The organism is Loigolactobacillus zhaoyuanensis (assembly GCF_003946385.1).
Classification (GTDB): domain Bacteria; phylum Bacillota; class Bacilli; order Lactobacillales; family Lactobacillaceae; genus Loigolactobacillus; species Loigolactobacillus zhaoyuanensis.
This window is the reverse complement of record NZ_RHOE01000013.1, coordinates 1-54,303: the sequence shown is the minus strand read 5'-3', so window position 1 is coordinate 54,303 and position 54,303 is coordinate 1. Positions and strand designations below refer to the sequence as shown.

Genomic DNA, 54,303 nt, shown 5'->3' with positions numbered 1-54,303 from the left:
TCGGACTGTGGTATTCTGTTCTTGCATCAAGACAATAACCTCTTTCATTGTTTGTGTTGGAACATCAATGATAACAGAGATTTGTCTTGGTGTTTTTTATTTTTTCAATTAGCTGGATCTAATTGGCTAACTTGATTATAAAACGCGCGACCGAAGTTAAAGTCAGGTACTTGCATTAAAGTCAGGTAACCAGCTTCGACTGTAACGTGGGCATCGGAAACCCCAGTAGCTTTACCTGTTATATCGTTCACACCACCACTGGTATCTGCTGGTAATGGGGTTGTTGCTGCGCTAGCGCCAATTACTGGTACCAATGTGCTAAAACCTAAAACAGTTGCCCCCATTAATGTCATTAATTTAGTAGAAATTTTCATGATGTTTTTCCCCTTTCGGTATTCCTTTATTATTTGTTTTTATGATCCTTGCCTCGCCAATTTGAAATGAGCATCAGTAGAATATTAAGATCCTGCCTTAACTCTTCTTGAATTTAATACTGCCAGTGCTGCCACTATACCAATCATGCCGCTAGCCGTTAACATCATCGCTTGCCAAGCATTATCGCTGGTTTGCGGTAAAGTTGCCGTTGCTACCGTAACTGTCGGCTGGACTGCCGTAGCTGCGGTGTCAATTGGTGCTTCACTAGCAGTGCTGGTAGCTTTGGTATTATCGGTGGTCACAATGACATGTGCATCAGACTTCATTGCGCTTGTGCTTGCTTCGACCACGCTATTATCCCCCCAGATCGAGTATGAATAATAATGATAACTTGCGGCTATACCTATTAGTATCAAACCAAGTAAGATCAGCCTTATCATATTGCGAGGTCTAACTGACAATTTTTTCATCAGCGTCCGCCTCCTATTTGATAAATAAGCCCTTCCATTTCAACAACCAAAGTATATCATCAAAGCTCAAAAAAGGAAACAACTCTGTTCCTAAGGTGATAACACCACCAAAGTATTAGCTATGAGTTATTATATATATAACGTTTAATTGTAGCTCGATGTCATATATTGAAAACGCAGTCGTGGCTTTTTGACTTTTTTAAGCAGAAAAAAAACTAACAAGTTCTGATAATCATTGCTACAATAAGGTTTTCATAATTTCAGCATCATTTAACCATACCAATTAATAAAATGGCCATTTTGCTGTTCTAGACAAATCTAGCTTGTTACGGCAAATCTTAAATTAACCATAAAAAACAAAGATTGTTTATCCTTTTTGAATAAAACGCTGTTTTTTAACGAAATTGTGACTAAAAACTTCATAAATTTTTCATACTTTTTTTTTTGTCTTTTTTTAGCTTATTTTTCAGAATGCCTTTATATCAAGCTTTCATAATTAAAAAGCCAATAATCTAAAACCTAGAGCTAACCCAAATTATAATTTTACACAATAAAAAAGCGCTCAATCGAGGTAATTGCGCGTAAAAAAGCTTAAAATCATTTTATTTAACTAAATTTTCGCGACTTAATAATCGATCATAAGCAGCTCTGAATCGTTATTTAACAATAATCAGAATTTTTGTTTATTTTTTTCAATACTAACTTTAAAAATAATTGGTTGCAGTGAGCAACAGGCGGTTATTATCAAAAAACAAAGATACTTGTTAAATCTATAAAGACATCCAACGATAAATGACTGTTGAACGTCTTTTTATTGCATTAGTTGCTTATTGTTTTAACTGCTTACTGTACTAGTTGCTTATTGTAGTAGTTGCTTACTGTGGCTTTTTCTACCATAATCGCTTCAAAACTCATTGAAAAAAAGACGGAATCCGTTTGTTTTTCAATGGAAGAAAAACGAATAAGGTCCGTTCTTCATTGAGAAAAAGACAAAAACGACATTTTTTCAACTGGCAACTGTTGCTAGTACCACCTTTGTACTCATGACTTGTTGCTAACGACACTTGCCTGATCCTCAGCGTAGCTAGTCTGGCGCTAATGACACAATTGGTGTCACGTCTGTTTTGTTGCGTGCAACGTTTGGTGTCATTAAAAAAACAGCGACTACAGTAGTTTAGCTCACTACTGTAGTTGCTGTTGTTGAAACGTGCGGCAAAAGACAGCTTCTTCCGCCTAGCTACGATCGTCGAATAATCCACTGCGTGCATTATTCGCCAATCTAGGCTAGTGCTCAGAAGCTAACCGTCTTATGTCGCACTCTTTCTTTTACCATATTTTAATTTTGAATAGTTCTTTGATCCCGGACAGGATGAAGGTGGGGATGGCGGGTAGGAAGATCACCGCCAAGTAAACTTGCCAGCTAAGCGGGCTGGTGCCCATTAGTGTGTTGAAAAATGGTAGCAGTGTGATCGTCAGCGATGAGATCGCGGCGAATAGCACCGCCGCTAGCAAGTAAGGGTTGCTAAACGGATTGCGGCGGAACAGGGTGTGTTCGCTTCGCGCGTCAAATACGTGCCACAGTTGGCCGAAGACTAAGGTTAAAAAGGCCACCGTTTGCGCTTCATTTTGTTGCATCCCTGATTTAGCGGCCCAGTAAAAGGCGACGAAAACCGCTAGCCCCATGACGAACCCGCGGATCAGTACGCGCGACAGCAGATGATCCGCCAGCACTGATCGTTTAACGTCACGCGGTTTGACCGCCATAATATCCTGTTCCGGCTCGTCGTAACCTAGCGCAAATGACGGCAGCGAATCACTGATCATGTTGACCCACAACACCATGATCGTGGTCAGCGTCGGCGTTAGCTCAGAAATGTGACCGATCGGTCGGGTGATCAGAAAAGTCCCTAGCAAAATCGATAGCACTTCGGCCACGTTAGTCGTCAGTTCTTGGCGCATGAAGTTTTTAATGTTGGCAAAAATCGTCCGCCCGGCGGCAACCGACTTTTCAATGGTAGTAAACTTGTCGTCCAACAGAATCAGATCAGCCGAATCCTTGGTGACTTCGGTGCCGTTGATGCCCATGGCGATGCCGATATCGGCCGCACGCAAAGCTGGCGCATCATTGACGCCGTCACCGGTCATCGCCACCACCTGCTCATGCTGCTGCAAGGCTTTGATGATCCGCTGCTTGTGCTCCGGGGAAACGCGGGCGTAAACCCGCACATCTGGGACTAACGCAAATAGTTCATCGGCGGTCATGCTTTCAATTTCGCGGCCTTCAACCACCTGCGCCTGTTTATCCTTAACAATGCCTAAACGATACGCGATCGCCCGCGCCGTTGCAGCGTGATCACCGGTGATCATCACCACTTCGACCGACGCTTTGCGCAGCGTGGCAATTGATTTTTGGACTTCGGGTCGCGGTGGATCAATGATACCGGCGATACCCAAAATGGTTAAGCCTTGTTCCAGCTCTTCTTGAGTGGCGTTTAACGCTTCATCCTGGGTCAATTCGCGTTGGGCAACGGCGATCGTGCGCAACGCATCGTTAGCGTAACTTAAAATTTGCTGCTCCAGCACCTCATTGGCAGCGGCGATATCGACCAATTGATCAACCAATTTAGCATTAGCGGCGTGGCGCATCACCACGTCCGGGGCGCCTTTGGTCAGCAGTTCGTAACGATCGCCGACTTTAACGATGGTACTCATCATTTTACGGGTGCTTTCAAATGGTAGGATCCGCAAAATATCGCGATCTTGGTCGCCGGTCTGGCCGAGCAGATCATCGCGAGAAACTTGCGCTTTGTGGCCCAGCACCACCAACGCCACGTCAGTCGGATTACCTAATGGCGCGTAGTTGCCGATCTCATCACGCTGGATCTGCGCTTCATTGTTTAAAATACCGCTGTGAATAAATGGTAGAAAATCAGCGGCCTGCACGTCTTTACCCGTTTCGACCGCGTGGATCTCACCGACTGGGTCGTAGCCGTTACCGTCGACCGCAAAATTAATACCGTTAGCGAAAAAGCGGGTCACAGTCATTTCATTTTTAGTCAGCGTCCCTGTTTTGTCCGAGGCGATAAAGGTGGTCGCCCCCAGCGTTTCCACGCTACTCAGCGATTTGATCAAGCCTTTGTTGCGGGCTAAAACGCGGGCGCCGATGGTCAGCACAATCGACAGCACCACAGGCAGCGCATCGGGGATCGAAGCCACCGCCAAGGCGATCGCGCCGGAAACGTTGTTCATCAGGCCAACGACGGTGATCGTGCCAGTATTCAGATACTCCTTAACTAAATCATAGCTGATCGCCACAATGACAACTAAGCCCGACGCAAACATCAGCCGCTTAGTCAGCGCGCTGACCGTTTGCTCGATCGGCGTTTTCTGTTGCTTGGTTTGCTGCAATAAGTCGGCGATCTTGCCTAACTCGGTGTTCATCCCTGTAGCTGTGACCACGCCGATACCGCCGCCATTAACGACCGTCGAGCCGGAAAAACCCATGTTAGTTCGCGAGCCGAGCTCAGTATCAGCCGCCAAGCTATCGCGGGTCTTCTGAACGGCATCCGATTCACCGGTTAAATGCGATTCGTTGATCTGTAGCTCGTTGACCGTTAGCCAACGAAGATCAGCCTCAATGAAGTCGCCAATCTTAACATCAACGACATCGCCGGGCACCAGGTCGACGGCATCGATTTTTTGCCAAGTTTCATCGCGCAAAACATTGACTTGATGCCGCGAAATGGCACTTAAGGCATCCAACGACTTCTGTGCTTTTAATTTTTGCCAATAAGTTAAGCTGGAATTGACTAAAATCACGATCAGGATCACGATGCCTTCGTAGATCGCCGCCATTCCATGGGCGTGATCGTTCTTAACGATAAAATCATAACTGGCGCTGACCAGCGTTAAGCCGATCGCGATCCAGAGAATAATAATGATCGGTTCCAGCAACGAACGTAGAAAGACGCGCCACGCTGGCACGCGCAATTCATGTTGAATTTCATTCTGGCCATACTCTTTCAGTCTGTCGTGTGCTTCTGTGGTGGTCAAGCCGCCATGGCGCGAGGTTTTCAAGCGCTCAATAACGGTCTGGCGATGCTGTGAATGCATAGGCAGATTCCTCCTTGGGTATTGGGGGTCAGTCAACAATATATAATAAAATAATTATCATATTCATAACTATTATTATTTCAGAAAATAAAGCTTGCGTCAAGGGAGTTTGCTCGGCGGTCAGTTAAGCACGCTGGATAACGCGCTTGATCCTAGTCAGCGCTTAACTTCATTTCGCCACGTTTGCGTCACAAGTCATTGTCGACCTTGAAGCCAAGTTGACCATACAAAAAAACAACGACCAAAGCGGTGTAACCCACTTCAGTCGTTGCCTTTATTGGCTCTATACTTTTTCCTGTTGATAGATTGACCAACGTGGTAATCTATTAACAGGATTTTTGTGTGAAATGAAAAAGCCCACAGGCCCCATACACAAATTTCACCCACTACAGCGTCATTTGAAAGGATATGAAGACCCATGAACTCTATAGACAATTATATAAAATTTTCACTCAGTATTAAAGACAAAAACGTTGTTTTTTTCGATTATGAGTATCAATTGATCAAATCCCGCCAGGCTAAAGTATATCGGGCCAAGGTAAAAGTGACCTGCAACCGTTGTCCCCAGTGTGGCTTTGATCATCTAAGTCATAACGGTCACTATAAATCACGCGTTTTATATCCAGCCGCTAACGCTAGTGAACCAGTCTATCTAGAATTACATAAAGAACGCTTAGTCTGTAAAGACTGCGGTACTTCAGTGATGGCTACGACGGAGCTAGTTGACAAATATTGTCATATCTCTAAAGCGACCCGGCAGAAAATGTTTATGCAGCTTCAAGATGATCGCACCCAATGTAGTGTTGCCCGCGACAACAGCGTTTCACCAAGTACTGTGTGTCGTTACTTGGATCATTACGATGACTTATTTCGGCGTAATTATAGCTACTTACCTGAGCATCTAGCCATGGATGAGTTTCGCGGTGTCGGCGGTAAATTCCATTTTATTTGCATTAATGGTGCCGGTGATCATACGATCCAGCAGATCCTGCCGGACCGCTTTAAACAAACGATCATTGATTACTTTGATCAGTTTCATATCAACACTAGAATGCGGGTCAAAACAGTCACGTTAGATCTCAATAGTTATTACCAAGATATCGTTAGAATCGTCTTTCCCAACGCAAAGATCGTCGTTGATCGGTTTCATATCAGTGCCATGATGACACGCGCTTTTAATCAAAGTCGCGTGCAGCTGATGAAGACTTACAACAAACAAACCAAAGAATATCGCACGCTTAAATTCGCTTGGAAACTATATTTAAAGCATTTTGACGACCTTGACGTCAAGCAACTATACTATGATCGGCATCTCAGAAAACAGTTGACCCAGCAAGAGCGCGTTCAGCTAGGATTAAACGTTGATGAAAAGCTGGCAAACACATATAACGCCATGCAAGGCGTTATGCTTTGCCTCAAAAATCATGATAAGGCTGGTTTGGTGCATTACCTTGAGCACAATGATCAGCTCACGCCACAAATGAAAGCGACTTTAAAGACCTTCAAAAAGAACCTTGGGATCATCCTTAATGCCAGTGAGTCTAAGTATTCTAATGGCCCGATCGAAGGGATCAACCGCATGATCAAACAGATTCAAAGAACGGCTTTTGGCTTCCGTAACTATCATCATTTAGTTTCTCGAATCAAGTTACAACAGATGCGCACGAAACCAAATAAAAAAACAGAATTGGAAGTTGCTTAACTTCCAATTCTGTCTAAAATTAGCTATCAACAGGATTTGACAAAGAGCCGTCCAGGTTGATCGCCGGAATATTCACGTAGCCCATTGGCGATTTTAAATTCTGCTGCACTGGCGCCACGCTAGGTTTAGCCGTTTTGTGCTGCTGATAGGTGACGATTTGGCGATTATAGCGGCGCGCCGCCGGTAACATTTTGTTGACCTTGGCTTCGTTGCGCCGATAGACTTTGCGCGCGTCCTGTTTTTGTTCCAACTGTTTAATTTCAAATTGGTGTAGTTGCTCACTTTTATTCGGCTCATTCATCGGCGTGGCGCTTTCGATTGCGGTATTTTGAATAAATTAGATACAAGATCAGTAGCAAAATAAACAGCAAGATCGCCATCATGAAAATATGATCCAGCGACCAGAAATCGCGGGTGGCCACGTGCTGCTTGGTGGCCGCCTTGTACGGCGTGCGTTTGGCGTAAACGATCAAGCGATGGCTATTGACGAACACTGGCGTACAGGTGACCAGCGCAATTTCATCCTTGTTTTGTTTCACGTGTAACGCTTTTAAAGCTGCCTTGTTATTGGGATCAATTATTTTGCGTTTGTAAACTTTATAGGCGAGATTTTTGCCCAGCGAATGGACGAACACTTTATCGCCGTTTTTTAGATGTTTAATATTATCGAAATAAATTTGGTTGGCCAAGCCGCTATGCCCAGTCAGCGTGCTCAAGGTATTTTTACCGCCGATCGGCAAGCTAGTCCACGGTAAATTACCGATGCCGCGGGTCAGCACCCAATCGCTGCTGCCGTAGTAGATCACCATTGGATCAAGGTGGATCGCCGGAATATTGATGTAGCCGATCGGTTGCTTGGCTTTCGGAAAAATCGCCTTGATCATCGGCGTGCCATCCGCCGCGCCTAGCGTCTGTTGCTGCTCAAAAATCTTTTGGTTATAGGCTTTAGCGCGGCGTAAAAGCGCGGCGTTATCTTGATTCTTAGTGGCGCGCTCATAGGTCGCCTTGGCCGCATCCTGATGCCGCTGCGTGTACACGCCAAACATAAATGGCGATAGCGCCAGTATGACCCCGATGATCAGCCCAAAATAGAGCCAGAAATTATTCTTTTTTCGTTTCTTCTGTGATTGCGCCATGTGCGGACCCCCTCTTATTCGGCTTTTATCATACCAATCTGCTCACGAATTTACAAAAGAGAATGAATTCAAGCGCGCTTGATAACGCGCTTGACCTGCTTAAGTATAAAAAAATAGCGCCACGATCCCGCCATGGTCGGCCGAATTGTGGCGCCATTCTATTTGTCTAATAACGCCAGCTTGCCGGCAACGATCTGTTCGCACAGTTCAGCGTAATTGATGCCGCTAGCCGCCGCTTCTTGAGGCAACAAGGAATGTGGCGTCATCCCTGGTAATGAATTAGCTTCGATGACGTAAATTTCCGGCGCACGCCAGAGAAAATCGACGCGACCGTAATTAGTCAAGCCCAGCACCGCCATCGTCACCAGCGCCATTTCCTGCATTTGCTGGTGGACAGCAGCGGGAATTGCTGGCGGCGTTTGATAGTTGGCGCCGTGATCCTGATATTTATGCGTGTAATCATACCAACCATCGTCAACGCTGATCTCGATCGCCGGTAACGCGACGCCATTCAATATACCCACCGAAAATTCGCGACCGGCAACGTACTCCTCGAGCACAACATTGGCGTCAAATTGAAAAGCGATCGGCAGTGCCGCCGCCAATTCAGCTTGGTCAGCAACGATCTGCATGCCGATACTAGAACCGCCATTGGCAGGCTTGACCACCACTGGAAAGCCAAACGCCAGCGCCGGTTGTGGCTGACCTTTTTTAGCGATCACATAACCAGGCGTTTTAATTTGTTGCTGCAGCAAGAGTTGCTTCGACAGCCGCTTATCCATGGCCACGCCAGATGCCAGCGCGCTACTGCCGGTATAACGAATGCCAAACAAATCAAACGTTGCCTGCACCTTACCATTTTCACCATCTTCACCATGCAAGCCGAGAAAAACCATGTCGGCCGCCTGACAAATCGCTAAAACGTTAGGCCCAAATAGCGCCTTGCTGCCATCCGTGCGCAACTGATCGATCGCGGCAACGGTTAAGATCTCCGTGCTGATCGCGTAATCACGCGGCACCCATGCTCGTTGAAAGACTTGGTCGATCGTTTGCACATCCTGTAGCTCATCGCCTAAAAAGAGATCGATCAACACCGCAGCGTGCCCCTTTTCCCGCAGCGCGTTGGTGATCATAACGCTAGATGACAGCGAAACATTGCGCTCTGGACTTCGCCCGCCGGCAAGTACCACAATTTTCATAATGTAAACCTCCGAGTTAGATTGAACCCTAAGTCTACTACGAAAGCGCTTTAATTAAAAGAATTAATCAATGACAACTGCAGCCATCCGCGCCACCACAGCATCCGCCGTCGGCATTAGCAGGCACGAAGTCTAAATTAGTGTACGTCGATAAGTCATCGATGCTAGGGTAAGCGCCAGTTTTAACAACTGCGCCATCCAAAACGGTGATCGGGAAATTCGTGGCGCCGCCATTTGCCAGTGCCGTCGCGATCTCAGCCCGCTGCTTAAAAATTTCCGGCTGCTGTTCCAAATTATAGCGTTGCGTTTCAATGAAGGAAACTGGCTCCAACGCCGCAAATGCTGCCGCGATCATTTGTAAAACTGGATTATCGGCCGAATAATTAGCCGCTTCAAATAATTCTATTTTTGTCATGCTCGATCACAACCTTTATTTAGTATAGTTTCCAATATAGATAACGCTTGCGTCACCGTCAAGCCAGCGCCACTTTTTTAGGCAATACCCTAACCTTGCATTTTTTTGCCAGTAGAAAAAAAGCTTGCCAAAGACAACTAACTGGCGCATAGTGCAAACATAACTTAATACGATTTACACTAGGGGTGCCCTGCATTTGCTGAGACGGTTGCGACCGAACCCTTATAACCTGATCTAGTTCGTACTAGCGTAGGAAATGTGTTGAAGTATGTGTCGAAAAATCAGTTAGATTTTGCGACCAATCAGCCTAAAAAGGCAAATTTCTGCGCCTTTTTAGGACACGCTGCTGGATCCCCTAGTGTATTTATACTGGAGGATTTTTTTATGCATAAGAATTTACGGCGCTTGGTATTGACCGCCCTACTCACTGCACTGGCAGTGGTCGGCGGGACTGTTTTTCAATTTCCGTTAGGCCCTGCTCGCGTTGCGCCAACGCAGCATTTGATCAACCTGATCAGCGGCGTTGTCGTCGGCCCTTATTATGCGCTGGCGCAGGCATTGCTGACGTCACTAATTCGCAACATGCTGGGCACCGGCACGGTTTTGGCCTTCCCCGGCAGCATGATCGGCGCGCTGTTAACTGGCTGGGCGTTCCGCAAAACCCACCGCTTAGCCGTCGCAACCGGCGCTGAGTTACTCGGCGATGGTATTTTTGGCGCTTTATTAGCCTTTCCCGTCGCGCAACTATTTATGGGTACAAAAGGCGCACTGTGGCTGTTCGTACCCACGTTCCTGCCGAGTGTGATCATTGGCGTGATCATCGGCTACATTCTGTTAAAAGCACTGTGGCCCATGATTCTGCGTTTTGATCCAATGCTGGCGGATCAACGTTAAAAAAGAGCTGTTAAAAAGAGCAGCGGCATAAATAAAACGGTGCTTGGCCGTAAGCGGAGTCAGTTAGCTTCTATTCCGTCGCCAGTGGACGGAACGAGTGGGCGCGTTGGCGAGCTAATTTTTCCTAGATAAACCCAAAAGCGGACGGAAAAATGGATCTCGCCAGCCACGCATAGTTCTAAATGGCACAGACCGCCATCAAGAACTATCGACACATCTGGTCCACTGGCGACTCCATTCCAGCAGGCAATGGTTGAACGTTCGTTTATTGATTATTTAAGCCGCAAATTTAGTGATAATCAGAATACGAAAACACCGGTAAAACAGTTAAAAGCTGTTTTGCCGGTGTTTTGAGCTTAGATATTCTATTTTTTACAACTGCGAGTCGCTAACAATTGTCGATTAATCCTAATTGAACTGGCTAAGATAATTAAACTAACTAATTAAATAGTGTTCTAAAACTGCCAAGGTGAAATGAAGGCGCTGGCGTATCAGCTGTGTCGATGGTACTTGGTGACCGATTTATGGTCGCCTAGTACCATGCGCGATTGGCAAGATCCATTTTCTTTTCCGATTGGGCTTTAATTGGAAAGAAAATTAGCTTGCCAACGCGCCACTGTCGCTCGTTCTTAACAACTAAGTTTAACAAGTATCAAAAACTAGCACTTATTCGCCAAGCAGCGTTTGCTTCCCGTTGTCGATTGAACTAAGGCGAAAACCGCCAAGTTCAAGTCGCACGCGTTCCATACGCCAGCGCCGGAATGGCACCAAACCAACTCTGCTTACGCATTAGTATTTTAGCGAGACCATACGCTTATTCGAAGCGGCTTAAAACCATCATTAATTCGCTGTCTTCCAAGGCTTCCATCTTGTGTAATTCGCCGCGTTCCATGATAACAACACGGCCGGGATAGATTTCTTCGCTGCCTTCTGCATTAGAAAACTTGATGCGACCCTTAATTGGGATCACAACACCATGTGCGGGTGCTGGATGTAACTTACCCTTGCCGGTGATGTCACCCTTAGCCAATGTCCGATGACCGACGATTTGTGAAGGTATATTGAAAAGATGCTCGTGAACGCCGGCACCAGTTGTTCCAGTTAAAAATTCCATGAATAAACAGCTCCCTTATCATCGCGTAGCGCCAAAATCAGTTAACTGACTTTGCGCCGCTTTTACACTAAACAGTGCCTAAAATCCAACGCTGTCGCCGTGTTATCTACCATAATAAAGCGTCTACTCAAAAATTGTCAATTAGGGTTTCAACCTAGTTTCCTGGTCCATCGCCACTAGCCCCAGTTGGTTCAGGTAATTCAGCGGCCGATCATAGTGCGGTGAAAACAGCATATCAACGAACGCCAATTGCTCGATCGTATTTTCATTTTGGATGCAGACCGATAATAAATTAGCGGATTGCGCCACATCATATTCGCTGTAAAGTTGGCCGCCCAGAATTTTATGCGTTTGCCGATCATACACCAACCGCATATCGATCGGTGTCGTCGATGGCATGAACTCGGGCCGGTAATTATCGGTCAAACTGGCCACCGCAGCGTCGAAACCATTTTTTTCAGCGCGCGCCAAAGTTAAGCCCGTTGAGGCCAATGTTTTATTGTAAAGATGTAACGCTGAAGTCGCCTGAGTCCCGATATCCGCCAAGGTCAGCCGGAAAATATTCATCCCCACTAGCAACCCCTGACGCACGGCGTTAGTCGCTAGCGGCGCGTAGGCATCGGCTTGGGTGGGATTATAATGAACCGCCACCGCATCCCCCGCCGCAAAAACATCATGATCGGAAGTCCGCATATATTGATCTACATGGATCGACCCATCTGCATTCAAGTCGACCTGCCCGACCACCAGATCAGTTTGCGCGCGAAAGCCAACGCAAACAACGGCTAGATCCGCTTGATGCTCTGCTTGATCCGTTTGGATGTAAACATGTCGCGCGTCACTATCGAATTTCAAAGCCACTTCATTTAGGCGCAGATCAACGCCGTGCGCGACTAATTCAGCGCCCACTTTTTTAGAAAAATCAGTATCCACGTAATGGCTTAACAACGGATGCAAGCCATTGATCAACGTCACTTGATGGTCCGTGTTACTGTAACTTTCAGCTAATTCCACGCCAATATAGCCGCCACCAATGATCGCGATGTGCTGCTTGACCTTAGCCGTTGCGGCAATTTTCGTGGCGTCGGCGTAGTCTTTGCAGATCAATACATTGGGCAAACTAACGCCTTGCAATGGCGGTACTACTGGCACTGAACCCATTGCCAGCACCAACTTATCATATTGATCGGCAAATTTTCTACCGGTGACCAGATCCTCCACTAAAATTTGCTTTTGCTGCACGTCGACATGATAAACGTCATGCCGCGTACGGACTACTGCCCCAAGCTGTTCCAGATCCTGTGGTGTGGCGTAGATCATATCGTCCAACGACTTAACGGTGCCACCAAGATACAGCGAAATACCGCACGAAAGAAACGAAATATTGTCATTGCGTTCATATATAGTCACATCAGTTTTTGGATGCGCCTTCAAAATTTGTTGCGCCGCGCTGGTGCCCGCATGCGTACAACCAATAATGATCACTTTCATTATAAATCACCCTATTCTTATACCCGGAGTGTGACTACTGCCCTAAACTTCACCTGATTTTACCATAATTGCAGCCGCAAAAATAGCAAAGTGTATCCCGGCATAAAATTAGCGCGGCGCACTGATCAGGCTGGCTGGGGCCGACTATAAAAGTAACCTTGGCGCAGATCAATGGCCAACCGATTAGCTAACGTTACATCGGCTGGCGTTTCGATCCCCTCAAGCACAAAATGCTTATCCGCTTTATCGGCTAGTTGCCGCCAAAAATAAAGTTCATGGCGCGCTAATGGCCGTTTGCCAGCAAAATTTTGCAAAGCAAACTTCATTTCAGTAGCGTACGGCAGCAAAATACGGACTAATTCAAATTGATTTTGCCCGCTACCCACATCATCTAAGCTAACGCGAACGCCATTCATGGTTAAAAAGTTGGCCGCGCACACGATATCGTTACCGGCGATCAGCAAGCCATTTGCCCGCTCAGTTATTTCAACCAACAATTGTTTCTTGCCGATCTGGCGCTGGATCTCCACCATCGCCTGCAGTAAGCGTTCGTCAACGAACTGATCATGGTCCAGGTTGATGGCGACCTTAGCATCGACCGCCAGATTTTGGATCGCGGCGACTGCCAACTCGACCCACAGCGCTGATTCGATCGTATTAAATTCAGCCGGCACGCGCCAATTACCAGCAATTTGTTCACGTAATAATAATTCGTAGCCATTCACCTTGTGGTCTTCCTGGCTATACCGCGCTTGGCGAAAGAAACGATACATACGATCCCCCCTCACTCATCATAATAATTCCTATTATAACCATAAAATTAATGATTACATAGTGCTTTCAGAAAGCGACGATTAACTTTCTGAAAGCAGGCTCAAATCTATAAAAATTTATTTACGCCACTACGCTGAATAACGCGCTTTTTTTAGCCCTATATCTTTAATATACGCATTAAATATCATTTAATTTCTCTAAAAAAAATTTAACGCGTTTTGGTAATTAATTCCAGCGCGGCTTGTATTTCCAGTGTTAATTCCGCTGCCGGCAAATTATTCGCCACATTGGCCGCTAAAATTAAGCCGATCGTTTTGTCGATGGTCGAGCGCACCGCCGTTAGCTGGATCAGCACATCTTTGGCCGCCCGCTCCTCGGTCAGCATGTTCTGAATACCGCGCAATTGCCCCTCAGCCCGCTTCAAACGATTTAATAATTGGTCATTAGTTGTCATGAGAATCCACCTTCCTTATTCATTAATATTATAGCCCACCGATCAAAAAAGAGCTCCAGTTGCCTTTGTTTCGAGGCGCTTGCTATATGCGCAGAGTTAGTGAGCTTCCATTCCGGCGCCAGTGGACGGAACGAGTGCGACTTGAACTTGGCGAACTTTGCCTTAGTTCAATCGACAACGGGAAGCAGGTTCTGCTTAGCGAATAAGTACTAATTGAGATACTTGTAGATAGTGTTGTTAAGAACGAGCGACAGTGGCGCCTCCATTCCAGCTGGCAATAGTTGAGCGTCCAATTATTGATTGTTTTAGTGGCAAAGCTAGTGGTAATTCAGAATACAAAACACCGGTAAAACAGTTGAAAGCTGTTTTGCCGGTGTTTTGAGCTTAGATATTCTATTTTTTACAACTGCGAGTCACTAACAACTGCCGGTTAATCCTAATTGAATTAGCTAAGACGATTAAACTAACTAATTAAATAGTGTTCTAACACTGCCAAGGTGAAATGGAGGCGCTGGCGTATCAGCTGTGTCGATGGTACTTGGTGACCGAATTATGGTCGCCTAGTACCATGCGCGATTGGCAAGATCCATTTTCTTTTCCAATGAATTTAATTGGAAAGAAAATTAGCTTACCAACGCGCCACTGTCGCTCGTTCTTAACAACTAAGTTCGACAAGTATCAGAACTAGCACTTAACCGCTAAACAGTGTTTACTTCCCGTTGTCGATTGAACTATGGCAAAAATCGCCAAGTTCAAGTCGCACGCGTTCCATACGCCAGCGCCGGAATGGCACCAAACTAAATCTGTTTACGAGTCAGCATGACAGCCAAGCTTCAGCAAGAACCCATTTCGGTAACTACAGCCCTTTTCCTGCGCACTTTAAAACGGTCGTTTATTGAAATTGTTCTAGGTTAATGAAGTAATCCTGATACCAAACCAAGAAAGTGTAGATGACCCAGACTTGGCGGCGTCCGTCGCGCTTATCAGCGTGGGTGGCATCCAGCAAGCTTAGGATCTGCGCTTGATCGAAGAATTCGCTGACGAAATCTTGACTGAATAAGTCGCGCACTTGTTGATAGTACTTGTCTTCCAGCAACCATTGATGGATCGGTACCGGGAAACCAAGTTTGGGCCGACTGGCGAATTCCTTGCCGAGATGCTTTTCGGAAGCTCGGCGGAACGCGTATTTAGTGTCTTTCGTGTTCAGCAAGTATTTGCTAGGAATACTGTTAGCTAATTCAGCCACTGAACGATCCAAAAACGGTACCCGCAGCTCCAAGCTGTGGGCCATCGAGATCTTGTCCGCTTTTTGCAAAATATCGTTGGCCATAAAATGGTGTAAGTCGATGTATTGCATTTGCTTAACTTCGTCGGCGTCCTTAACTTTTTTGAAGTCGCGCTGATAGTTATCGCTGACGTTCAGTTTGTTTTTGTACGCGGCGGTCACTAAGCCGTTCGCTTCGTCGGCGCTGAAGATCGTTGGGTGCTCGAAGGTATAGATCACCGATTCGCCGACGTAAAATTCGCTAGGCTTCGCTAAACGCGTGTACAAATGGACTTTACCGTGGAAGTTGCGGCCTTTTTTGATTCGATTAGCTAGGCGATAACGGGTGCCCTGGGGCAATTTGCGCAAGCCTTCAGCGAAGACTTTGATCACTTCGTTGTGCGAGTGCATCCCGTAATTGACGTAGCCGGCGAACATTTCATCGGCGCCTTCACCGGACAGCACCACGGTCACTTCTTTGGCGGCCATTTCCGACAAGAACCACAGCGGGATCAGGCTAGGATTGCCATCTGGTTCGTCCATGTGATATTGCATCAGCGGGAACTTCGCGAAGGCATCATCACCGTGGACGGTGGTCGTGTAAAATTCCAGCCCTAATTGATCGGCGAGAACTTTGGCGCGGCCAGCTTCGTTATAGGTTTCGTCAAAGCCAACGCTGAACACTTTTTCTGGTTTCAAAACGCTGGTGACGTAACTGCTGTCGACGCCTTCGGATAGGAAGCTACCCACTGGCACGTCAGCGATATGGTGTAATTTAACTGATTCTTCGACGGACTTGTTGATGGCTTCAACCGTTTCGTCAAAACTCAGATTGTTTTCGGTGTAATCAGCATCCCAATACTGTTCGATATCGACATGGCCGTCACGCCACATGAAATAATGGCCAGCGGGGAACTTGAAGACACCTTTGAAGAAAGTCTCGTCTAAATCGTTGTATTGGTTCATTAAATAAGGCTTCAGCGCGTCCTTATTTAGCTGCTGCTTAAAGCCAGGATGCTTCATGAACGTTTTCAGCTCGCTGGCGAACATGAAGGTGCCATCATCCAAATAAGTGTAATACAGCGGCTTGATGCCGAAAAAGTCGCGGGCACCGAATAGTTCTTTTTTAGCAGTATCCCAAATGAAAAAAGTAAACATACCGCGAACGCGCTTGAGCACGTCTTTGCCCCAAGCTTCGTAGCCGTGCAACAAAACTTCCGTATCCGTATGTGTTTTGAACACGTAGCCTAGGTTTTGTTCTAGTTCTTCGCGCACGCTTTGATAGTTATAAATTTCGCCGTTGAAAACGATCAGTTTAGTATTGTCAGCGTTATAGATTGGTTGCTTACCGTTGGTGAGATCAATGATCGATAACCGCCGAAAACCAAGCGCAACGTCTTCATCAACATATTTCCCTTTGTCATTCGGACCCCGATGCTTGATCACTTCAACTTGTTTGTCCAAAGTTAAGTTCTTGTCAGCGACCGATAAGTCACCGCCAGCAAAGCCGATAATTCCGCACATATAAACTCCTCTTTCGTTAATTAAATAGTCATCAGTGTAACGTTCTACCGTATTTTACCCGTTACGCCCCACATCAAGCACTGGGTTTTTGACCCGCACTTCATTTCATAAAAATAGCCGCAACTTGCGGTTACTTTTCATTTCAAACATAGCTTCCATTATAACATTATGCGCAACCGAGAACAGGGCTAATTATTGGCGCCCGTTCAGGCCAATATTTCAGTTCGATAACAGGTCAAATAGCGGCACACCTGTTCGGCCGCGGTAAATGTCACCAAAATGTAATCTACTCAATGTTGACACCGTTTTGGCGAGATGCTAATTTATAGTTATGTGGTAGTAAATATTTAATAATAATTTAATGAATTTTAATATTCTTGAAACATTTAGCTGTTAGATGCAGGTTGTTTGAATATCTGGGAGGGTATACGATGCAAAAAGAGACGGACGAACAAAAAGTACATTATAAGATGTATAAAGCTGGAAAAACATGGGTCTTCACTGGTATCTCAGTCTTAACGTTAGGCTTAGGCCTTTTTGGCGCGCAAAACGCTGCCAACGCCGCAACGAGCACTAAAGCGGCTGGCGACCAAGCCACCACTGATGACGAGGCTGATCTGACCAGCAACACAGCCACGCTGAAAACTAGCGCGGCGGCAGCCAACAGCACGGCGGCTGATTCAACGGCAGCCAGTGCCGCAGCCGTTTCAACTGCTGCTAGCGAAGCGGCGCAATCGACGGCCGATAGTTTAGCGGCTAAGTCGACAGCGGCCAGCACCGCGGCAGCAAAATCAACGGCAGCCAGCACCGCCGCTAAAGCAGATGCCGCCAGTCAAGCCGCACAGGCAGCGGCAGCAACCGCCGCTAAAAACGCCGCCCTCAGCGGTCAAACGACTTTGGCAACGGCTTTGCAAAATGACAGCAGCACCGCGACTAGCAATGCCGCCAGCGCAACCACTAGTACCGCAAGCACGGCAACGACTGACGCTGAGTCGACCGTAGCCAGCACGGCAACTGATAGCACAGCAACAAGCGCTGTTGCCAGCGCCGCACCAAGTGCTGCCGCTGAACAAGTTACGACCAGCACGGCTGCCGAAAGCGCCGCGCCTAGTGACGCCGCTAGTGCAACCGCGTCGGACGCGGCAACGCCAACAACGCCTGACAGCACAACAGCTGCTACTGACAATACATCAACAGCGGCGCCAACAACGCCCGCTGCTAGCCAAGCGCCAACCGCTGCCACCAGCACCGCCAGTCAAGCGAGCACCAGCCAAGCCGCACCAACTTATGCTTTAGGTGACGCTGATGACGCTGCCGTTGCTGCTGCTAAAGCTGTCGCTGCCGCTGAGTATCAAGCAACTGGCCAGGCCCAAACGATCACCCGGGTGGCCGCTAACTATTACCTTTCCGCCGCTAACCAAGCGTTTTTGAATAGTATCCAAGCTGGCGCAATTGCCGGTTGGAAAAAGTACGGCATTTTGCCATCCCTAACTGCGGCGCAAGCTATTTTGGAAAGTGGCTGGGGTAAGTCTAGTTTGTCGGTCAATTACCATAATTTATTTGGGATCAAAGGCTCATATAATGGTAATTCCGTCTCCTTGCCAACTAATGAATATTTTGGCTATTGGACAACAATCTATGATTACTTCCGCGTCTATCCTAATAATTCAGCCAGCGTTGAAGATCACGGCTTGTTCTTGACCCAGAATTCCCGCTATCATAACTTGATCGGCGTGACTAATGCCACCGCGGCAACAACTTTGATTCGCCAAGATGGTTACGCAACGGCGCCATCTTACAGCAGTCAATTACTGAACATCATCAATATGTACGGCTTGACTAGCTGGGATCAGATCGCCTTCGCCGGCGGTAGCGGTTCTGCGTCAACTGGCGCCACCAATACCAGCAACACGACTAACGGCTCCAACTACACAGTTCAAGGCGGCGATACTTTATCCAGCATTGCCAATAAGTTCGCGACAACGACAGCTAATTTAGCTAGCCAAAATCACCTGAGCAATCCGAATTTGATCTACGTCGGCCAAGTCCTGAACGTGGCCAAAGCCGCTAGCTCAAATTCAAACTCAGGCGCCAGCACATCTAACAGTTCCCAATATTACACGGTTAAAAGTGGTGATACCTTGTCCGCCATTGCCAGAACTTACGGCACAACGGCGGCATCTTTGGCTAGCAAAAATAACTTAAGCAACGCCAACGTGATCTACGTCGGCCAGAAATTAGTCGTTGCCAGCGCCACGACGTCAACGCCGACTAACACCAATACCAGTGGCACCTATACCGTCAAAAGCGGCGATTCCTTATCCAGCATCGCTAGAACTTACGGCACTAGTGCAGCTGCTTTAGCCAGCAAAAATAACTTAAGCAACGCGAACTTGATCTACATCGGCCAGAAATTGATCGTTAGCGCCAGCACCGCTAGCACGACGCAAACCAGCCAAAACAGCAGCGGCTATTACACCGTTAAAAGTGGCGATTCCTTATCTAGCATCGCCAAAACTTATGGCACCAGCGCCGCTACTTTGGCCAGCAATAACAACATCAGCAACGCTAATCTCATTTACGTGGGCCAGAAATTAGTTGTTGGTGGTGGCAGCAAAACGACAACGGTCAACCTGAGCAGCAACAGCAACTCATACACCGTTAAAAGTGGCGACACGCTATCCAGCATCGCCCGCAGTCATGGCACTAGCGCCGCTACTTTGGCTAGCAAGAACAACATTAGTAACGTCAACTTGATCCACGTCGGCCAAGTGTTGACCCTGAGCGGCAGCACCGCCACCAGCGCTACCGTGACCAAGCTCAGCAACAGTAGCAGCTACACCGTTAAAAGCGGCGAATCACTATATTCGATCGCCGCAGCCCACGGCACCACCGTCCAAAAACTTGCCGCTAAAAACGGCATCGCCAACGCCAGCTTGATCTACGTTGGTCAGAAATTAAGCTTCTAACGCACATCACTTAGCACCCCACGGCTAGCCGCAGGGTGCTTTTTTAATTTTTTCCGCCACACTTACCTAAATATGCTATAATATTCAGGTAAGTTATTTGGGTCCGTAGCTCAGTTGGGAGAGCGCCTGCTTCGCATGTAGGAGGTCGACGGTTCAAGTCCGTTCGGATCCATCAAGTACCTGAATCTGGTTAAATCTGGTTGTTCTAAGTCCACCTATAAACGTTGTTATATTAGCGTTTATAGGTGGACTTTTTATTTTTCACTTAAATCTGTTTAAAACTGATTTTATAACTCCGGTACACCAATGGTACACCAGAAATGTTCCACAGCATAACTATTCAATTTATAAAACTAATGCTGGCTTTACAGAACGTATGTTTGTATAATGATTTTGAGGTGATCTTAGTGAAAGAACGCGAAACCATTGAATCTCTATATCGTGGACTAAAAGAAACTACAACTCCAGAAGAATATGAACGAATCATTACTGATGAAACTCGTAAATTGATTTTAAAAAAAGAACACCCACATGTTCGTATTACTAATACCGAATTCATAGCTAAATCTATTGTTAATTACGAACAACATTTTATCTCATTTTCTCGCCTATCATCAATAATTTGGGAAACAACCTATGATGCTATGAATGGGCTAAGTAATGAACTATATAACAAATATAGATTTTATTTATACGCCGAGCCAAACATCTATTATAACGGTACAGAATATCCGCGAATAAAACGACTAAACGAATCAGTTTTTGTTGAATTTCATGGTGATCAATACAGTGATCAGCGATTTAATAACCCTAATTTGTCTTTAACACAGACTATCGCAGCTAACAGATTTTTAGACTCAGTAATTGATGAATACGAACGGACTAACAAGACCGATTTCTAAATTTAGGAGGTAGTCAGTATGCACCTTTTAGAGCAGTATAAGAATGGTATCATTTCATTTGAAGAATTCCATCATAGATTATGGACAGGATCACCGGAAAAGTTTATTGCTGAGCTTGGCTATAAACAGTTTAATTTTTATTTGTTAGCTGGGCCAGGTGAATTTTACGAGGATCTCGAAACTAAGCTAAAAGTCATGCTGACTGCCGCCCCACCAAAAGTGCAAATCGAAATGCAAGAATATCTTAGCTCATTGCTTGCAGATAAGTCAGCCTAATTATGTAAAAACAACACCTCGGCTACTCTATGGCTGAGGTGTTGTTTTTTGCTGCTAAAAGTCATTTTGTAGTAGCCGTCTTAAATAAAGCATTAAATTAAATAGCTTAAAAAAGTAGCTGCTACTTTATTTAATCGTTTACCAGCTTTAAATTAGGTGAATGTTTTCTACCTAGAAAGCTGGAGACACTTTTAATCAACTGATCTGGATTAGTTGTTTTATATTTCAAGGCACTTTCTAAAAAAGTAGGTTGCTCAATTTCAATCGAATCATCATATGGTTCAGAAATCCGCCAACCCTTTCTAGCTATAGTTTGCCGCAAAAATAATGCCTGTTGATCCGTTATTAAACCAATTTGACAACCACGGTAAATCATCGCTTGAATAGAGACCTTCCAATGTTTCTTTAAGCTTACAATGTACTCCATATTAGTTGAAGCCATGTCCATTGCTAGTCCTTCGACAGGCATCAACAATGCACCTGCAAAATGATTCGCCTCAGCCTCAATAAATTTATGATTAGATTTATCCGCTATATCAGATTGAGGATAATGCGAATGTAATAATATATGCCCTAGTTCGTGGGCTAAATCGAATCTAATTCTGACACTAGGCCTGTTCGTCTTATTGACAGTAATATAAAAATGGTTGTCTAACTGATCTGTTAATGCGTCAATATGTTCTGATGTTAAATCAGCAAAATTTACTCGTATTCCCATACGTTCAATTAGTAAAGTCATGTTTCCTATTGGACCCACACCTAATTTAAAACTTTTTCGGACACTCGTAGCCATGTCTTCTATATACTGTTCATCCAGCATTGTGACAGAAGTACTCTCATTGGCAAACTTAGGTAAACTCCCATAACCTATTTTCAATTGAGCACTTAATTCTTGATCAAACATGGAAAACCACTTAGTTTGTCGCTCAGCTTGAAGGTACTTTTTCTTTGGCACTTTTTGTAGTTTCCGATAAAAAGTTGCACCCGTATTTTTGGGAATATCAACACTGTTTAAAAAGAAGGTATGTTCCACTCCAAAAAAACCAGCCAACTTAATAATCTGTTCAAAATTGGGACGTCTTTCACCATGTTCAAACTGGGAAATATACTGAATACTCAAAAAAGTGCCATCCGATACTTGTTGAAGAGTATAGCCTTTCATTTCTCTTAAATAAGCCAACTTTTCAGGGTTGAATCCCCTTGACATGGATATAACTGCCATGATTAATCATCCTTACTTATGTTCTTCCATAAAGTTTTGAAAATCATCAAGACTAAATTTCCGTACATCACCAGCGGCTGTTAGCGTATCTTCCGCCTCTCCTTGAGGTAGTAATTGAATTTGATTCAGCAAAGAAAGTTGCCCTAACCATCCGCGCTTTGCGGCCGGCTTACCTACTAAGGCAAATACCGGTTTTTCGGATTGATAGCCATGATTAATTTCACAGTAATATGTAAAATCCGGCTCAGTAATAAACTTTCTTTTATCTCCATCATCTGGATACAAATTCAACGAAGACTGAAATGGAGCATCTAGTTCATCTCTAAATTTTGCATGCCTACTTCTTGTTCCTGCGCTAGCAGTTTGATTGATTGTGAAAACACATTTACCATCTGACGATTTTAAATTTAAGTACTTTAATGCAATATTATTTGTTTGTTCAAGACTCCACTTTAACGGAATTAGCCCCTTATTGCAAGCCTGCATTACTGCATATTCCACCGCCATATTTTTAATCTCCGGTTTTAATTTCTCAGCTCGTTTTGTTTTTAAAAAAGCTGGCGTGGTATCCTTCCGCAGAAAATCATGCCAGTTTTGATACCCCACTTGAATTACATTACCAAGAATTACTCTCTGTGGCATTGAAAATTCTTTTTCCAAAAGTTGCTGAGCCGATACACGTTGAATAGTGAATGTTTCATCTGAATCCATAATTATCATTCCGTTTCTTATTGTTTTCCTATATGTTACAACTTTAATCGTATTTTTTCAACAAACATTGTTAATAAAGCAATAAAAAGTTCTTAGCCACTGATTATTTAATTTATTTTTTTAAAAAATCCGAACAAAAAAGCCCGCACCTCAATTAAGAGATACGAGCGTTTTGTGTTACTTAAAGGTGCCCCAAACGTTATTGGCTGTGCCGGACGGGTGTGTTGGCAGATATAAATCTCTACCATTGTAACCGGTGTAGTGCACCCAGACATAACCATCGAAGTTGATGTAACTATCATACTTGATTGCCGCCCCAGCTGGTAGAACACCAGCACGTGGTGCGTCTACCCCAGCACGATAACGAACTTGGATAGGTGTGTCCCCATTAACAAAAGTACCGGACTCCGCCGTAAACCCGTTAGCCATTTTACCAGAATTGGAACTAGCTGCTGGTGCCGAAGTTGCTGGCTTAGACGGGTTATTAATCACGTTACTAGAGCCGCCAAGACTAGAAACACCTGTCACAACGTCATGCGCTAAGGTAGCTTCCGATACACCCCATTTAGCCAAATAACCAAGTGGATCGGTGTGATCGCCCCACCAATTATCAGTGACAAATCGATGCGTGATAATGCCACTGGCTACGTTATTGTACCGCAACGGAATATTGAACTGCACCGCCGAATCATGTGCCAGCGCAACGTATGCTGCATAATCTTGCTTAAATTGAGTATAACTGTTGGTGTGACCGAGTTCGATCTGAACGGGGCTATTAGCATTCGCGTAGTCACCAGCTGCCCAAGCTACATAGCCAGGTTCACCGATCTTGAATACTTGGCCGCCGTCGCCGACTGTATAATGCGCATATGTGTAGGCGGTATTCCAGTTGTTATCAAAATAATTGGCGTTAGCAGCGGCACCGGACTCTGCGCCTACATCATGCAATACAATATACTTGTTATTTGCGACTTGTGACGATCCTTGCGAAGCGCCAAACGCATACGTGTTGTTAACGGTATAGGCAGACGCTGGTACCGTAGCACCAAATAAAAGAGCGGCCGCCGTAGCAGTCGCTCCTAAGAGTAATTTTACTTTATTTAGTTTTTTCATTTTTTTGGTCCTTTCCAAAATACTTGATTGTCTTGGCCGTGATCTCATTGTCTAGCCATTTAAGTAGCCCAACCGGAAAATACTTATCCCAGCCTAGCAATGCAAGATTAGCTAGCAGCGAGTAAAGGTTATGATGCATAAACGCCAGTGTGATTACAAAAAATAGAAATGAACCGGTATGCATAGCATCATCTAACAAGCTTGCGGCCACGCACATGCCCAATATGATCACATCACGAATCAGCGAATCGTTCCAGTGTGTGCTCGTCTTGTTATGCGACTTCGCTGCTAAACGTGATCCTGCAATCCAGTCGGCCACAATAATAATGAGCAGCACGATGATAAATTCATTATGATGCATTTCCCACTCCTCATGCCGCACCCACTCCGGAATAGCCAGTGTAAGGCCGCTGACGGCGCCGACAAGCCACGAATGGTCCCAGCGCATCTTAGCAAGTGTCTCGCTTAAAACCGATAATTCCACCCCACCTCGTCCCTCCTTTACTGATTGATTCGTATTCAAATCTGCATCACACCCTTTCAGAGTAAACAAAAACAGCACCCAATGAGTGCTGTTAAAAAACGCCTTTACAAATAAAAATATAATATCACTATTTCTGTTTTAGAATTAGACTCATTGGTTTAAGTCTAAATAATTGAACAATAAAGAATTCAATAATTAAAACAATTACAGTTGCCAATAAACCAAATGAGGTAGGAAAAAAGCTAGCAATGTAATTTGCAAAAATTATTATTCCAAAAAAATAATGAGTACACATGATTAATAATGAATTAATACTTGCAAATGAAAAAACCGGATAACTATATCCAAATGTTTGTTCAATCCATTTGAATATCAAGGTAATACCCACAGCACCTAAACATGATGCAAACACAAAGGCAATTGGGTTAGCCCCAAAGCGTAGAAAATTAAGATCTAAACCCAATGTTTGTGTTGCACATCCAATTGAACCAATAAAAGCCATAGTACCCAGAGCTAATATGTGTTTAGACTTTCCAAGTATAAGGTCCGATATAAATCCACCAAACAGAAAGAAGCTTGTAGCCAGAATACTTTTACCAAAAACAAGAACAACTTTAGAAAGAATCAACGTAATGACACCAGAAACTGCCATTTTATCTGTTAAGATTCCTAGACCAAATGAAACGATTAACCCTAACAATGCGGCAATCATCTGTATAGAAAATTTATACCGCCTAAAAACAAGGAATAACAGTTCTCCAAAAAAGAAAACCGGGATAAACCAAAGCGGCCCATTTCCTCTTAAACTAAAAGTGTTAAAAATCTCAATGGCAGCATTTCTAATTGGCTCATTTTTAGTTATTATATTTACAATCCCATTAACAATACTTATTAATATACTGAAAAAGAAGTACGGAATCATTAATTGTTTGATTCTAATAAATAAAGTTACTTTCAGCGAACGCTTGTGACTTTCTTTACTTCCCAATAAAATTCCTGACACAATGAAAAAACACGTAATTTTAATTGTGCCCAGCCATAAATTAAATGGATCTGCACTTCCAGGATGAACGTGTTGGAATATAATTCCTAACATGCCCAATCCCTTTACTGCATCTAAATAATGTAATCTATTCTTCATCTCTTGCTCCTCCATTAGTTATAAGAAGTATTATATCAGTTAAGAATAGGCTACGCCTACTATTATTTTATACTCGTCTTGTGTAATCACCTTAAGTTCAACTGCCTTAGCCACCATATCAGTCGTCCAAAGCTTGAGATCAAAATACCCTTTAATCGCATCATAAGTTGGAAAAGTCATGCTGTCACACCTCCTTGAGTCATCAATTGATAAGCCATTTGCGCATTTTGTGTTTGTAAATCAGTAATTGTCTGTTGTGATGTCATTTGCTGATAAGCTAGTGCTGCCAGCTGAGTTTCTACATTGCTAGGTGGCAACGTAATTGTATTGTTTGGTTCAACATAGTTTGGATTAATAATGATCGAATCATTATTAAGAATAAAATAATTTGGCTTAAAATCTGAGACAAAATTATCCGGCAGGACGCCATCATAATTCACGGATCCAGTCAAAGCACCGATATTAACATAAGCCGCAATTGTATTATCGCTATTCAAAAGTATCTGCATTTTCTACACCACCCTAGTTTGTACTGCTGACTATAAATTGACCGATAATTCGGGCCAGCTTAGCATAACCCAGATCATTTGGATGTAATCGGTCTGCTAGCCATTTCCCATAATTTATCTTCCGGAACTGACCCACTATATTTCTGCCCACCATCGATTTGACCAATTGTCGAATAGGCCAGTATTAAGCCAGAATTATCTGTGCTTATATACATATGCGTACCTCCTAAACTATATACCCGACGATCTTATTAATGACTGATTTACCAATGTTTTCTGATCCGTACGTTACACCATTTTGAATATAATAGAGGGCATCAGTTGCTGTTAATACCGTATTACTTGAATCGGATGTCAGGATGACTTCCTCCATTGACAAGGCTGGTGATGAACCAACACTATTCGGAACATTAACAGCATCCAAGCTAAACGATCCCACTCCGGTTAGTGACTCGACACACTCATTGCTTTTGTTATATGGACTCCAATAGATCTTGATTCTTAAAAAATTAGAATATGGCTCGCTCAACGTGAAATTACTACCATTTGTTGATTGAGACCCGTTCCAAATAGTCTTTCCGCTTGGATAGAACCAGTTCAACCATTTATTGTAGTAAAATCGATAGGCAGTTTTGACCTGCCCTGAAAGTTCAATCGTCATATATCGTTGATAGCACAATGGATTATCCGTGCGTGGATTACCTCCATAGTTTCTGATTACATCAAGTTGTGCGCGGTAGTTACCAGTACCGACAGGGCCGTAAGGCACATTCTTATACGTGTTTTCTGATGGTAGATAATAACTCCCACCGTGCATAACATCATCAATATCCGTGCCGTTTGCTAATGCCCCCTTGCCACCCATCAACCCGGTAATAACGGGGGCACTCTCTTCTTTTGGCATCAATCCATCCATCGCAACGTCGACAGTCCCATACTCGTTGGTCATAACCTCAATTTGTGCTTCTAATTGTTTAATTTTTTTTGCCAAAACCGTGTCCAAGTGATCACCTCCTAATAGTCAAATTCAAGTGAGTTTCCAGCACCAAACCGATTAAACTTGCAGTGTTTATTTGCGCCGTCAATTTCTATCACATCAAAGGCATCCTCATCAACATTTTCCAAATCACGTGCAACACTTTTATCGCCATTATTGCTTGCAAGATTGCATGTTCTTTCGATTACGCGGATGCCATTAATTGTTTGCGGGTCTAAATCGTGATGCTCGTGGCCTGCCACAATACCGACAAAGGCACCTGCACCGCGAGTCGTAAAGTCAACGCTAACAACGGCCGGGTAATCCGTGTTTGTACCGCTGGCCGTGTATGATGTCCCAGTAATGTACGCTTGCACCATACCCAGCATAAGATTGTGATTCACATCTTGATAGTTGTTATACGGCTTATTAGATGCAAATCCTAAAGGTGGGCAGTGCATGAAAATGATCACACTATAACCGTTTGGAGCTTGCAATGCTTGACCAAACCAAGTTAGCTGCGTTTGACTAAACACGGAACTATACGACCGATTATATTTTTCTGACCCATCATCGTTATAGATTTCAGGATTTTCAAATGCGTCTAAAACAATCACTCGCACCTTTTGAGCCGGAAAGTCCTTATAGTCATACGTTTGGCCGATTTCAAAGGCATCTTCCATTTCCTTGAGTGTAAGTGTATTTTCCACTTTGCTCGTGCCCGAAAAATAAACGTTATTATCATCGTGATTTCCGATTGTCCAGATGGTGGGCAGCTGTCCAAATGCAAGTCTATGTGTATTAATTAGTTGCTTAATACGGTGCATAGTACTGCTTTTTACTTCGCGGCCATGAACGTTGTCACCATTGTAGACGGCAATATCTAAATCATCAGCTAGCGCGCCCATATGCTGCATGTGTATCAATCCTCGATCTGTTGCTTCTCCATATTCGTCGTTATAGATTGCTCGCGAAAAATGGATATCCTGTAGTAGGCCAATTTTGAGCACAGAATTATTCGAGTTAATAGTCTGTTTATATTCTGCAAGTGCGCTTGTAAACGGGTCTTGCACACCGCCGTCAACCGAAACCGCAATAGCCCCAGTGTCAGAAACCTCGCTGCTCAGTTGATTGAATTCTGCATTATTTGGCATATCATCAAGCCGATCTCTAAGCGTTGCATACGCTGATCCGCCACCTGGTCGCCTTGCATCAACAATTTCTGACAAATCTTTATTAGCATTAGTAGCCGCTGCAAGTTGGTCTTTTAATCTATTTTGAGTGTCAGTTGATTTTACATCAGCTGCAGATGCTGTTTCATTCGCTTCGGTTGCGACAACTCCGGCAATTTCCAAACCTTGTGCTAACGCGCCCCGCACGTCTGCGCCATTCATTTTTTTGTCAATCGCTTTTGATCTTAATTTAACCCGCGGATCAACCTTTGACTCATCATAATCGTCCGGAAAGTTATTTGGTGTCGGATCGACATATTTAGCTCGTTGTTGAGTCAATTATAAATCACCCCTAAATAATCTGTATTTTCGTTAGTCTTTTTATTCATTTGTTGTTCCCCCTGTACCATCTTCCAACGCAGCTAAACGCTGGACTATTCCGTTATATTTCTCAACTAATCCGGAAATTGCGTTTTGGTTCTCAGCAATTTGTGCGGGCATAGAACCGATTCCCTGACTCAATGACTCTAATTGCTGAGTCATCCCGGCCAGCGTTCCAGTTATTCCACTTAAGTCCTGATCACCTAGGTTCTGCTTCATCGTTTCGACAGACGCCTTAAGATTGTCAACCAAGTCATTAGATTTGCTAAACTCCATCGATAAATTAACTAAGTCTGAGCCAAGAAAGTTAACCTCATTTTGTAACTCATCTACTGCCTGTTGAGCCTTAGCTAGTTGTCGATTAAAGTCCTCTTGATTCAAGATTTTGTCCCCAATTGATAGAGTTGAATCGGCCGGATTCGTCAGATCAATTGTTTGGCCGATAATACGTAAGGTTTCATCAATTCCCATTAACGGGTTATACGTATGGTGGTAGTTACCTGTTTGAAAATCCTCAACAGATAAGTCAATCAGTGACAAGTCCACCGCAGACATTTCATACTGCACAAGCGTAGTCCGTTGGGATGCCAGAAAACTTTTGCCTTTTATCATCAGGATCCCAGCATCATGAACATCATCCCAGGTCTGTGCCTTAACTTGCACGCCGAACTCTGCAATCTTAGACTCATCTCTCAAAATAGTACTGCCATTATTAACGCTACTGATTGTCAGCCGTGGCGCCGAAGCATCACTATTACCATTTTCATTAGCTGCAGCCTCCTCACGGGCACCCAGCGGCTTTAATACAGTAGCAATCTCAGTCGGATCAATATTACGTGTTAACGATCGTAGATTTTTAGCTATTCGAATTTCTTGCTTAGACTCATGGCCAACCTCTGTCAGATAATCTAAATATAAGCCGTCAGCCTCATGACGCAATTGTAGTTCTCCACCTAATCGATCCAGTAGTTTTTCCTTGATCGTATCGTAGGTATCCTTACTGTCATCTGTGTAGCGGTACACGTTATCAGTTGAGTTGGTGACAGTCACTCTACCTAGCTTGATCTGCTTGTACGATTCAACTTGTCGATTGTGCACGTCTAACAGCTTACCCAGAAAAACGGATGGCGTCATATTTTGATACTTACCATAGTCCTGGATAGAGTCATGCAAAAAAGCAAGCAACCCTTCACAGGTAACTTGCTTTGATAGGACTCCTTTGTCGTTCATACTGTCCTTTGGAATCAGTACCCGCCCTTCGAAAAGTACAATGGGCCCGTCCTTATTTGCAATCCGTTCTACATTAACAAACGTCGAGTAGGGATGCAGATTGCTGTAGCCATCAGAATTGGGATAAATCGTAAAATTAAAGCTGGCAGCGGCCGCAACATCTTTTACTACTTTGGCATCAGGTAGCTTAACACCGTTCAAATATGGCGAATGTATCATAATTGGCTTACCATTCCAACCTTGGCGGATCGTAACACGATACATTTTAGATCAGCTCCTTATGCCATTGAAATTCGATCGTACCGATACCGTTAATCACGATCTGATTAATCCCGTTAGCCAGGACAAAATCAGGTGAATCAGACGTTCCGGCCGGTACTGTAACTGTCTGATTGCCCATCTTTAACGTAAATGGTGCACTAGCGACAATTGTTGGACTAGCTACTGGTGTGCCAACATTAAATAGCATCACTGATTTTGATCCGCTCACATCAAACTTAGTTTCCTGTGCCACATCTAATTCGAAATTAAAATCATCCCAAATATCATTGCCTTCAAGCGCTTCATGAATTCGAAACGGATAGCACTGAAACTCGATCGTCATTTTACCATGATAGCGGAATTCTTCCCACGAAGTAGCCGTTTGTATTTCGGCCAGATAATAATAATCTGACATCACATCATCTTTCAGCTTGGTCTTACCTTGTGTATTCTCAAGCCAATTGACCAACTTGGTCCAGATGACATACATCCCTTCTTTATCCATCCGCGACCGATCACGTACTAATAGCGTCCATTTAAAGGTTCGTTCGCCATATTGCTGATCTTGGTACATATAGCTCAGGTCTAGAGGGATGTTACTAAATGGTATTTCTACCAGTTGTTTTATTTTGGCCGGAAATCCTAGCTCTTTAGGTTCGATCACATCAACGCCGAACTCCGTTGAGTGATGACCATTAAACCAAAATCCGTAACCAAAGCGATTATTAGATTCGATGTTCAATTGCAATACCCCTTCCGCTTAATTGATTGCGCCGTGCGGTCTCAGATGATCCATAGGCTTCATAACTGCTCGCAAAGCTGGAACCATCGATCGTAGTATGCTTAGCAGCAATCTGTTTCAATAGCTCAATAGCTTCCTTGTTATTACTTGCAGCGGCGGTGGTAGAAACTGAGTTATCAGTGTTGTAATAATTCGTTGTTGTAGTCGTTGGTGCTAAATTCGCACCTAGGCCTAAGGCAGCCTCGGCGGTCAATTGACCACCGAATAGACCATTCAATAAATTAGCCTGCCCAGCATCAAGTTCAGGCACATCAAACATAGCCGCTTTAGCCAGCTTCTGTGCGGACTCAGCTACCGGACTAACCATGCGCTCAATCCCAATTTGGAAACCTTCACCAGTCCATGCACCAATCTGCTTCATAACTTTGGATGGCGATCCAATATGCAAAAACTTCTTTGCTGCATTCATAGCAGATTTTGCCATGTTCGCGGCCGCATCCGCTGCATCCCCGATAGCACCTTTAATACCATTCACGAAGCCAGACACGAAGTCTTTGCCGGCAGATAGCATACGACTACCAAAGCCAGTAACTGCGCTTAAAGCCGATTGTGCAACGCTGCGTGCTGCGGCACCGGCCTTACCAATGCCATTCGAAATCCCGGAAATGACCTGACCAACTAACTGTACTCCGGCCGACAACATCCGACCAATAAACGAAATTATAGCGTTTAGAATCGAAGTACCAACATTTATTGCCGCACTGCCAGCCGATCCAAGTAATGAAAGAATTCCGGAAATCAGCGATCGTATTAGCTCAGCCCCGGCCGAAAGAAGTTGACCAACAAAGTTTAGGATTGCTTTTAAAAGTGCTGCACCAATCTGTACTGCTGCACTGATCACGGCACCAATGATTGATAAAACACCCTTAACCAGAGCCATAATTAATTGAACACCAGCAGCAAGTATTTGCGGTAAATTAGCGATTAAAGCCTGAAATAATGCTTGGATAATTTGTAAAGCGGCTTGAATAATCAAGGGCAGAACCTGAATAATCCCACTGATTAATGCTTGTAAAACTTGCAATCCTGCCTGAATAATCTGTGGTAAGTTCGCAATTATCGCATTGAACAACGCTAAAATTATCATTAAACCGGCCTGAATTAATACTGGCAGCATCGAAATAATGCCTTGAACTAGAACAAGTAAAATCTGTAATCCTGCTTGAATAAGTTGCGGTAGAGCAGTAACTATCGCGTTCACCAATGCTAAGATAATTTGCATCCCTGCTTGAATCAGCATTGGCAACATAGTAACAATACCGTTGACTAGTGCCATAAGAATCTGCAAACCGGCTTGTAACAGCATAGGTAGAACAGTAATAATCGCAGTCATTAATGCAGTGATAATCTGTAAACCGGCCTGGATAAGCGTTGGTAATACGCTCACAATTCCTTGTATTAGAGCTGATAGGATCTGTAAACCGGCAGAAATAAGAGCCGGCAGTGCTGTAACAATCGCACTAACCAACATCGTTATAATCTGAATGCCCGCTTGAATTAGCAGCGGTAGTGCCGTAACAATTGCAGTCACAATACCAGTAATAATTTGAGTGCCAGCAGAAACAAGGCTTGGTAACACCGTTGTTAGTGCTTGCGTAATTGCCGTAATAATTTGGGATGCTGTTGCTACAATCTGCGGAATAGCAGCCGTAATACCGGCAGCTAACCCAATAATGATTCGCGTTCCAGCCGCAATGATTTGTGGCAAATAGGTACTGATAGCTCCAGAAATATTACTTATAGCAGAATTTAAGTTATCAAAAACTTGGGTTATCCCGGACGTATTGAGTTGGCCCGTCCGTGCCCAAGCTGCTATAAATGAAATCACAGCACCTGCTAGCAAGCCTAAGGGACCAGTAATACCTAGTGCAATTAGTCCTATGCGAGTAAGAACTCCAATAGCAATACTTGCTAGTCCGCCAAAAGAGCTAAGCGAACTACCGATAGAATCAAATATTGGACTTAATTTCTCAATACCACTTGAAACTAAATTCTTGAGCGACTGCCATAAACTTTGAACAGTTGGTAGTATTTTTGTAAAAGCAGCCTGAGCACTTGTAGCCATTGAATTAACAGCATTTCTAAATCGTTCATTTGTAGCATATAAGGTAGCAAATACAGCAATCAAGCCAACGACTGCGGCAACCAGTAAGCCAAAGGGATTGGCTACTCCCACTGCCTTGAGTGCTACACTCAAGCCTGTCAAAACACCCTTTACTTTTCTGACATTATTAAATGCAAAGATAAATAGCCCTACTTCTTTTGTAACCACGCTAAATATCCCAGCCGCTGCCGCGATGGTTGCAACTGCCTTAAATGCTACTATCCCAGCAACAACTCCGGCCGCTAAAGAAGCAAAAACACTTAGATTACTACGAATAAAATCAATAACTTGCTTTAATGAGTTGTAAAACACGGTAAAGGCGGGCTCTATAGCAGTTAGAACAACTGATACTTTGTTTAGAGTAGACTCAAATGCTGCACCTATACTCCCTAACCAACTAGCTATATTGCTACCAGTAGTGTGCTTCAAAAATTTATCAAATGCAGTTATCGCATTAGCCATTCCACGTACAATGGCGGTTTTCATATTTGTAAATCCGGTACCGATACCATTAGTTGCATCCTTAGCAATTTTGCTGAGGGATGCTAATCCACCGCCACCTTTTTTATCTAAGTCAATCAGCGACTTCTGGAATTGATCAACACTAACTGTCCCATCTGATAATCCAGATTTTAGGTCAGCGGTAGTCATTCCCATCTGTTTAGCCATCGCATTCAATGCCGGTCCTAATCCGTTGTCAATCATGGAATTCCAGGTTTCGGCATCAACCTTTCCGGCCGCAAATCCTTGTGATAACTGGCGCACAGCATCATTAACATTATCAGCACTGCCACCAAAACCAATGATGCCATCGTTAAGAGCCGCGAAAACTTCCTGTGATTTTCCGATATCATTTGTTGATCCGGCCAATAATTCAACACCAGAAACCGCTTGATCTAAGGACGTAGGCATTCCGCTAATAGACTTCGTAAGTGCATCCATAGCTGATTTAGATTCTTTCGCACTGAATCCCATATTGCTAAACGTTCTTGATGCATTATTTAAAGTATCAACACGAGTAATTGCCGCACCAATAGAGTCTTTTACCATACCAAATGCCGCACTAGCAACCTTAACGATGCCGATTGCTGATGCCATCTTAGCAATAGAAGCTGTTAAACTATCCGACTTATGCGCTACGCCATCAAACTTGGCACCTAAATCCGCAATTCCTTTTACTATCGTTCCGTCATCAAGTGTGACTTCAATTTCTACTTTTCCGTCTGCCCTTAGATCACCTCATTTCATCATGTGTTTGTTCATACTGACGTCTTTCATCGAAATCCATTGATGCTACGTTGACGTCCTCCTGTGTGACACCAAGTGCGTAGACAACTTGTAGTTCGCGCATTTCTTTAATACGTTGCTTAGAATCGCCTTTTTCGGGTTTCCACATTCGAATGTTGATGACCTGTTTGAATTTGGAATCATCGGGCAGGGATGCTAACAATGCACGAAATTTATACCAATGTAATTTTCCACGTTCTAGGTCGAGATCAATACCGTAAAACTTAAAAGAAGCCCAAATATAATCAGCATCCTCCTCTAATGAGTAGTACTGTTCTTCCTTGTCACTGCTATCACCCATTATTGGTGGCAATTGCATGACTGGTTTAACTTTGAGTACAAAATTTTGCATTAAAAAGTTATAAAGTTGTACCCGTTGCGGAATATCAAGTTTTTCAAACATATGTCCAGTAAGCAGATATAGTGCGATCGATAATTTCATCCCAGATGTTTTATCATCACTACCGATCTCGTGAAATAGTCGGAGGATATTATCAAACGACATATCAACATGCCCTTTGATTCCTTCAAATTCAAAATCATCATTAATTGCATCGTAGAGATTAAACATAAGTCATCCCTGTGTTAATAAGCTGATAATTTGGGGGATAATGTCGGTGATGCCGCTTGAGAATTCTTTTTCGCAGCAATAACTTGTTTCATTTGCTGCATTTCAAATTTCTTATTTAACTTTGAGAATTCACTATCCAAGTAATTACCGAGATTAACTAGAGTTTGAATGAGTGTCACCGAGTCCGTTTCATGCTTAACAATTCGTTGATAGGCACCATCTCCAAGCACGGTATCGAATGACCGTAACAACAGATCATCAAGTTGTGCAAAGTCATCTTCGTCATCTGAAAGTCTCTTTTGTGTTTCTTCTAATTCCAATTTCATATCATTAACTTTTTTCATCCATTTCTTCATGGCCACATCTGTTAACGAAATTTCCCATTTTTCTCCATAAATCAATACAGGGATGACCTGCCGTTTAGCGCCTAAGTCTTTTACCTGTTCTGATACGTTTGTCTGTCCGGACTGATTGGGTTGCTTATAATTTTTAATTTTTTTACTCATTGAAAATTCCTCCTAAATATTTTTGTTGTGCAAAAAACGTCTAGCCTTTGACAACTAGACGTCTATATTTAACCTTCTGTAGCTGTTACAGTCACCGTAAATCTAACTAGCTTGCCATTAACGGTGACAACAGTTCCGGTAGTCACACCGGCCTTGACCCCGACAATTTTGCCGGCAGAATCAACCGTGGCAATTGTGCTATCAGCAATGCCATACATCACTGATTTATCTTTAGCGTTTTCAGGCAGAACCGTTGGCGTCAATGTTTGACTAGCGCCGACCGCAACTGTCACATCCAATGGACTAACCGTAACTGAATCCGGTAAAATCGCCTCATTTGGTTTAGTATCTTGTGGTGTACCCATAAACGTAACAGTCGCCTTAAAGTCCATTCGTTCATTGGCATCCCCACCGAATGGCGTAATTTTAGAAATAGTAGCCGGTCCCTCTAAAACACGACCATCAGGTTCAGTCACTCTGAAATAGCAGGACTTGTCTTGTGCCGTGAGTTTATCACGCATATATTCCTGACCTGGATCGCGGTACTTCCGATTTCCTTCAAAGTTGAAAGGGAACGAAGAACCTTTATTAATTGTTTCTGTACCGCCTAGCAGATCGAAATAGGAAACACTATCTGTATCATCATCAAAATCAGTTTCAGCGGTCGAAACCCCACCGGCAACTGCTACTAAGTTTTCCTTATCATCACCGATTTCGTATTTATTCTGCCAATTGGCAGCAAAAAAGGCTGGTAAAGCCATTTACATCATCCTCCTAATTAATAAGCAGCTCCGCTGACAGTAAGCTTGAATACAGGGATGCACCATGCTCAGACTCATCGATCTTTTGCGGCGGCGTAACACCACGCATCGTGATCAGTTCGAACGTGCTATCAGCACTGGTAATCGTCTTGTAAGCTTCGCCATACTGTTTTGGAAGTTGCTTTAAAATATTGAACATCAACCAAGAATCATCCTTGGCCGTTTTTTGACTAGCATTTTGCACTAATACCTGCACTCGTAAGTCAAATGTATCTGCACGACTTAAATCAGTGTCCATTAAACTTGAGGGCGCCTCTAGCAACGCCACATCGTTTTCATGCTTGATTTTGTCAAGCTCAATGATCGGCGTTCCCCTGTCATTGGTATGCACGCTAGATAAGATTAAATTATTTTTACAAAACTGGGCTAGTTGATCAATGAAGTCCATTACTTAACCTCACAATTTCGATTTGATTTGTTGCTGTGCAAAACTGGTCCATGATTTTAAATACTGGGCTCGAGCCGCTTCGAACCACATCCCCCGCGCTTTAGGATTAACACTATGGCTGAAATGATACTGCGGATTCCAATATAATTTCTTAGCATATTCTGTATTCCAGATCACTGAACCTTTACTAAAGTTACTGGAACTAAAAACAGACTCGCGTAATGCCCCATACTTGACTGGTACGAATTCATTTGAGTCCTTAGCAACCTTAATAGCGACACTCTCTTGCGACGCTTGAACCGCCCACTTAACCTTTGCACGGATACCATTAAGATTTACTTTTACGCGAGTAGTCATGTTAGGGTCACCTCCAGATGGTGAATAACTCCATGTAACGCCTTGATCACCGACACTGACTCAACCCGTAATGGGTTTTCAGTGTCATCCCCGTAAAAGACAGCATCATCAGTTTGAGGGACGATAAACGGTTTGCTATTGATTCGATCAATAAACAAGATACCTTGAATTAACTTCTCCTCATTCGTGTTTGTTTTGATCACCTTGTGATCAGGCTCAAAATAAACATTCTTGATTGTCGTTAATGTCAGTGTTCCATTACCGGCATAACCATCATCGCTATCGGACTCCTGCTTCAAAGTGACAGTATCCGATAAGATTGCGCGAGGAATCGGTTTAAATAACACGAATAGACACCTCGCTCTCATTCAGTAACCCTGCAGCTCTCAATGCGGCAATTGCCGCTGGGGATGCACGCTGTGCTTGACGACTGATCGTATTTGACTTTGCCGAAACACTGAATTTAGACAAACTAAAAGAGCTACCGCTTTCCGATTGTCCTTGATCCGCCGTTAGCCCTTCAATCTGATAATATTCAATTTGTGCACAAACTGCTTTTTTTACTAATTCCTGCTGCCATAATTCCAACTTATCTAGCCCACCTTGCTTAACTAGTTGATAGCAAGTTAATGAGTTGATAATATCCGTAGCACGCGCTAAGTAACGCGAAAATAAAGCATCATCAACGTCTTCGCCATAATAGGTTTTCGTATAATAGACTTGATCAACATATTCAGCCATTAGCAATCACCCCTAGCTAACAGCACTAACGGTAATTGCCAGCGCTGCCTTAATATCGTCATGACCATCGGCCGTAAAGTTAATGCTAGCAGTCCCGGCCGCAACTAATGTGATAGTAAATCCACCAACATCATTTTGTATGACTGTAGCAATCGCATCATCACTTGATGTAGCGGTCACTGCCTGGCTTGTACCTTCTGGAGTTACTGTAGTGGTCACATCCTTAGTTGTACCGATCGCACCAGTCATCGTTTGCTGAGATAACGTGATCCCCGACGGCTCCGGAGTAACTACGCCGCCGGGGTTACTGCTTTTTTTGTAATAATACCCAACATTTTTGGTTCGCGGATAATGAAGTCCACGTCTTCTAACATGAAATGATATGTGGCCTGCTTAGCCACCGATAAAGAATCAGCTGCGGCAGTCGTCAGTGTGACGTTCAATCCAACAACTGGGACCAGGTTAGATAACGTTGTGAATAAGATGGCACTATCGTCCATATTGTCAACGACTTCGACAGCATAACCACCGATATTGGTCAACTTACCATTAACGATTGTCGCATCACCAAGTGCCGTTTGACGACCTTGTAATTCATTGACGTAATACAGGGATGTTGCTTGGCTCATGAACCATGTATATGTGCCAGCACGTAAGTACTTACTTTTGATTCCGCCTGTCCATAGCGTCAACTCGGCAATTGTTGGTAGCTTATCAACTTCAAGATTGTTGATTGCATTAGATGTTTTAGCCTGCTTGATAAAGCCATCGTTCAACTTCAGGAAGGCATCTGTTGACGCTGCATCCCCATTAAATGCTAAGTCTTGTAGATCCGCAGCATATTGAGATTGCATTAAGCTCAATAACGCTTGACGCACGTCTTGGCCACGGGTCCGCGCAGTATAGAACGTATTGCTGTTCTCAATCCAAGTATCAAGATACAGTGGGGTTAACGCAAATGGTACCGTTCCTTCTTCGGCAATATCGGTACCATCTGGTTTAGTATTTGTCCCTTGATGCAATTTAAGTGTCCGACGCTTAACCCCTAATTTATCAATGGAACCAGTACCGGAATTAGCAAAGTATGTCGGTAGCTTAGCTAAGGTCGTTGCATTAGCAATTTGATCGAGCACGAATGCACGGGCGTTATCATCCCGTAACGTAACATTATTACCTGCCTTTTGAATGGCAGCCATTTGTTTTAGTAATACAGCATTATCCATCTATTAACATCTCCTATTCATTAATTGGAAACGCAGCATCAACATAAGATGGGGCTGCGTTCTTTTCGACGCTTGTTGTAGTAATAACATCAGGAACATTTGAAGTACGTGCCTTTTCCAACTTTTCTAACCGTGTCTGTAATGGTGCCACTGCAGTAGCTACTGCTTTTGTCACAACGTCAGAATCAACGCTATCCTCTTTTTTATCGCTATTGGGGTTCTTAGGATCAGGCGCAGCTGGTGCGGTTGCTGGTGCTACTGCCTTTTCTACTTTTTCTAACTTTTCGGTAAAAGGTGCCATTGCGGCCTGTACCGCTTTAGTGATTTCTTCTTGGGTCATTTCATCGTCTCCTTCTTTATTCAAAAAAGACTTGATCGAATTGACCAAGCCCTTCTTACTTTGTTTTGTTACTAGGGATGAATCACCTTTAATAGAGCTGATCACGCCCTTAAATTCATCAATTTCATTTAATAATGCTGCAATTTTACTTTCATTGTCAGCATACTGACCATTCCAACGAATATCGCTAAATACGCTACTTAATGCTTCAAATGCTAGCTGAGCCTGCTGCATTGGTAACTGCTGTTCATACCGCTGTTGTACCGCTTTTTCGATTGTTTCGGCGGTGCCGGCCATTGAATAGCCAGTGTAATCCCCCTTTTGAATAGCATCCCAGATTTCATCTGTCGCCTTAGTAACTAGCACCCACGTTCCTTTAGTGATTGTGGTATCACCAATTTCTATGTCAACTGGGGCAACATAAGATTCAACAACCTTACCAGCCTTAGTTTCAAAGTCGTGTTGCTTGTCAATGTGCTGATAACTTTCCATAAATCCATGGGCCGCTTTTTCAATGTCGCTAGCGTCCATATAATCGCCTTGGCTGTCCTCAACACTTGGCTCGTACACAATTCCATAGACAAGTTTTTGTGGATCATCAGCCTTAAATACCGGCGTCACAGGATGCTGAAAAGTCGGTTGTGAATCAGATTTAGTTAAAAAGAAGGTGTGCTGATTAGCCGCCTTATCGACATAACTCACATAACTGATCTTCGCATTTTTCAATTGTCGTGTCATTTACTCACCTCCCTTCAATTCGCCAGCTAGTACAGGCTCAATATAACAATGACAATTGACCGATTGCTTCGCGCTTAGATCAGGATCGCGAGGGAATTTAGCAAACTCGCCATCTATGTGAAAGTAGCTCTCTTTATCGATCACAGTACCTTCAAGGTCTTCGTGACTTTTGCGTGGCTCCCTAACACCATTAGCATGATGCCATTCAAATCCGATCACTACATTTGACTTTTCCATAGCTTCATAGGTTCCAGCAGAATACATGCGCATCCCTTCGGTAATTGCCGTTGTACGCGCTCGGCGATAACTAAACTCATCTGACTGGCTTAATTTAGTTCGCAGCCAATCGATTCCCTTACCTCGTTCATACGAGCGCTTTATTGCGCTGGTTGCAAAATTACGAGTAGTCAGGTTCATCAACTTGGATAACTGCTTCAACCATTTAGACATGCGCTGCGCAGTGTAACTAGTCTTTTTGTCAAAATCAAGGGATGTATCATACTCGGTCGCGGCTTGTTGACCCAGATCCTGGTACATCGACTTAAGCCGTGGTGTAATCGTAATATTAAAGTCTTTGATAAAAGTTCGGTGCCGCATTTGTAACGCCAACCAAATGGCTAATGGCGCAGTCGTATCCGACTTTTTATAAGCTCGTTCAGCAATAGCTAGAATTTCCTCATAATCAGCCTGCAGTATATCGTCTAGATCATCAGTTATGCTGTTGATATAATCAATCACTTGATCAACATGCTTGATATGCATCTTTTTTAGCAGCTTGCGTAACTCGTCATCTTCCGCATCTTTAATCAACAATGCTTGCTGAATAATTTGCTCATCCATCATTTGGCCGCCTTTCTCAGTAGTCGCCTGATCATCCCTGACAACTCACCATCAGGTTCACCGCCATATGCCTTGGTAACGTCAACTGCTGATGGGGATGCACTGTTAAGCGGTAGATTGTATTGATCACCGTCAAAGTTTTCGAGGTGCTTATTCAGGACCTTAGATAAGATATCCCGTAAATCATTCGGTGCCACTGCCCCAGCATTGACCGCTGGTGTGAGAATAGCCGCAATATCCTCTGTGTTTTGAATATCAGGCGTTTTAAGCCGCATGTGAACGTGCTTAAACTCGTAGTCTTTCAAAATATTATTGATCTGCCAACCATAGCTCTCCCGCAACGGTTGAAACACTTGTTCCTCTGTTAGTTGCTTGGCAGTTTCTACAGTAGCTCGATTGTAGTCCGAACTCAGACCAACATAAACTGGTGGCAGCCGAAATGCGCTTAGAACACGCTTTACAGCATTGTCGTTATACTCTAAAAATAGCGCATCCTTCTGCAATACATCCGCCAAATGTTCAAAATGAACGGCTGGCTTAGTCTTGTCGTCATCCCCAAGCATTGACTCTTCACTGCCAACCTTCTCCGCCTCGACTAGCAAGAACTTGTGCTGTTGTGCTGACTGAGAACTGACATCATTAGCATACTGTTGTAGCGTTGCTTCAGACTGTGCCGTTAATTGCGCATTTTCCAGTACGATTGCCAACGGCATGTGACGCCCTTGAGTAAAGTAGCTGTAATTAAGCTCATCAGCTTTACGGTTACCCAGTATTTTGATCAACGCACCAATATAGCGTGGAACGCCATAGGGTTTGTTATAATCACCAATCTTAAACTGGATAAGCTCGGTAGCAGTACCTGCATTACCATCCTCAGCAATGCTGCCATTTACATTTAATGGAGTAGGATCGTCGAACATCTTGAACCATGTTCCATTGACACGTCCTGAATCATCTAATGTGTCGCGAAATACAAAATAACGGACTCGTCGCGTATTGCCGCCAGAGTCCGTCACTCGATTGATTTTAGTTGCTGTCATATATTCAGCATCAAGATTGTTGATGCCAACGACATCCCCGCTTCCATTACGGATAACCTCTAAATAACCATTGCCAGTCTCTTCGGTTTGGCGAACACACTCAGCGATGATCTCTTTAGCGGGGCGATCCAGACTGAGATCATGTAGAATACTATCGAGTGCATCCCATTCGGATTTCATTTCGGCTGATTCTTCACGATCATCTTCATTATATTTCAGCTCAAAGCCAAAGCCAGCAACATTTTGAGCGTATGCTTCAATACATTGGTTCAGAATATCGGACGTTTCACCGATTGTCCGTAGTACCGTCAAATCATAGGGTGCGGATAAAAGCGTTAGATCACGTCGTAAATTTTCAGAGCCAACTATTTTATTGTTTTCAGTTGTAATAGCCTTTCGAATAGGGATGCTTTTAGCTTTAGAGACCGAATCAATAAGCTTGCTTGTCATTTAATCACCTCTTTAAAATATCGTCCTGTGCTTCTTACGGCGCACAGGCACTTGACGCTTACCTGTTAACATCTCAGCAATGCCTGTCAATGCGTCTGGCGCATCATCATGGGCGTTCTTCCCAGCACGCTGATACCTGTTTAAAATATCAAACAAGTCCGGCCAACGATCACGCCAATTAATCGGAAAATAAATATGTTCCATCACCCACGGCGCGTTCGAAATAATCCGGGCATTCTTATTTTGACTATTATGAAACCACTTGATCACAGTCTTATTACTGCTAAACTGTGATGCAAGAATACGTTCAACCTCACGGGCAAAACCGCGGCCACCATTGTTACTTTCGATCAGCGCCTGGTTAACTTGATTATCATTGAACATATTTGCCACTGCTGGCTCAGTCTCTTCCATCGGAGCTTGTGTGTACACAACATCTAAGATATAAGCCTCGTGCTGATACACACCAAATGCATAACTAGCCAACCAGTCAGACCCTTCGTCAGCGGTATCTGTATACGAATAAATACCATTAAATAAGGGATGACCACTGTCATCCCTCGGTATATCACTATAGATTTTAAACTCTTTATATAGGCGTCCTTCCTGATCAATCGGCTGCTGCTGATAGTTAGCTGCGGCAATCGCAGGTGACAACGTTTTGAAACGCCGATCAAAATCTTCCCGCGTCAGTACACCATCACAAAGCATCGTCCCATCATCCTGTAATGCCTTCATATTGACATGCTTGAGCTTGTAGCCTATAGCCGGTAATTCGCTTAACGCACGGCCGGCCAAATCTAGACTACTCCATCGCGTCATGATAATGATGATCTTGCCACCATTCTCTAAGCGCGATAGCATTGTATCAGTAAACCAAGACCATTGCTTTTCCAGCACCGTTTCGTTATTGGCTTCCATGTTATTTTTGATCAAATCATCAATGATTTCGATTGTGGCACCAAAGCCAGTAGCCGTCCCAGATGGAGATGTTGCTAGATAGTTGTTAAATCCATTAGCTAAACTCCACCTAGTCATAGCAGCATCCCCATCTTTAATAGTCACACCTGGGAATACATCAGTGAACACAGGAATGTTCTCATCGGCCTTGATCTGTTGAATATCATTCCTCACCGACTTCGAAAATGAAGTCGATAGATCGGCGTTATAAGAGCCTGTCATCACTTTAACCGTGGAGTCATTACCAAGTAGCCATTCCACGAACAGGGATGCTGTGCGCGACTTTCCGTGACGTGGCGGCATGTTAATTACCAATACGTTATCATCAGATGCTGCAAAACTTTGAAGCTGATCGGCAAAATCAATTAAATATTGTCGATCACGACGGTAGAAATCTGGGCTCATCAAATGGCAGTACTCAAAAAAATCACGGCGGGCCAACTCATAGCGTGCCCCACGGGCGATTGCTATTTTATCTAATTGATTCATGTCGTATCATCTTCGGCTGCAAGCTTACGTAGTTCTTCAGTTGATAAACCTGCATAAGGATTCGTTCTAACCTCACCGCTAAGCTCCGTCTCGTGTTTATCGCGCCATTCTTTCGGCTTGCGATTTTTGAGCCAGAAAATGGCTGCTGTCGTATCGGATGGAACCTCATGCTCACTTTGGAAAATCTCAACGCGCTTGGTAGTACGAACATGTAAAATAGCAGCATCCTTTACATCCTCCAACGTGGCATCGGGATGCTTTAATTTCCAACGATTTTCATACTGTTTACGTTTAACTTCAACGATTTCTTGCGGAATATCGACTATTTTATACTGGTGATCAACAGTCACATAACCCTTAGCACGGCGATGCAATGCACTTTCAATTTCTTGATCAGCAATTAATTTACCCCTTTTTAAGGACTCCGAAATCTCCGGATAGCGATTCTTCCACTCATATAAAGTAGACGGGCTAATACCAATATTCCTAGCAATTTGCTCATCTATCAGGCCATCGCGGGCCCAGTCTTCTAACTTAGATAAACTTTCCTTTTTAATCCAATCACGATACTTAGCCATTTCCTCACCTCCAAACAAAAAAGCCATACCTAAGTATGACTTAAAATATAGTTCATTTAATTCCGGCCGCTGGAATCGAACCAGCTTTATCAAGCTAAGGAAACTTGCAAGATGCCACACCTACCGACCGGTTAACTTCAATCCATCTGATGCCAATCAGTGGAAATATATAACGTATTCTTAACAAAACTCACATCATAGTAAAAGTCCTTACTTGGCGAATAATAACGCCATGCATTCAATCCAGTTGCTGTCGGTTTATCTATAACTGCATCGTCTTCAACGTAACCACGAATATAGTCAGACAGATATTCGGCATCTAATTCAGTATTTAAAGGTAGTTCGAACTCTACAGTAACCATAATTATCACGTTGTTAGCATTATTCACCTCATATCGAGTGCCGTCCTCTGCCACGGCGGCTTCAATATTACCATCAGCAGCATGATAAATTTTCATTCCATCAGGATCTAAAACTGAACCAACAGCATTGGTTTTAAGCGAATGTGTTTTATTGAATAACAAGTCCAAAACAAATGTACAAAATGATTCGGACATAAACATAAGATATCTAGCTTCCACTGGGGCTATTGGTTCAACTCTTCTACCTGATCCATGGGCAACAGAGGTTGCGTTTCTAACCTGGCCCAGTTTGTCAATTATAGATACCATTTCATTTGAGATATTACTCATTAAGTCCGGATGTGTCAGTTCACTCCGCAAAGCCTTTAACGACTCAGAAGTAACCTTGTGTAGATTTTGGTAGCTACCTTTTTCTTCCTGTAAAGTTTTTCCTTTAAGCAGCTTGTACACATAATTACAAGTTGATTCAGCCATTGCCTTAGCATAATTTACTGCTTCACTATATTCTTGAGCATTGTATGCCTTATTCATTGCTGTATATGGCTCGTTAACTGCTGCTATAACATATGAATCTAATTCCGGTCTATTAATATTAATGTGATTCATTATAAATATACACCCCCTAACCAATAGCATAACAAAACCCCAGCTAATTTAGCTAGGGCTTCTATCGTTTTAAATTCATAAAGGAGGTCAATCAAAGTGACATCTAAAAATATCACACTACTATTATATAATGCGAAGTATGGACAAATGTTGGCGAATTTATGGCGTAAAATGACCATTGCTTAAAAAATCAGAAATGGCGTCAATGCCGTATAACATAACCGATAAATCATTGACCGCGCGGCGTTTGTCCTTGTGAATCGTACTAACATCACAATTAAAATAAATCGCAATTTCCGACACGCTTAAATGGGTTGTGGATAAGTACAAGAACTCAATCACCCGGAAACGACGCCAAGCGGCCTCATCCCCGTTTTTAGCTTGAAACTCAAATCCAGCTAAAATCGAATCAATAAATGACAGGAACTGTTCAGTTTTAATGTGGTACTTCATTAAGGAGTTGAGCGTGATCTCATCCCCTGTTTCGCGTTCATATTCCTTTTGTTCAGCCGATACTTCCGGCTGCGTGTCAATGTGTGCCTTTAATTTACGATAATTATCCAGCAGCAAGTAAGTATTCCGTAATCGGTGATCACGACGTTCTTTCTTACTACGTTTTCCCTTTTTATCCAAGCTGGCAACAACATTTTCAGTGATTGTTGCTACCTGCACTGCTGTTAATCCGTCCATGACTTCACCCCGTATGTTATAATTAATCTGCGAAGATTTAAGAGTGAGCCGCTGGGGACAGTGGCTTTTTTTATAGCAATGCGGCATCAGAATCACGATCATTAGTGATTACATAGTAGACCTTGGTCGTCTCCTCCGATTTGTGGCCCATCATTACTGACACGGCACTCAGTGGTTTCTTTTGATAGACGACTAAATTTGTTGCCCGGCTGGTGCGCAGATCATGCGGGTGCAATTTGCGGCCTACGATATCGCCGAAGCCCTCACACCAATAGGCAAATGCGGCCGGAGTTAAATTCTTCACGCCGCGGCTGTCAATGTGAACAAACAAACCATCAGCATCATCTCTTAATTCCTTTTTAGCAACTAGGTAGCGGCGCTGATCATCCCATTGTTTAATGTAACCTAGAGTCTCGACTGATAGCTTGAATTGACGCACTTTGCCTTGCCGCCCCGGGCCCTTGCAGCGGATCGAATTACTTAAATAATACTTGTGCCGCTCACCTTCATACTCAAAATATTCAGCATCCCTATCTGTATAATCTGTAATCAGCCGCTTAAATTGTGCTGACTCAGCACGTCTACAAGCAGTTTGATAGCTTAGCGCTAAATAACATTCTCGTTGGTACTGACCGCGCTCGTGCAGCACTTGGAGCAAATGGGCCACTTCATCTGGTTCTAAGGGATGTTTTTCTTTACGTGCCGTCTTAACAACTCGCTCACGACCTTTCCTAATTGGATTACGAAATAATGGATATTCGTCCTCGTAGTATTTTTCGATATATTCGCATAACTCAGAAGCAGCAGCCAACTTCACATTAATATTCGTCGATGATCCGTTGTGATCAACTAACCAGTCCTGATAAGCTTTACCATCGCGAATTTTAAGATCAATTATTTTTTTGTTACCACAATACTTGTAGATCCAGTACGCGAAAATACGCAAGCATGATCGGTACTGGGTCAGCGTTGCTGGTGACAACCTTGGACTGTGTAACAAGTATTCATCAATTTTCTTTCGGTTAAACTTTTTGGCGTGGCTATTAAACCATTTTTCCGACACTGGAGCGATATATTCAGTCTGTGCAAAACTCATTGCTAATTCCTCCTTAATTAAATTCAGTTGATACGAGCATATGTTCTTTTAAATCAAAAAATAAATCAATAATTCTAGCAGCACTTTAAATACTGCGAGCACTCCTGCTAGAATTATTGTTATTTTAATACCGTCTTTAACATAATTATTCAATTGCTTCATCCCAAAATTAATTTTTAAATATCATTTTTTGCTAACCGCTCTCGGATAAAATCATCTATCAGCTGTAACAAGTGATCAAATTCTTTTAATTCCACTAAGTCACCAATACTGATTAATTCTTCTTTCCTGTCCGAAATAATTTTTCTGACTGCATAAACGCCAGTGACGTATCCTTCGCCGCGGCTAGCATCCAGCATTGCTTGAATTATTGGGTCCATTATTTCACATCCCTTTGCTTGCGATAACCGTTAAATCCAGCACGAGTCAGCTCGTAATCAGCATGCAGAACCCGCCTAATCAGTTCAGATGGTTGCTCATGAGTCACTGATGCGATATAAGCTAGCTCGCGTAAGCTTTCTGGTGTCATTGTGTACTTAATTCGCTTATTATCAGTCTTTATAGTCAAGGTGGGGTCACCTCTCACTTACTGGTGGGGTCACTTTGCTTTACCCGATCAGCTTTCTTGTTAGCATCCCACGCTGCCTTTAACATCGCGATGGCAAATTGATCCCGCTCCCAGCGAATAAATGGCTGTCGTTTAGCTTGCATGATGCTGACCTTTTCTATCAAATCTTTAGATGCGGTCATACGTTCAAAGCCTCCTGGTCCATCAGTGCATAAATACCACGCGCTTCTAAAATTTGATGAATTGCAAGCCGCCCCTTTTGTGTCCAGCGTGTCGACACTGCAACACCTTGATCGCCGTTAGTGTGGAAATAGCGATGGGTTTTTGATTTAGTCCAGCCTTTATGCATATGAGCACGGTAAAGCAGCCACTGTCCATTAACTTTACGCTGAATGTGCTCATCCCGTAACACTTGGTTTAATTCGATCGCAGACATCCCATAATCGGCTGCCACTTGGCTAACCGTCAGGGCATCATGTGAATTGAGAATACGATCAAGATAACTGATTTTTGGTTCGTATTCTGCAATCTTCTGTGTTTTAACTTCGTTATCAATACGTAGTCGCTCATTGCGTTCTGCGGTGTCCGCAGCTAACCGTAATGCTTCTGCGTAAGTCTTCGGTACCGGAAATTGCGCATCAGCCATTTCGGCTGGCACCGGCACACTATTGAACTTAGAAACATACTGAGCGACAAATACAGTGCCACGATCACCGCGCAATTTTGCGCCAATCATCTCGCAGCCCTTTTTAGTGATCAGATAGCAAGGACGCACCTCATGTTTAGAGTCCTCGTAATCACTAGGAATGAAAAAATCTAACGAGCGCAGTTTTGCGCTGGTTAAAATACTAGTGTACTTTCGGATAGTGCGCAATAACTCTTTATGCGCTTGATTCGTCATCTGTGCGACTTCACGACTATCCAGTGTGACGACTTGATTTGTTGGCAAATTCATTGTGCTGTTCATGGCTAGTAGCCTCCTTCGTTTTGGTCTGGGTCAGCCCAGTTATACATTGGAATTTCAGGAATATTATTCGGCAGTTGATTCACTACCGGCGTTTGTACTGGTTCAGCAGCATTTTGCCGGTTATGATCACGTTTACGTTGCATTTGCTGCACGTCTGCCGCCGTTTGAATATTCTGCTTTTCCCAGCTCAATAAGATGCGGTCGATATATTTAAAACTAAAAGCATGGTTCAAAACGGCCTCCCTGAGCGCAAGTAGAATTATTTCCGGCGCGTACTGGTCTTGGCCTAACCAGTCACTAACTGTTTCGAGTTCAATTGGCGACAATGGTCGACCGAATTCTTTTTCAATGCTTGTAAAAACTTCCTCGCGCGCGGGTACGCCCGTATCACTTAAATTATTAGTAGCTGGTGGAGCAGAAGCGGAAACTTGTGGTGTCGTTTGGTTTGTGTCTGGGTCTATGTCTAGATAAGCTGAAACCTTTACACCCTGCTTTACTTCCCGTTTTGCTTCCTGCTTTGCTTCCCGACTTACTGGAATTTTGCCGGTAAAGAATGGAGTAATCTGGTAAATACCAGCCTTTTGGGTCCCGCGTGATCGATACGTAATACGTCCTAGTTGCACAAGAAGGTTACGCTGTTTGATCAGCGTTTTTTCGCTCAAATGGGTACGTGCCATTAACGTAGAATTGGGTATGGATAAATCTGTTTTCCAACCACTCTCATTAGCAATCATCATTAGATGGAACCACAAAACTTGAGTGTTTGGTTTCAACGGATTTAGTTCGAGCCAATTACGATACGCTTTTATCTCAGCAAAGAAATCCATGAGCGTCCCCCTTCCATAAAAATAATTATTTATCCTAGCACCTTAAAATCACGATGCACATCGGTTTGTTGCTGATCGCTGGAATTGCTATCAACGTTGATATTCAAATCTCTAAACTCAGCTGTGTTCTTTAAATGCTTATAAGCGGCAATTAGCTGAACTAGGCTCCAAGTAGTCAAGTCTTGATTCCCGATCTCAGTCTTAAATTCTGTAAGCTTACGATTAAGTAATTCATCATCACCGATCAATTTATTAATGGCATCAAGCGCACCTTGGATTCGTTCTCGTTCAGCCGCCTTAGGGTCAACACCCTTTTCCGCCCAATCATAGATCACGGCACCCGTTTTACGACTCAACAGCATTGCCTCAGGGAAAAGGCTGGAATTATCCTTCATTGCTTCGGCAAAATGATTTTCATAAAGCTGGAATGTAATGGCGAACTCGTACTCTAGCCCGTCCTTATATTCCGGTTTCAAGCCAACTTTCTCTATTTTGGTTTTGCCGCGCTCATTCCGCGTGACTTCAAGACCTTGTTTACTGCGGACAGTGGCAATAACGTGAACATCTGTATCCATCAAAATACTTAATAACATACGCTGATCAGGCGTCACTTGACTCCATTTATCGAAACCGCCACCCATTTGATCAATTCTGGCCAAAATACCGCCCTCACCGCTCCACGCACTAGATAATGAATCAACAATGATAATCTCTACATCAGCCCGTTTGAGCATTTCAAAAGCTTGCTTATACTTATCAGCTGTGAACGGTGGATCTAGATCGACCTTAAGGAACGAACCAATCAGAGTGCCTGCATGTTCGGTGTTAACGTACAGGTTAGCTCGGCGGTGCTCGGTATCGATAAAGCCGATTTTTTCCCATTGCTGATCTTCATCCAGATTAGGGAACATCTTCTCGATCATCCCTTTTGCAACTAATAATGCTGACAATGTTTTACCTGAGCCACTAGCACCCATCAATAAGATTGGGACTTTTACTTTCTCGCGTTTAGCCTTGGTTATTTGCATTATGGACACCCCCAGTGTGCTTTGCTATAATGAGGGTATAAATTCCGACTGTAGAATTTAGATACCCAACCGCCGATGTGCCTGCATCTGCGGCTTTTTTATTACGCTGCTTTATTCTGATCATGCGTAACACCTCGAACCCAACCATCAATTACTTTATTCTGCTGTTTGGTTGGTTTGAACTCTGTAAGCTCTTCATTCTTATTTTTATTGATCCACGGTGTATTTAGCCAAAAGTCACGCCGTGCCGCATAGACCAGCAAACTGATATAAAACATGAATTCTATAAATCCCACGAGTAACGCCCCCTACTCTTTATTTTGATAGATATCTGGAAAGTTCTTAGTTAAAAAATTAGCCATGGGCTTAGCGTTGAAGGCCCATTGTTCTTTGGTTCCTTCCGTTGGATAAAATACCGGTCCGCCATTCTCATAGGACAAAACGCGATAGTATTTATTCAGAATATTATCTTTGATCCACTTGCGACCTTTATTCAGCCGCACCATTAAATCATTCATCGACCACCAAACGCCATCTAAACTTTCGTGATTGCGGAATTGTTCAAGCTCCTCAACGTAGCCTTTTGAATAAATCGCTTGATCAGCTGGCAGTTCAATAACAATCTCGCTTTTAATCTTCTGTGCTGGTTTCTGCATGTTGTTAACCTCCTAATTTATTATTAAATTCGTCTACGATCACTTGAACATCAACGTTAAGATAGGCGGCAAGAGCAATTAATTTAGTATGTTCTGCACCGATTTCTTCAATAAAATTTCTCAAATACGAATCAATGATTTCTTGCTGCTTACTGGTTCTAAATTTCGGCTCGAGGGTTATCGCATTCATAAATTCATCTTCGAGTGCCTGCCGTTCACGCTCCTCTCTAACCGCAGTTGTGTTAGCAGATAAAACATCATCCCTTTGCCGTGGATTCTTTAGAAACGAAATGACACCATAATCAGCACGCGCTGCCGAATATGAGAGTTTAATGCTGCCCATTAATCCAGTGATGGCCTTCTTCATAACTTTAGGGATGCTGACCGTCCCCTGTGTATATTTTGTTATCTGTGACTTTGAAACATAGAGTTTTTTAGCCGCTTCTGTACGACTAACCTCTGAATGCTCAAAGTCCGCGCTTAATTGTCCCGAAAATTTACGATCCCCATTCTTCATAAACTCACCTTCATTTGTGCACTAGCACTATTTTTATTTACAGCTTCAAGTCCTAAAATATTTAATGAAGCAACTATTCAAGATTGCTCCAATCAAAGTAAAAACCAGAATCGATTGGAAAATACTTGATACCCGCTTCCTTGAACTCAGTCAGCAACTCTGGTACTTGACTGTAGTCAGCATGGATGATGCCATCGGTTTTGCCGTAATAGTCGCGGGCTTGGAACATTGCTTTGAACAATTCCATCAGACGTTCAGCAAGTCGCTTCTCACGGTTTGATTTTTGAATTTCAATTAATGCTTCATGCATTAGATTCACGTCCATTTCTAAGTGTCGATTCGTTACTATAGTCATCAAAAAAAATAACCCAATCGAACTTCATCTTATTTGCGATTTTTTTAGCAACCTTAACACTGGGTTGTCTATCACCGTTCTCTATAGCAGTATAATAGGGTCTTTTAATTCCAGATGCGACAGCAATATCCTCTTGGGTTAGTGACTGACTTAAACGTATTTCTCTTAACCAAGTTCTCAAATTATCATCTCCTTAGTAACATATCGTTACACTAATTATAATACGTCACGATATGATACATGTCAAACGATTTATGTAACAAAACGAAACTTTTTTATTTGTAACAATATGTTACTATATTTTTGAGAGGAGGGTACTCATGTTTGCACAAAAATTAAAAGATTTACGTAGTAAGAAACATGTTACCCAGCAAGAAATTGCAGATTTTCTAGGAATTTCAAGGCCTGCTTATACTGCATATGAATCAGGTAAACGACAACCTGATTACGATATCTTAAAAAAGCTTGCCACATATTTTAATGTCACTACTGATTTTCTTTTAGGTCAAAACCAAACTCCAGAATGGGCTGATAAGCGAGATACCACTGATTTAAAAAAATTCTTAGATGATGATACCGGTATGACCTATGATGGTGACAACTTAACCGAAGAAGAAAATGAACAGCTGCGGGTTGCTCTCACTCAAATTTTTTGGAAGCGTCGTCGTGCCGAACGGAAGATTACGCGTGATACTAAAGAATAATTTATTAAGTGATGTGATTACAGATGAAGGATAACTTGGAGAAAGTTATTGGCTATATGGGATATCGTTACGGAACATTCGATCCTTTTATTATCGCGGAAAAGCTAAATATACAAGTTGATTGGCGGCCATTCGGCGCACATCCCGCTGGAGAAACGCGAAACTACCCTACAATAGATGGTGGTAAAGCTCCTGCGATCTTATTAAATGAGCGCATTCGTGATACACCTGAACGATATTTCGCTATGGCCCACGAACTGGGTCATGTGATTGAACATGAAGGGCTAGAAGGCTATTACGACTTCAATCGGCGTAATCGTAGCAAAGTTGAAGTTGAGGCGGATACATTCGCTGCGCATTTACTGACAAATCTTTTTGTTGAGGAAAATGATCGCGCCGCTGATTCTTATCAAGAACTCGTTTGGACATATGGCTTTCCTAAACTCAGTGATTACTAAAAAAGCCCCTAACCGCTGGGAACGATTAGAGGTAAACTCCTATGGATAAGAAGCCGATAATTTATTATATCATAGGAGGAGATTCAAATGGCTAAAAAGATTAAGGACGAAAAAGGAAATACTTATGTACAAAAAAAACCATTCTATAAACGTGTTTGGTTCTGGATTCTTGTTATTATCGTTATTGCTGGTGTTGGTTCACAATTAGGTGGCGGATCATCTACAAATAATAGCGCAAGCAGTAAGGATAGCTCTAGCAGTAGTAGCTCATCCCAAAAAGTTGAAGGTGTCACTAAAGCTGCATTTGATAAGGTCACCCTATCCGATAGTACTGGTACATCATCAGCAGACGTTGCTAACCTATTTGGCGGCAAAGCCAATTCAACTACTGAGAATACCATTCAGGATGTACAAACCAAACTATATACTTGGGATAAAGTTGCCAATGGCAGTTTTGGTTCAAATGTAACGGTATCGTTTGAAAATGAACATGCTGTCGCAAAAGTAATCACAGGTTTAAAAGTTAATCGCGCTAAAAAGATCACTTTAGCTCAGGTGGAAGCCATTCAAAATGGCACTTCAAAGGCTGATATTCAGAAAGAATTTGGTGATCCTAACGGTTATGATTTGACTAATATTGCTGGATACACCAGTGAAAATTGGTCATATACATCTGGCGTCAATGGTGATGCTGGAGCAAACGCTATTATCTCATTCTCCGGCGATACTGTTTCCGGAAAGACCCAAACAAACATGAAATAATAAAACAACGGAAGATACTATATCCCCTGCCGGCGCACCGTGGTTCGATTCGGTAACGTCTAAAGTTCCATGAAACCCAAGTTCAAAACCGGATGTTCAAGGGGGGATGACGATTAATATATGGAATCACCGTTCACGGATGAATCGAACTTAATTCAGGTGTTGCTTCTCACTGGATCTTGCCTATTTTATGTGTTCTA

Annotated in this window: 61 protein-coding genes, 1 tRNA gene and 1 riboswitch; of the genes, 9 read left to right on the top strand and 53 right to left on the bottom strand. The window is 43.3% G+C overall.

Annotation, left to right across the window (positions count from 1 at the left end; all coding sequences use genetic code 11):
* Positions 1-104: 104 nt before the first annotated feature.
* The 3 genes from EKM76_RS04640 to EKM76_RS04630 form a co-directional block, all read right to left on the bottom strand.
* Complete coding sequence (locus EKM76_RS04640; protein WP_125549533.1) at positions 105-374, bottom strand: hypothetical protein; 270 nt, start codon at positions 372-374, stop codon at positions 105-107.
* Between the two features lie 84 nt (positions 375-458).
* A complete protein-coding gene (locus EKM76_RS04635) occupies positions 459-725 on the bottom strand; it encodes a hypothetical protein (protein ID WP_125549532.1) in 267 nt (88 codons plus the stop codon).
* 1,446 nt (positions 726-2,171) lie between these two features.
* Entirely contained in the window at positions 2,172-4,964 is a 2,793-nt protein-coding gene (locus tag EKM76_RS04630; RefSeq protein ID WP_191986904.1) for a cation-translocating P-type ATPase, read from the bottom strand.
* A 412-nt stretch (positions 4,965-5,376) separates the two neighbouring features.
* Between EKM76_RS04630 and EKM76_RS04625 the strand changes: the two genes are divergently transcribed.
* Positions 5,377-6,660 carry an ISL3 family transposase gene (locus EKM76_RS04625; protein WP_125549530.1) on the top strand — a complete coding sequence of 428 codons (1,284 nt, stop codon included), beginning with the start codon at positions 5,377-5,379 and terminating at the stop codon, positions 6,658-6,660.
* Between the two features lie 19 nt (positions 6,661-6,679).
* Here EKM76_RS04625 and EKM76_RS04620 read toward each other — a convergent pair whose 3' ends face one another.
* The 4 genes from EKM76_RS04620 to EKM76_RS04605 all read right to left on the bottom strand — a co-directional run bounded on the left by EKM76_RS04620 (position 6,680) and on the right by EKM76_RS04605 (position 9,410).
* Positions 6,680-6,961: a hypothetical protein gene (locus EKM76_RS04620; protein WP_125549529.1), complete on the bottom strand. Its 282-nt coding sequence runs from the start codon at positions 6,959-6,961 to the stop codon at positions 6,680-6,682.
* Positions 6,954-7,796, bottom strand: a complete 843-nt coding sequence (locus EKM76_RS04615) for a class C sortase (protein ID WP_125549528.1) — start codon at positions 7,794-7,796, stop codon at positions 6,954-6,956. The genes EKM76_RS04620 and EKM76_RS04615 overlap by 8 nt, the downstream gene beginning before the upstream one ends.
* Before the next feature lie 158 nt (positions 7,797-7,954).
* Positions 7,955-8,995, bottom strand: a complete 1,041-nt coding sequence (locus EKM76_RS04610; protein ID WP_125549527.1) for a D-alanine--D-alanine ligase family protein — start codon at positions 8,993-8,995, stop codon at positions 7,955-7,957.
* Positions 8,996-9,062: 67 nt separating this feature from the next.
* Positions 9,063-9,410 (bottom strand): arsenic metallochaperone ArsD family protein, encoded by a 348-nt coding sequence (locus EKM76_RS04605; protein ID WP_125549526.1) that lies wholly within the window; start codon positions 9,408-9,410, stop codon positions 9,063-9,065.
* A 171-nt stretch (positions 9,411-9,581) separates the two neighbouring features.
* Positions 9,582-9,684: riboswitch (TPP riboswitch) on the top strand.
* A 110-nt stretch (positions 9,685-9,794) separates the two neighbouring features.
* On the opposite strand from EKM76_RS04605, the gene thiW reads away from it, so the two are divergent.
* Complete coding sequence (gene thiW, locus EKM76_RS04600; RefSeq protein ID WP_125549525.1) at positions 9,795-10,304, top strand: energy coupling factor transporter S component ThiW; 510 nt, start codon at positions 9,795-9,797, stop codon at positions 10,302-10,304.
* Positions 10,305-11,118: 814 nt separating this feature from the next.
* Here the strand turns inward: thiW and EKM76_RS04595 are convergent.
* The 5 genes from EKM76_RS04595 to asnB all read right to left on the bottom strand — a co-directional run bounded on the left by EKM76_RS04595 (position 11,119) and on the right by asnB (position 16,925).
* A complete protein-coding gene (locus EKM76_RS04595; protein ID WP_125549524.1) occupies positions 11,119-11,418 on the bottom strand; it encodes a hypothetical protein in 300 nt (99 codons plus the stop codon).
* A gap of 141 nt (positions 11,419-11,559) precedes the next feature.
* Positions 11,560-12,909 (bottom strand): FAD-dependent oxidoreductase, encoded by a 1,350-nt coding sequence (locus EKM76_RS04590; protein WP_125549523.1) that lies wholly within the window; start codon positions 12,907-12,909, stop codon positions 11,560-11,562.
* 125 nt (positions 12,910-13,034) lie between these two features.
* A complete protein-coding gene (locus EKM76_RS04585; protein WP_125549522.1) occupies positions 13,035-13,682 on the bottom strand; it encodes an EAL domain-containing protein in 648 nt (215 codons plus the stop codon).
* Between the two features lie 209 nt (positions 13,683-13,891).
* Positions 13,892-14,137 carry a metal-sensing transcriptional repressor gene (locus tag EKM76_RS04580; protein WP_125549521.1) on the bottom strand — a complete coding sequence of 82 codons (246 nt, stop codon included), beginning with the start codon at positions 14,135-14,137 and terminating at the stop codon, positions 13,892-13,894.
* Positions 14,138-15,029: 892 nt separating this feature from the next.
* Positions 15,030-16,925: an asparagine synthase (glutamine-hydrolyzing) gene (gene asnB / locus EKM76_RS04575; RefSeq protein ID WP_125549520.1), complete on the bottom strand. Its 1,896-nt coding sequence runs from the start codon at positions 16,923-16,925 to the stop codon at positions 15,030-15,032.
* Between the two features lie 431 nt (positions 16,926-17,356).
* On the opposite strand from asnB, the gene EKM76_RS13830 reads away from it, so the two are divergent.
* The 4 genes from EKM76_RS13830 to EKM76_RS04555 all read left to right on the top strand — a co-directional run bounded on the left by EKM76_RS13830 (position 17,357) and on the right by EKM76_RS04555 (position 21,072).
* Positions 17,357-19,894 (top strand): LysM peptidoglycan-binding domain-containing protein, encoded by a 2,538-nt coding sequence (locus EKM76_RS13830; RefSeq protein WP_125549519.1) that lies wholly within the window; start codon positions 17,357-17,359, stop codon positions 19,892-19,894.
* A 99-nt stretch (positions 19,895-19,993) separates the two neighbouring features.
* A tRNA-Ala gene (locus EKM76_RS04565) sits at positions 19,994-20,066 on the top strand.
* 235 nt (positions 20,067-20,301) lie between these two features.
* Complete coding sequence (locus EKM76_RS04560; protein ID WP_125549518.1) at positions 20,302-20,796, top strand: hypothetical protein; 495 nt, start codon at positions 20,302-20,304, stop codon at positions 20,794-20,796.
* 18 nt (positions 20,797-20,814) lie between these two features.
* Positions 20,815-21,072: a hypothetical protein gene (locus EKM76_RS04555; RefSeq protein ID WP_125549517.1), complete on the top strand. Its 258-nt coding sequence runs from the start codon at positions 20,815-20,817 to the stop codon at positions 21,070-21,072.
* A 130-nt stretch (positions 21,073-21,202) separates the two neighbouring features.
* Here the strand turns inward: EKM76_RS04555 and EKM76_RS04550 are convergent, their stop codons facing one another.
* The 41 genes from EKM76_RS04550 to EKM76_RS04360 form a co-directional block, all read right to left on the bottom strand.
* A complete protein-coding gene (locus tag EKM76_RS04550; RefSeq protein ID WP_125549516.1) occupies positions 21,203-22,294 on the bottom strand; it encodes a helix-turn-helix domain-containing protein in 1,092 nt (363 codons plus the stop codon).
* Between the two features lie 12 nt (positions 22,295-22,306).
* The gene (locus tag EKM76_RS04545; protein ID WP_125549515.1) at positions 22,307-23,005 is read right to left on the bottom strand and encodes a hypothetical protein; all 699 of its coding nucleotides are present in this window, start codon (positions 23,003-23,005) and stop codon (positions 22,307-22,309) included.
* A 177-nt stretch (positions 23,006-23,182) separates the two neighbouring features.
* Entirely contained in the window at positions 23,183-24,118 is a 936-nt protein-coding gene (locus EKM76_RS04540; protein ID WP_164507594.1) for an N-acetylmuramoyl-L-alanine amidase, read from the bottom strand.
* Positions 24,102-24,602, bottom strand: a complete 501-nt coding sequence (locus tag EKM76_RS04535) for a phage holin family protein (RefSeq protein ID WP_125549513.1) — start codon at positions 24,600-24,602, stop codon at positions 24,102-24,104. Before EKM76_RS04535 ends, EKM76_RS04540 begins: the two co-directional genes overlap by 17 nt.
* Before the next feature lie 127 nt (positions 24,603-24,729).
* Positions 24,730-25,743, bottom strand: a complete 1,014-nt coding sequence (locus EKM76_RS04530; protein WP_164507593.1) for an acyltransferase family protein — start codon at positions 25,741-25,743, stop codon at positions 24,730-24,732.
* Between the two features lie 39 nt (positions 25,744-25,782).
* A complete protein-coding gene (locus EKM76_RS04525) occupies positions 25,783-25,923 on the bottom strand; it encodes an XkdX family protein (protein ID WP_125549511.1) in 141 nt (46 codons plus the stop codon).
* Entirely contained in the window at positions 25,920-26,252 is a 333-nt protein-coding gene (locus EKM76_RS04520; RefSeq protein ID WP_125549510.1) for a DUF2977 domain-containing protein, read from the bottom strand. Before EKM76_RS04520 ends, EKM76_RS04525 begins: the two co-directional genes overlap by 4 nt.
* 74 nt (positions 26,253-26,326) lie before the next feature.
* Positions 26,327-26,467: a hypothetical protein gene (locus EKM76_RS13425; RefSeq protein ID WP_164507592.1), complete on the bottom strand. Its 141-nt coding sequence runs from the start codon at positions 26,465-26,467 to the stop codon at positions 26,327-26,329.
* Between the two features lie 11 nt (positions 26,468-26,478).
* Complete coding sequence (locus EKM76_RS04515; RefSeq protein ID WP_125549509.1) at positions 26,479-27,255, bottom strand: hypothetical protein; 777 nt, start codon at positions 27,253-27,255, stop codon at positions 26,479-26,481.
* Between the two features lie 11 nt (positions 27,256-27,266).
* Complete coding sequence (locus EKM76_RS04510) at positions 27,267-28,739, bottom strand: metallophosphoesterase family protein (protein WP_125549508.1); 1,473 nt, start codon at positions 28,737-28,739, stop codon at positions 27,267-27,269.
* 42 nt (positions 28,740-28,781) lie between these two features.
* The gene (locus tag EKM76_RS04505; protein WP_125549507.1) at positions 28,782-30,275 is read right to left on the bottom strand and encodes a phage tail spike protein; all 1,494 of its coding nucleotides are present in this window, start codon (positions 30,273-30,275) and stop codon (positions 28,782-28,784) included.
* Position 30,276: 1 nt separating this feature from the next.
* Entirely contained in the window at positions 30,277-31,014 is a 738-nt protein-coding gene (locus EKM76_RS04500; RefSeq protein WP_125549506.1) for a phage tail domain-containing protein, read from the bottom strand.
* Positions 30,998-34,276, bottom strand: coding sequence for a tape measure protein (locus tag EKM76_RS04495; protein WP_125549505.1), 3,279 nt, complete (start codon positions 34,274-34,276; stop codon positions 30,998-31,000). Before EKM76_RS04495 ends, EKM76_RS04500 begins: the two co-directional genes overlap by 17 nt.
* A gap of 136 nt (positions 34,277-34,412) precedes the next feature.
* A complete protein-coding gene (locus tag EKM76_RS04490; protein ID WP_125549504.1) occupies positions 34,413-35,036 on the bottom strand; it encodes a Gp15 family bacteriophage protein in 624 nt (207 codons plus the stop codon).
* Positions 35,037-35,050: 14 nt separating this feature from the next.
* Entirely contained in the window at positions 35,051-35,542 is a 492-nt protein-coding gene (locus tag EKM76_RS04485) for a hypothetical protein (protein ID WP_125549503.1), read from the bottom strand.
* 68 nt (positions 35,543-35,610) lie between these two features.
* A complete protein-coding gene (locus tag EKM76_RS13610) occupies positions 35,611-36,303 on the bottom strand; it encodes a phage tail tube protein (protein WP_225417874.1) in 693 nt (230 codons plus the stop codon).
* Between the two features lie 13 nt (positions 36,304-36,316).
* On the bottom strand, positions 36,317-36,751 hold the full coding sequence (locus tag EKM76_RS04475) for a phage tail terminator protein (protein ID WP_125549502.1): 435 nt from the start codon (positions 36,749-36,751) through the stop codon (positions 36,317-36,319).
* A gap of 9 nt (positions 36,752-36,760) precedes the next feature.
* Positions 36,761-37,108 (bottom strand): minor capsid protein, encoded by a 348-nt coding sequence (locus EKM76_RS04470; protein ID WP_125549501.1) that lies wholly within the window; start codon positions 37,106-37,108, stop codon positions 36,761-36,763.
* Positions 37,105-37,455, bottom strand: coding sequence for a putative minor capsid protein (locus EKM76_RS04465; RefSeq protein WP_164507591.1), 351 nt, complete (start codon positions 37,453-37,455; stop codon positions 37,105-37,107). Before EKM76_RS04465 ends, EKM76_RS04470 begins: the two co-directional genes overlap by 4 nt.
* Positions 37,445-37,849 carry a head-tail connector protein gene (locus EKM76_RS04460; RefSeq protein WP_125549499.1) on the bottom strand — a complete coding sequence of 135 codons (405 nt, stop codon included), beginning with the start codon at positions 37,847-37,849 and terminating at the stop codon, positions 37,445-37,447. The genes EKM76_RS04465 and EKM76_RS04460 overlap by 11 nt, the downstream gene beginning before the upstream one ends.
* A 12-nt stretch (positions 37,850-37,861) precedes the next feature.
* A complete protein-coding gene (locus EKM76_RS04455; protein WP_263853676.1) occupies positions 37,862-38,098 on the bottom strand; it encodes an Ig-like domain-containing protein in 237 nt (78 codons plus the stop codon).
* Positions 38,099-38,139: 41 nt separating this feature from the next.
* The gene (locus EKM76_RS04450) at positions 38,140-39,072 is read right to left on the bottom strand and encodes a phage capsid protein (RefSeq protein ID WP_125549497.1); all 933 of its coding nucleotides are present in this window, start codon (positions 39,070-39,072) and stop codon (positions 38,140-38,142) included.
* A 13-nt stretch (positions 39,073-39,085) separates the two neighbouring features.
* Positions 39,086-40,150, bottom strand: coding sequence for an XkdF-like putative serine protease domain-containing protein (locus EKM76_RS04445; RefSeq protein ID WP_125549496.1), 1,065 nt, complete (start codon positions 40,148-40,150; stop codon positions 39,086-39,088).
* Positions 40,151-40,990: a phage minor head protein gene (locus EKM76_RS04440; protein WP_164507590.1), complete on the bottom strand. Its 840-nt coding sequence runs from the start codon at positions 40,988-40,990 to the stop codon at positions 40,151-40,153. It lies immediately after the preceding gene.
* The gene (locus EKM76_RS04435; protein WP_125549494.1) at positions 40,990-42,480 is read right to left on the bottom strand and encodes a phage portal protein; all 1,491 of its coding nucleotides are present in this window, start codon (positions 42,478-42,480) and stop codon (positions 40,990-40,992) included. The genes EKM76_RS04440 and EKM76_RS04435 overlap by 1 nt, the downstream gene beginning before the upstream one ends.
* 12 nt (positions 42,481-42,492) lie before the next feature.
* Positions 42,493-43,929, bottom strand: coding sequence for a phage terminase large subunit (gene terL, locus EKM76_RS04430; protein ID WP_125549493.1), 1,437 nt, complete (start codon positions 43,927-43,929; stop codon positions 42,493-42,495).
* Entirely contained in the window at positions 43,926-44,507 is a 582-nt protein-coding gene (locus EKM76_RS04425; protein WP_125549492.1) for a helix-turn-helix domain-containing protein, read from the bottom strand. Before EKM76_RS04425 ends, terL begins: the two co-directional genes overlap by 4 nt.
* Positions 44,508-44,644: 137 nt before the next feature.
* Positions 44,645-45,475: an abortive infection family protein gene (locus EKM76_RS04420; RefSeq protein ID WP_164507589.1), complete on the bottom strand. Its 831-nt coding sequence runs from the start codon at positions 45,473-45,475 to the stop codon at positions 44,645-44,647.
* Between the two features lie 159 nt (positions 45,476-45,634).
* A complete protein-coding gene (locus EKM76_RS04415; protein ID WP_125549490.1) occupies positions 45,635-46,165 on the bottom strand; it encodes a hypothetical protein in 531 nt (176 codons plus the stop codon).
* A 70-nt stretch (positions 46,166-46,235) separates the two neighbouring features.
* The gene (locus EKM76_RS04410) at positions 46,236-47,261 is read right to left on the bottom strand and encodes a tyrosine-type recombinase/integrase (protein ID WP_125549489.1); all 1,026 of its coding nucleotides are present in this window, start codon (positions 47,259-47,261) and stop codon (positions 46,236-46,238) included.
* A gap of 176 nt (positions 47,262-47,437) precedes the next feature.
* Positions 47,438-47,641 (bottom strand): hypothetical protein, encoded by a 204-nt coding sequence (locus EKM76_RS04405; RefSeq protein WP_125549488.1) that lies wholly within the window; start codon positions 47,639-47,641, stop codon positions 47,438-47,440.
* Positions 47,641-47,790: a hypothetical protein gene (locus tag EKM76_RS04400; protein ID WP_164507588.1), complete on the bottom strand. Its 150-nt coding sequence runs from the start codon at positions 47,788-47,790 to the stop codon at positions 47,641-47,643. Before EKM76_RS04400 ends, EKM76_RS04405 begins: the two co-directional genes overlap by 1 nt.
* A 53-nt stretch (positions 47,791-47,843) precedes the next feature.
* The gene (locus EKM76_RS13420; protein ID WP_164507587.1) at positions 47,844-48,011 is read right to left on the bottom strand and encodes a hypothetical protein; all 168 of its coding nucleotides are present in this window, start codon (positions 48,009-48,011) and stop codon (positions 47,844-47,846) included.
* Positions 48,008-48,796 (bottom strand): phage antirepressor KilAC domain-containing protein, encoded by a 789-nt coding sequence (locus EKM76_RS04395; RefSeq protein ID WP_225417873.1) that lies wholly within the window; start codon positions 48,794-48,796, stop codon positions 48,008-48,010. Before EKM76_RS04395 ends, EKM76_RS13420 begins: the two co-directional genes overlap by 4 nt.
* Positions 48,797-48,798: 2 nt before the next feature.
* Positions 48,799-49,623, bottom strand: a complete 825-nt coding sequence (locus EKM76_RS04390; RefSeq protein WP_225417872.1) for a DnaD domain-containing protein — start codon at positions 49,621-49,623, stop codon at positions 48,799-48,801.
* 29 nt (positions 49,624-49,652) lie between these two features.
* Complete coding sequence (locus EKM76_RS04385; protein WP_125549486.1) at positions 49,653-50,651, bottom strand: AAA family ATPase; 999 nt, start codon at positions 50,649-50,651, stop codon at positions 49,653-49,655.
* 101 nt (positions 50,652-50,752) lie between these two features.
* Positions 50,753-50,947, bottom strand: a complete 195-nt coding sequence (locus tag EKM76_RS04380; protein ID WP_125549485.1) for a hypothetical protein — start codon at positions 50,945-50,947, stop codon at positions 50,753-50,755.
* A 12-nt stretch (positions 50,948-50,959) separates the two neighbouring features.
* The gene (locus EKM76_RS04375; RefSeq protein ID WP_125549484.1) at positions 50,960-51,307 is read right to left on the bottom strand and encodes a DUF771 domain-containing protein; all 348 of its coding nucleotides are present in this window, start codon (positions 51,305-51,307) and stop codon (positions 50,960-50,962) included.
* 4 nt (positions 51,308-51,311) lie between these two features.
* A complete protein-coding gene (locus EKM76_RS04370; protein WP_125549483.1) occupies positions 51,312-51,824 on the bottom strand; it encodes a hypothetical protein in 513 nt (170 codons plus the stop codon).
* A gap of 73 nt (positions 51,825-51,897) precedes the next feature.
* The gene (locus EKM76_RS04365) at positions 51,898-52,134 is read right to left on the bottom strand and encodes a hypothetical protein (RefSeq protein WP_125549482.1); all 237 of its coding nucleotides are present in this window, start codon (positions 52,132-52,134) and stop codon (positions 51,898-51,900) included.
* Positions 52,127-52,360 carry a helix-turn-helix transcriptional regulator gene (locus EKM76_RS04360; protein WP_125549481.1) on the bottom strand — a complete coding sequence of 78 codons (234 nt, stop codon included), beginning with the start codon at positions 52,358-52,360 and terminating at the stop codon, positions 52,127-52,129. Before EKM76_RS04360 ends, EKM76_RS04365 begins: the two co-directional genes overlap by 8 nt.
* A gap of 139 nt (positions 52,361-52,499) precedes the next feature.
* Here EKM76_RS04360 and EKM76_RS04355 point away from each other — a divergent pair, with 139 nt between their 5' ends.
* From EKM76_RS04355 to EKM76_RS04345, 3 genes are all read left to right on the top strand, one after another.
* Positions 52,500-52,883, top strand: coding sequence for a helix-turn-helix domain-containing protein (locus EKM76_RS04355; protein ID WP_125549480.1), 384 nt, complete (start codon positions 52,500-52,502; stop codon positions 52,881-52,883).
* Positions 52,884-52,918: 35 nt separating this feature from the next.
* Positions 52,919-53,341: an ImmA/IrrE family metallo-endopeptidase gene (locus EKM76_RS04350; RefSeq protein WP_225417871.1), complete on the top strand. Its 423-nt coding sequence runs from the start codon at positions 52,919-52,921 to the stop codon at positions 53,339-53,341.
* Positions 53,342-53,428: 87 nt separating this feature from the next.
* Complete coding sequence (locus EKM76_RS04345) at positions 53,429-54,103, top strand: DUF3862 domain-containing protein (protein WP_125549478.1); 675 nt, start codon at positions 53,429-53,431, stop codon at positions 54,101-54,103.
* The last annotated feature ends 200 nt before the right edge of the window (positions 54,104-54,303 follow it).

Coding starts and splice junctions, on each gene's coding strand:
- EKM76_RS04540 (WP_164507594.1), bottom strand. CDS start 24,118: ATGAAAAAACTAAATAAAGTAAAATTACTCTTAGGAGCGACTGCTACG.
- EKM76_RS04415 (WP_125549490.1), bottom strand. CDS start 46,165: ATGGACGGATTAACAGCAGTGCAGGTAGCAACAATCACTGAAAATGTT.
- EKM76_RS04550 (WP_125549516.1), bottom strand. CDS start 22,294: ATGGCAGTTATATCCATGTCAAGGGGATTCAACCCTGAAAAGTTGGCT.
- asnB (WP_125549520.1), bottom strand. CDS start 16,925: ATGTGCGGAATTATCGGCTTTGCTGGCGGTGACTTATCGGTCGCTGAC.
- EKM76_RS04490 (WP_125549504.1), bottom strand. CDS start 35,036: ATGTTTAATCTCTACGATGCAATTAATGATGATTTTGAATTTGAAGGA.
- EKM76_RS04615 (WP_125549528.1), bottom strand. CDS start 7,796: ATGGCGCAATCACAGAAGAAACGAAAAAAGAATAATTTCTGGCTCTAT.
- EKM76_RS04640 (WP_125549533.1), bottom strand. CDS start 374: ATGAAAATTTCTACTAAATTAATGACATTAATGGGGGCAACTGTTTTA.
- EKM76_RS04555 (WP_125549517.1), top strand. CDS start 20,815: ATGCACCTTTTAGAGCAGTATAAGAATGGTATCATTTCATTTGAAGAA.
- EKM76_RS04345 (WP_125549478.1), top strand. CDS start 53,429: ATGGCTAAAAAGATTAAGGACGAAAAAGGAAATACTTATGTACAAAAA.
- EKM76_RS04590 (WP_125549523.1), bottom strand. CDS start 12,909: ATGAAAGTGATCATTATTGGTTGTACGCATGCGGGCACCAGCGCGGCG.
- EKM76_RS04580 (WP_125549521.1), bottom strand. CDS start 14,137: ATGACAACTAATGACCAATTATTAAATCGTTTGAAGCGGGCTGAGGGG.
- EKM76_RS04505 (WP_125549507.1), bottom strand. CDS start 30,275: ATGTATCGTGTTACGATCCGCCAAGGTTGGAATGGTAAGCCAATTATG.
- EKM76_RS04530 (WP_164507593.1), bottom strand. CDS start 25,743: ATGAAGAATAGATTACATTATTTAGATGCAGTAAAGGGATTGGGCATG.
- EKM76_RS04450 (WP_125549497.1), bottom strand. CDS start 39,072: ATGGATAATGCTGTATTACTAAAACAAATGGCTGCCATTCAAAAGGCA.
- EKM76_RS13610 (WP_225417874.1), bottom strand. CDS start 36,303: ATGGCTTTACCAGCCTTTTTTGCTGCCAATTGGCAGAATAAATACGAA.
- EKM76_RS04390 (WP_225417872.1), bottom strand. CDS start 49,623: ATGGATTTCTTTGCTGAGATAAAAGCGTATCGTAATTGGCTCGAACTA.
- EKM76_RS04520 (WP_125549510.1), bottom strand. CDS start 26,252: ATGCAGATACTTTTGAATAGCGATAATACAATTGCGGCTTATGTTAAT.
- EKM76_RS04355 (WP_125549480.1), top strand. CDS start 52,500: ATGTTTGCACAAAAATTAAAAGATTTACGTAGTAAGAAACATGTTACC.
- EKM76_RS04595 (WP_125549524.1), bottom strand. CDS start 11,418: ATGGAATTTTTAACTGGAACAACTGGTGCCGGCGTTCACGAGCATCTT.
- EKM76_RS04585 (WP_125549522.1), bottom strand. CDS start 13,682: ATGTATCGTTTCTTTCGCCAAGCGCGGTATAGCCAGGAAGACCACAAG.
- EKM76_RS04385 (WP_125549486.1), bottom strand. CDS start 50,651: ATGCAAATAACCAAGGCTAAACGCGAGAAAGTAAAAGTCCCAATCTTA.
- EKM76_RS04470 (WP_125549501.1), bottom strand. CDS start 37,108: ATGACTACTCGCGTAAAAGTAAATCTTAATGGTATCCGTGCAAAGGTT.
- EKM76_RS04370 (WP_125549483.1), bottom strand. CDS start 51,824: ATGAAGAATGGGGATCGTAAATTTTCGGGACAATTAAGCGCGGACTTT.
- EKM76_RS04605 (WP_125549526.1), bottom strand. CDS start 9,410: ATGACAAAAATAGAATTATTTGAAGCGGCTAATTATTCGGCCGATAAT.
- EKM76_RS04375 (WP_125549484.1), bottom strand. CDS start 51,307: ATGCAGAAACCAGCACAGAAGATTAAAAGCGAGATTGTTATTGAACTG.
- EKM76_RS04475 (WP_125549502.1), bottom strand. CDS start 36,751: ATGGACTTCATTGATCAACTAGCCCAGTTTTGTAAAAATAATTTAATC.
- EKM76_RS04545 (WP_125549515.1), bottom strand. CDS start 23,005: ATGGATTCAGATGAAACATTCACTATTCAACGTGTATCGGCTCAGCAA.
- EKM76_RS04435 (WP_125549494.1), bottom strand. CDS start 42,480: ATGACAAGCAAGCTTATTGATTCGGTCTCTAAAGCTAAAAGCATCCCT.
- EKM76_RS04365 (WP_125549482.1), bottom strand. CDS start 52,134: ATGCATGAAGCATTAATTGAAATTCAAAAATCAAACCGTGAGAAGCGA.
- EKM76_RS13830 (WP_125549519.1), top strand. CDS start 17,357: ATGCAAAAAGAGACGGACGAACAAAAAGTACATTATAAGATGTATAAA.
- EKM76_RS04525 (WP_125549511.1), bottom strand. CDS start 25,923: ATGACTTTTCCAACTTATGATGCGATTAAAGGGTATTTTGATCTCAAG.
- EKM76_RS04610 (WP_125549527.1), bottom strand. CDS start 8,995: ATGAAAATTGTGGTACTTGCCGGCGGGCGAAGTCCAGAGCGCAATGTT.
- EKM76_RS04625 (WP_125549530.1), top strand. CDS start 5,377: ATGAACTCTATAGACAATTATATAAAATTTTCACTCAGTATTAAAGAC.
- thiW (WP_125549525.1), top strand. CDS start 9,795: ATGCATAAGAATTTACGGCGCTTGGTATTGACCGCCCTACTCACTGCA.
- EKM76_RS04495 (WP_125549505.1), bottom strand. CDS start 34,276: ATGGCATCAGCAATCGGCATCGTTAAGGTTGCTAGTGCGGCATTTGGT.
- EKM76_RS04425 (WP_125549492.1), bottom strand. CDS start 44,507: ATGGCTAAGTATCGTGATTGGATTAAAAAGGAAAGTTTATCTAAGTTA.
- EKM76_RS04410 (WP_125549489.1), bottom strand. CDS start 47,261: ATGAGTTTTGCACAGACTGAATATATCGCTCCAGTGTCGGAAAAATGG.
- EKM76_RS13420 (WP_164507587.1), bottom strand. CDS start 48,011: ATGACCGCATCTAAAGATTTGATAGAAAAGGTCAGCATCATGCAAGCT.
- EKM76_RS04455 (WP_263853676.1), bottom strand. CDS start 38,098: ATGACTGGTGCGATCGGTACAACTAAGGATGTGACCACTACAGTAACT.
- terL (WP_125549493.1), bottom strand. CDS start 43,929: ATGAATCAATTAGATAAAATAGCAATCGCCCGTGGGGCACGCTATGAG.
- EKM76_RS04420 (WP_164507589.1), bottom strand. CDS start 45,475: ATGAATCACATTAATATTAATAGACCGGAATTAGATTCATATGTTATA.
- EKM76_RS04440 (WP_164507590.1), bottom strand. CDS start 40,990: ATGGATGAGCAAATTATTCAGCAAGCATTGTTGATTAAAGATGCGGAA.
- EKM76_RS04460 (WP_125549499.1), bottom strand. CDS start 37,849: ATGGCTGAATATGTTGATCAAGTCTATTATACGAAAACCTATTATGGC.
- EKM76_RS04405 (WP_125549488.1), bottom strand. CDS start 47,641: ATGGACCCAATAATTCAAGCAATGCTGGATGCTAGCCGCGGCGAAGGA.
- EKM76_RS04485 (WP_125549503.1), bottom strand. CDS start 35,542: ATGAGTAAAAAAATTAAAAATTATAAGCAACCCAATCAGTCCGGACAG.
- EKM76_RS04400 (WP_164507588.1), bottom strand. CDS start 47,790: ATGACACCAGAAAGCTTACGCGAGCTAGCTTATATCGCATCAGTGACT.
- EKM76_RS04620 (WP_125549529.1), bottom strand. CDS start 6,961: ATGAATGAGCCGAATAAAAGTGAGCAACTACACCAATTTGAAATTAAA.
- EKM76_RS13425 (WP_164507592.1), bottom strand. CDS start 26,467: ATGTATATAAGCACAGATAATTCTGGCTTAATACTGGCCTATTCGACA.
- EKM76_RS04445 (WP_125549496.1), bottom strand. CDS start 40,150: ATGACACGACAATTGAAAAATGCGAAGATCAGTTATGTGAGTTATGTC.
- EKM76_RS04395 (WP_225417873.1), bottom strand. CDS start 48,796: ATGAACAGCACAATGAATTTGCCAACAAATCAAGTCGTCACACTGGAT.